The following is a 55,107-nucleotide window of genomic DNA, read 5'->3' as shown; positions in this document are numbered from 1 at the left end:
ACGCGCGTGCGTTCGCGGCGCTCGGCTTCGCCTTTCAGGTTCGCGCGCAGCGCGCCGAGGCCGGCGAGGCCCTGGCCGCGCAACGCGGCCGGATCGGGCGCGGGCGGCGGGGCGGCCGGCGCGGGGTTCGCGGGACGGGCAGCGATCTTCCGCTTCGCGGGATCGCTCGGGTGAGGCTGGTTCTTCGCCATGATTCGGTACGCTGGACAGGCGCGCTCGGGCGCGCGGGCAAAAAAAAGCCGCTGCGCGACGGCAGCGGCTTTCCGGTCAAGCCCGCTTCGCGGCAGCGGACGCCATTGTAGCGTCCGGCGCGGCAGGGCTCGCGGCTTACTTCTTGTCGTGCAGGCTTTCGAGGTAGCGCTGCGCGTCGAGCGCGGCCATGCAGCCCGTGCCCGCGCTCGTGATCGCCTGGCGATACACGTTGTCCTGCACGTCGCCCGCGGCGAACACGCCCGCGACGCTCGTCGAGGTCGCATTGCCGTGCAGGCCGCTCTTCGTCAGGATGTAGCCGTCCTTCATCTCGAGCTGGCCCTGGAACAGGTCGGTGTTCGGCTTGTGGCCGATCGCGACGAACACGCCCTGCACGTCGAGGTCTTCCGTCGCGCCGGTCTTCACGTTCTTGATGCGCAGGCCGGTGACGCCCGAATCCGCGCCCGTCACTTCGTCGAGCACGTGATCCCACTTGATCACGACGGCGCCTTCCTTTTCCTTCTCCAGCAGGCGGTCGATCAGGATCGGCTCCGCGCGGAACTTGTCGCGGCGATGGATCACCGTGACCTTCTTCGCGATGCCCGTCAGGTAGAGCGCTTCCTCGACGGCCGTGTTGCCGCCGCCGATCACCGCGACTTCCTGGCCGCGATAGAAGAAGCCGTCGCAGGTCGCGCAGGCCGACACGCCCTTGCCCATGAACGCTTCCTCGGACGGCAGGCCGAGATACTGCGCGGATGCGCCGGTCGCGATGATCAGCGAGTCGCACGTGTATTCGCCCGAGTCGCCGATCAGGCGGATCGGCTGCTCGTGCAGTTTCGCGGTGTGGATGTGGTCGAAGACGATTTCGGTGTTGAAGCGCTCGGCGTGCTCGAGGAAGCGCGCCATCAGCTCCGGACCCTGCACGCCTTGCGCGTCTGCCGGCCAATTTTCGACGTCGGTCGTGGTCATCAGCTGGCCGCCCTGCGCGATGCCGGTGATCAGCACCGGGGACAGGTTGGCGCGAGCCGCGTAGACGGCGGCCGTGTAGCCGGCGGGGCCGGAACCGAGAATCAGGACTTTGGCGTGTTTGGGCGTGGACATGTGCGAATCCGTAAGAGACGGCCGCGGCGGGCGGGGTAGGGCTCGCCGTACGGCCCGGGTTGACCGGGATGCCGTCATAGATGGGTATCAGACGCGCATTATAAAGGCCCCGTTGCTGCACTGCCGAACGAGAGTTTCAATCGCGGCGATAGCGTTTCGCGGCGAGCCTCCCGCGCCGGCGCGGCGCGAAGGGAGGCCGGTGGCGCCCGGCGGCGCGTTGCCGCACGCCCCCCGCAACGGCACGGCAGGCCGGTTTTCACCGCTCGCGGCGGCCGGTTCGGCCTCCCGGCCCCGTTATGTAACCGTCATTTACACTTGACGGCCCGGTGCAGCGTTTACAATAAGCGGGATCGAACGACAGGCGGGCGCACGGCCCGTCCTCTTTATACGGATTCATGGCAAAAGCTCCTTATTCCGCCCAGGCACAGGCGTTGCCGCACCGGATGTCGAAGCTCCTCACGGAGATCCGCTGGATTCTCCAGGTCGCGCTCTGCGCATTTCTGGTGATGGCCCTGCTGAGCTACAGCCGGCGCGATCCGAGCTGGACGCACGCCGCGCAGGTGGACCACATCTCCAACTGGGCCGGCCGCGTCGGTGCGTGGACGGCCGACATCATCCTGCTGCTGTTCGGCCTGTCGGCCTACTGGCTGATCGTGCCGCTCGGGCGGCGCATCGCGGTCAACTACCGCCGCATCACGCGCCACGAGGCGATTCCCGACGAACCCGAGCGGCCGATCGGCTGGCTCACCGAGATCTTCTCGTTCGTGCTCGTCGTGCTGGCGTGCGACGGCATCGAGGCGCTGCGCATGTGGTCGCTGAAGGTGCAGTTGCCGCGCGCGCCGGGCGGGGTGGTCGGCGAGGCCGTCGCGGGCGCGATGTCGCACGCGTTCGGCTTCACGGGCGGCACGCTGCTGCTGCTGATCGCGCTCGCGATCGGCCTGTCGCTGTATTTCCGCTTCTCGTGGCTGTCGGTTGCCGAGCGCGTCGGCGGCGCGATCCTGTCCGCCGTCAACGTCGCGAAGCTGCGCCGCGAGGCCGAGCGCGACCGCAAGCTCGGCGAGGCCGCGGCCGTGCGCCGCGAAGGCAAGGTTGAAGAGGAGCGCGTGCGCATCGAGGATCACGAGCCCGTGACGATCGTGCCGCCGGTCGTCACGCCGGCGAAGTCCGAGCGCGTCGAGCGCGAGCGCCAGGTGCCGCTCTTCACCGACCTGCCGGGCGATTCGACGCTGCCGCCGGTGTCGCTGCTCGATCCCGCGCCGAAGACGCAGGAGGCGATTTCCGCGGATACGCTCGAATTCACGTCGCGCCTGATCGAGAAGAAGCTGAAGGACTTCGGCGTCGAGGCGAGCGTCGTCGCCGCGTATCCGGGCCCGGTCGTCACGCGCTACGAGATCGAGCCGGCCACCGGCGTGAAGGGCAGCCAGATCGTCAACCTCGCGAAGGATCTCGCACGCTCGCTGTCGCTCGTGTCGATCCGCGTCGTCGAGACGATCCCCGGCAAGAATTACATGGCGCTCGAGTTGCCGAACCAGCGCCGCCAGACGGTGCATCTGTCCGAGATCATCGGTTCCGAGGTGTACGCGGCCGCGTCGTCGGCGCTGACGCTGAGCCTCGGCAAGGACATCGGCGGCAAGCCCGTGTGCGCGGATCTCGCGAAGATGCCGCACCTGCTCGTCGCCGGCACGACCGGCTCGGGCAAGTCGGTCGGGATCAACGCAATGATCCTGTCGCTGCTGTACAAGGCGACCGCCGAACAGGTGCGCCTGATCCTGATCGATCCGAAGATGCTCGAAATGAGCGTCTACGAAGGCATTCCGCACCTGCTGTGCCCGGTCGTCACCGACATGCGCCAGGCCGGCCATGCGCTGAACTGGACGGTCGCGGAGATGGAGCGCCGCTACAAGCTGATGAGCAAGCTCGGCGTGCGCAACCTCGCGGGCTACAACAACAAGATCGACGATGCGGCGAAGCGCGAGGAGAAGATCCCGAATCCGTTCAGCCTGACGCCGGACGATCCGGAACCGCTGGGTCGCCTGCCGAACATCGTCGTCGTGATCGACGAGCTGGCCGACCTGATGATGGTCGTCGGCAAGAAGGTCGAGGAACTGATCGCACGGATCGCGCAGAAGGCGCGCGCGGCCGGCATCCACCTGATTCTCGCGACGCAGCGTCCGTCCGTCGACGTGATCACGGGCCTGATCAAGGCGAACGTGCCGACGCGGATCGCGTTCCAGGTGTCGTCGAAGATCGACTCGCGCACGATTCTCGACCAGATGGGCGCCGAATCGCTGCTCGGGATGGGTGACATGCTGTACCTGCCGCCGGGCTCCGGGCTGCCCGTGCGCGTGCACGGCGCGTTCGTCGGCGACGACGAAGTGCACCGCGTCGTCGACAAGCTCAAGGAGCAGGGCGAGCCGAACTACGTCGAGGGCCTGCTCGAAGGCGGCACCGCCGACGGCGACGAGGGCTCGGCCGGCGCGGGAACCGGCGAAGGCGGCGGCGAGTCTGATCCGCTGTACGACCAGGCGGTCGAGATCGTCATCAAGAACCGCCGCGCGTCGATCTCGCTCGTGCAGCGTCATCTGCGGATCGGCTATAACCGCGCGGCGCGGCTGCTCGAACAGATGGAACAGTCGGGGCTCGTGTCGGCGATGTCGTCGAGCGGCAACCGCGAAATTCTTGTGCCGGCGCGCGACGCGGAATGAGTCCGCGGCGCCCGCAGCGCCGGCCACCCAGGGAGAAAACCGCATCATGCAGCAACTTTCGTTCGTCCCTTCCCTTCGTTCGACGCGGCGCTGGCTCGGCGCGGTGTTCGCCGGCGCATCGCTGATGCTCGCGGCGACGCATGCGTTCGCGGGCGGCACCGAACAGCTGAAGGCCTTCGTGTCGCAGGTGCGTTCGGCGAAGGGCGACTTCACGCAGCAGATCGTCAAGGCGCCGTCCAAGGGCGCGAGCGCCGTGCAGGCCATGCCGAAGCCGACCGACAATTCGAGCGGCACGTTCGTGTTCGCACGGCCGGGCAAGTTCATCTGGACGTACCAGAAGCCGTACCAGCAGGTGCTGCAGGCCGACGGCGACAAGCTCTACGTGTATGACCGCGACCTGAATCAGGTCACCGAACGCAAGCTGAACGGCGCGCTGGGCGCGAGCCCTGCCGCGATCCTGTTCGGCAGCAACGACCTCGACAAGAACTACACGCTGCGCGACGCTGGCGAGAAGGGCGGCATCGAGTGGCTCGAGATGCTGCCGAAGGCGCAGGACACGCAGTTCCAGCGGATCGGCATCGGCTTCAAGAACGGCACGCTCGCCGCGATGGAACTTCACGACGTGTTCGGTAACGTCACGCTGCTGACGTTTACGAACATCCAGACGAATCCGCCGCTGAAGGGCGATACGTTCAAGTTCGTCGTGCCGAAGGGTGCGGACGTGATCACCGGCTGACCGGCGCCGCGCGCCGCGTTTTTCGCAACGGGCCTGCCGGCGACGGCAGGCCCGTGTTGTTTCTGGGCGCCGGGCACCGGGCGCGGCGGCGCCGTCGCGCGGCTGTCATAATGTCGGGTCCGGCGGCCCGTTCGGCCGCGACCGTTTGATGTGGAGCGAGGGTTCATGTCCGATCTGTTTCAAGTCGAGCCGCGCCGGCCGCTCGCCGAGGCGCTGCGGCCGAAGACGCTCGCCGAGGTGATCGGCCAGACGCATTTGCTGGGCGAAGGCAAGCCGCTGCGGCTCGCGTTCGAATCGGGCAAACCGCATTCGATGATCCTGTGGGGGCCGCCCGGCGTCGGCAAGACGACGCTCGCGCGGCTCACCGCGCTCGCGTTCGACTGCGAGTTCATTGCGCTGTCCGCGGTGCTCGGCGGCGTGAAGGACATCCGCGAGTCGATGGAGCAGGCGAAGGACACGCTGAACCGCACCGGCCGCCACACGATCCTGTTCGTCGACGAGATCCACCGCTTCAACAAGGGGCAGCAGGATGCGTTGCTGCCGTTCGTCGAGTCGGGGCTCGTGACCTTCATCGGCGCGACGACCGAGAACCCGAGCTTCGAGGTCAACTCCGCATTGCTGTCGCGTGCGCAGGTCTATGTGCTGAAGTCGCTGAACGACGACGAGATGCGCCAGTTGCTGAAGCGTGCACAGGAAATCGCGCTCGACGGCCTCGCGTTCGACGACAAGGCGATCGATACGCTGGTCGGCTACGCGGACGGCGATGCGCGGCGCTTCCTGAACCTGCTCGAACAGGCGCAAACGGCGGCGGTGTCGGCCGGCGTCGCGACGATCGACGGCGACTTCGTCAGCAGCGCGATGACGCTGAACGCGCGGCGCTTCGACAAGGGCGGCGACAACTTCTACGACCAGATCTCGGCGCTGCACAAGTCGGTGCGCGGTTCGAGTCCGGACGGCGCGCTGTACTGGTTCTGCCGGATGATCGACGGCGGCGCGGATCCGAAGTATCTCGCACGGCGGATCGTGCGGATGGCATGGGAAGACATCGGCCTCGCCGATCCGCGCGCGCTGCAGATGGCGAACGACGCGGCCGAAACCTACGAGCGGCTCGGCTCGCCGGAAGGCGAGCTCGCGCTCGGGCAAGCGGTGATCTATCTCGCGTGCGCGGCGAAGAGCAATGCGGGTTACAACGCGTTCAACCAGGCGATGGCGTTCGTGAAGCAGGACAAGTCGCGCGAGGTGCCCGTGCATCTACGCAACGCGCCGACCAAGCTGATGAAGGAACTCGGCTACGGTCACGCGTACCGTTACGCGCACGACGAGCCGAACGCGTACGCGGCCGGCGAAACCTACCTGCCTGACGGGATGCGCGAGCCGCACTGGTACAAGCCGGTGCCGCGCGGGCTCGAATCGAAGATCGCCGACAAGCTCACATGGCTGCGCGAACTCGATCGCGAGGCTGGCAAGAAGGACTGACAAGCGACACGCGGGCCGGCCGGCGCCGTGCCGGATGCGTCAGCGCTTGCGGGCCGGCTGCTGTTTCTTCCAGTACTCGAACGGCTCCTCGTGGCATTCGATGTCGAGTTCGGCGACCCGCGCATGCAGGCGTTCCTGTGCGTCGGCGATCGCGAGGTTGTAGATCGCGGGCGCGATCTCCTCGACGAAGAAGTGCAGTAGTGCACCGGCCTGGATGTTGCCGATCGGCTCGTCCATGTTTTCCGTGAAATAACGTTGCAGCGACGCGATTGCGCGGTCGCGTACTTCCTTGTCCAGTTCGATGGCCATCTCGTTCCCTGGGTTGCGGTGACGTGGGGCAGGTGCTTCGTTCGAGGCATTGCGGGCGGCCGGCGCAGGCGATGCGTCTTCCGCAGCGGCTCGACGTGACGTGCCTCGCCGGTCGCCGCGGTGCGGACCGGCAATGCGATACTGCCATGGCCGGCCGCTTTCCGGCATCGTCCGTCAGGCTGACGCGTTGGCGGCCGCGCGGTGCGTTAGAATTCCCGTCTTACACAACGATTTTCCAAGTCCTCCCATGCTCGACATCCAGTTGCTGCGCAAAGACCTCGACGGCGTCGCGAAGCGCCTCGCCGATCGCGGCTACACCCTTGACATCGCCGCGTTCTCCGCGCTCGAAGCGGAACGCCGCGCGATCCAGACCCGTACCGAAGAGCTCCAGGCACGCCGCAACAGCCTGTCGAAGCAGATCGGCGCGATGAAGGGGAAGGGCGAGGACACGTCGGCCGTGATGGCCGAGGTCGGCGGGATCGGCGACGAAATGAAGGCCGGGGAAGCCAAGCTCGGCGACATCCAGGCGCGCCTGTCCGACCTGATGCTCGGCATGCCGAACGTCGCGCATGAAAGCGTGCCGGTCGGCAAGGACGAAGCCGACAACGTCGAGGCGCGCCGCTGGGGCACGCCGCGCCAGTTCGATTTCGAGGTGAAGGATCACGTCGACGTCGGCACGCCGCTCGGCCTCGATTTCGAGACGGGCGCGAAGCTTGCCGGCGCGCGCTTCACGATGCTGCGCGGCCCGATCGCGCGCCTGCACCGCGCACTCGCGCAGTTCATGATCGACACGCACACGCTGCAGCACGGCTACACCGAGACGTACACGCCGTACATCGTGAACCCGGACATCCTCTACGGCACGGGCCAGCTGCCGAAATTCGCGGACGACATGTTCCGCGTCGAGAAGGGCGGCGCCGAGAACACGGTCACGCAATACCTGATCTCCACGTCGGAGATCTCGCTGACGAACACCGTGCGCGAGTCGATCGTCGAAGCGTCCGCGCTGCCGATCAAGCTGACCGCGCATTCCCCGTGCTTCCGCTCGGAAGCCGGTTCGTACGGCCGCGATACGCGCGGGATGATCCGCCAGCACCAGTTCGACAAGGTCGAGATGGTGCAGGTCGTCGCACCGGAAACGTCATACGCGGCGCTCGACGAGATGGTTGGCCATGCGGAAGCGATCCTTCAGAAGCTCGGCCTGCCGTACCGCGTGATCACGCTGTGCACGGGCGACATGGGCTTCTCGGCCGCGAAGACGTTCGACCTCGAGGTGTGGCTGCCCGCGCAGAACACCTATCGCGAGATCTCGAGCTGCTCGAACACCGAGGCGTTCCAGGCGCGCCGGATGCAGGCGCGCTTCCGCAATGCGCAGGGCAAGCCCGAGCTCGTGCATACGCTGAACGGTTCGGGTCTCGCGGTCGGCCGCACGCTCGTCGCAGTGCTCGAGAACTACCAGAACGCGGACGGTTCGGTCACGGTGCCGGAGGCGCTGCGTCCGTACATGGGCGGCATCGAGCGGATCGACGCGCCTGCGCAGGCGTCGTGAAATCGGCTGGCGAAGCCCTCGCAAAAAAATTTGCACGAAGGGCTTGTCAGCTCAGAAAAGATCGTTTTATAATCTTTTCTTTCCCGGACATGACCAACCGGGAAATGCAGTAAAACGGAGAGGTGGCAGAGTGGTCGAATGTACCTGACTCGAAATCAGGCGTACGGTTTCCCCGTACCGTGGGTTCGAATCCCACCCTCTCCGCCAGAATACGAAACCCCTTGATTCGGAAGGATCAAGGGGTTTTTCGTTTTGGGTCTGCGGCGCGATGTGTCGATCACCGTCGAAGCGGCAACAGGCCGGCTGTCGAAACCTCGAATCGTGCTGATACGATGGCGACGAACTTGCGCGCACGATCGCGTCGCGCACTTCGGTGCAACCGCGCTGCATCGTGCAAATCCAAAGACCCCATGACGAACCGAGTGTCGAAAGTCCTGACAGGCATTGCGCTGCTGACTGCGGTTATCGCGGCCCTGGGCATAGCCGGCGCGCACGCCGCAGGCATCACACTGGCACTCGGCAATACGGCGTCTCTCGCGGGACTGACAGCCTGCGCTGCCATCGCTGTTGCGGCGGCACTGATCGCGTTGTCGCAAACGCAGCGCTACCGCGAGCGCACACACGCGTGGCGCTTGCGCGAAGCGGCCGTCGCGATGCTGTGCATCGTGGCGATTGCCGCCCTCAGCCAGGCTGTCGTGATACTCGACTACCTGTGCGTGGCGCTCGCGCCGCCGTCGATCGAGACTGATCTCGTCCGGTTCGATGCGTTGCTCGGCTTTCATTGGCTCGACCTGTATCGCTGGGTGAGCACGCATGCCGAACTGCACCGTGTACTCGAGTTCGCGTATCGCAGCAGCATCGTGCAGCTGATCGCCGTTCCGTTCATCCTCGCGACCACGCGGCGACATGACGATCTCGCCGAATTCATCACGCTGTTCGCATTCGCGCTGCTTGTCGCCGTTCTCGTGTCGACACCGTTCCCCGCACAAAGCGCATTCGTCCATTTCGGCATCACCGATCCGCACACCGCATCGACCGTGTCCCACTACGACCTGCTGCGCAGCGGGCAGCTTCGGCAATTCAACCTGTCCGAATCGCAGGGGCTCGTGTCGCTGCCGTCGTTTCACGTGATGCTGGCGCTGCTGCTCGCGTATGCGGTGCGGCATGTCCGTTTTGTGTTTCCCGCCGCGGTCGTGCTGAATGCCGCGATGATCGTGTCGACGCCGACGCAGGGCGGCCACTATCTGGCCGACGTGATCGCGGGAATCGGGTTCGGCGTGCTGTCGATGGTCGTCGTGCGCCGCTGGATGGCGGGCCCGCGCACTGCCGCGACAACCGGGCCGCGCGCGACGCATCCGACCTGATTGGTCTGATCAATCTTTTCGCGCGCGCCGGGTCTACGCCGCTTTCCTCTGCTTTAAGCCCTTGAATCCCGCGCCGTTAACACGGTGCGGCGGCCGGTATCCGTACCGTGCCGCGTCGCTCCCTGTCGATCCAAGGTCCCATGAAGCTGAGCTACAAGATTCCCCTCGCATTCGCCGTCGCACTGCTGCTGATGTTCGGTGGCGCGCTGTACGGTATCCACATCCTCAACCGGTCGATCGATACGTTCGCCGAAGACGTGCAGACGAACGTCGGCGACGAACGGCTCGTGTCGGCCACGCTCGTGCAGTTCAAGCTGCAAGTGCAGGAATGGAAAGACACGCTGCTGCGTGGCAAGCAGCCCGACAAGCTCGACCGGTACTGGCAGGCGTTCCAGACGCGCGAACGAACGGTCGACGCGCTTGCCGCGCAGCTCGTCCACCAGTTGCCGCCCGGCGACAGCCGTTCGCTCGTCGAGCAGTTCATGCGTGCGCACACGGCGATGGGCGACGGCTACCGGCGCGGCTTCGATGCGTTCAAGGCGGCCGGCTTCGAGCCGTCGGCCGGCGACGCGGCCGTGGCGGGTGTCGACCGTGAACCCGCGGCGCTGCTGGAGCGGGCCGCGAAGTCGATCGCCGACGAGAGCGCCGCCGTGTCGGCACAGGCGAGCCGCGACGCGCAGCGCGCGACCACGGCAAGCCTCGTGTTGATGCTGGTCGTGCTCGGCGTCGCGATGGTCGGCGCATTCCTGTTCAGCCGCGCGATCCTGCGCCCGCTCGATCGTGCGGTGGCGTGCGCGCAGGCCGTTGCCGGCGGCGACCTGACGCGCGACGTCGACGCGACCGGCCGCGACGAGATCGCCGATCTGCTGCGCGCGTTGCAGACGATGCAGGCGAGCCTGTCGGGCGTCGTGCTCGAGGTGCGTACGCATGCCGAAGCCGTCGCGACCGCGAGCGCGCAGATCGCGTCGGGCAATCACGATCTGTCGTCGCGCACCGAGGCGCAGGCCGCGTCGCTCGAGGAGACGGCCGCCAGCATGACGGAGCTCACCGGCATCGTGCGGCAGTCGGCCGAGCACGCGCAGCACGCGGCGCAACTCGCGCGTGACGCGTCGAATATTGCGTCCGCGGGCGGCGGCGTGATGACGGACGCCGTCGACACGATGAACGGCATCGCCGACAGCGCGGCGAAGGTCGGCGAGATCATCGCGGTGATCGACGGGATCGCGTTCCAGACCAACATCCTCGCGCTGAACGCGGCCGTCGAGGCGGCCCGCGCGGGTGAACAGGGGCGCGGCTTCGCGGTCGTCGCCGCGGAAGTGCGCACGCTCGCGCAGCGCAGCGCCGCTGCCGCGAAGGAGATCAAGGGGCTGATCGAGCAATCGACGCAGCGGGTCGACGAGGGCGCCGTGCTGATCGGCCGTGCGGGCGAATCGATTCACGAGATCGTGGGCGCGGTGCAGCGGGTCACGACGATCGTCGGCGAGATCTCGTCCGCGGCGCAGGAGCAGAGCGGCGGCATCCAGCAGGTAAACATCGCGGTCACGCAGATGGACGAAGCGACCCAGCGCAACGCGGCGCTCGTCGAGCAGGCGTCGGCCGCGACGCAGGCGCTGGCCGAGCAGGCGAGCGCGCTGCGGCATGCGGTGGCCGTATTCCGGCTGCCGGAAAGGGTGTGACGGATGTCAGCTGTGCGCGCGTGGCGGGCTGGCGCTGCCCGCCACCGGTCAGCCACCCGCGATCACGCCGCGGCCGGATACTGCGCGAGCACCCTGGCACGGATCGACGGCTTGATGTTCGATTGCGCCATGTCGCCGCCGTAGTGCGCGACGACGCGCGGATTCATCACGCGATACCAGAGCGGTGGCACGTACGCGAACAGGATCATCGTCGCGTAACCGGCCGGCAGTTGCGGCGCATCGTCGAAGTGGCGCAGCGCCTGGTACGAGCGCGTCGGGTTCGCGTGATGGTCGGCGTGTCGCTGCAACTGGTACAGGAACAGGTTGGTGACGACGTGATTGCTGTTCCATGAGTGCTGCGGCGTGCAGCGCTCGTAGCGGCCGCTCGGCAGCTTGCGGCGGCCGAGCCCGTAGTGCTCGACGTAGTTCACGACTTCGAGCAGCGACGCGCCGTAGACGGCCTGGATCACGAGGAACGGGATCACGACCTTGCCGGCCATCGCGATCGCGATGCCCCACACGACGACGGTCATCGCCCACGCGTGCAGCACCTCGTTGCGCCAGGTCCACGGCGAATGCCCGAGCCGTTCGAGGCGAGCTTTTTCAAGCCGCCACGCCGAGCGGATGCTGCCGGTCACGGTGCGCGGCAGGAACGCCCAGAACGACTCGCCGTAGCGCGCGCTGGCCGGATCGTCGGGCGTCGCGACGCGCACGTGGTGGCCGCGGTTGTGCTCGACGTAGAAGTGACCGTACGCGACCGGCGCGAGCGTGATCTTCGCGAGCCAGCGTTCGAAGCGGTTGGTCTTGTGCCCGAGCTCGTGCGCGGTATTGATCGAGATGCCCGTCGCGGCGCCGAGCGACAGCGCAAAGCCGACATAGTCGTACCACGCGAGCGCATGGGTGCCGACGATCCACACGCACGCGAAGAACGCGACATATTCGACGAGTGTCGCGAGATAGACGATGTACCGGTAATAACGCTCCCGTTCGAGGTGCGGTACGACGGCCTCGGGCGGATTGTCGCGATCGTCGCCGATCAGCGTGTCGAGGATCGGGATCACGCCGAAGGCGAACAGCGGACCGAACCACCAGAACACGTGTAGGCCCGTCGACAGCGCGAGCTGCGCGGCGAGGATCGGCAGCGTGATCGTCAGCGCGCCGAGCAGCCACAGGTAACGCTTGCCATCCGACCAGCCCGAAGCCGATGCGTCGGTCATTGCCATTGTCTCCCTCCAGTCGGCCGGCCCGAGGGCGGCCGCATCCATGGTTGTTCGAATCCTCGTGGGTCCGCGACGCACGCGCGGTGGCACCGGATCGTGGTCCGGTTCTGCCTGTTATACGACCCGTGCGCACGCTTTCCAAACCCCGGCGCTAGGCGCGAGGCTCCAAACGGAGGGGCGCGTGCGACGCGTGCCGGGAAGGGCCGGTACGCGCCGATTGAAACATGCCGGGCAGGCCGGATCGGCCCAAGCGATCAGCGTGGTGGTCAGATGATTGGCGCGATGTGACGTGCACGGGCATCGGCCCCGCGGGCTCGCAACGAATGTTGCGGCGCAATAACCGGAATGGGGCGGGTAGCGGCGGGGCACCTGTTTCGGCTACATATATTACGGATCATTACGATCTGCGGGGCGAGATGAGAAGCGATCCGAAACGCGCCTGCCGCGCATCGCAAGGCGGGCGGCGCGACGCGTCGAACGAAGCGGCCGCGACCGTCGTCCGGCGGCGTGCATCGACACGGTAATGCTGCACCTGCACACCGACCGGCACACGTCGCCGCCGCCGGTGCCTGCCGCCTTTCGATTCGCGCTGCCATTCGAAAATAACGATTTGACTCATACCCCGCTTTCGGTTGAAGCTAATAGCTTGCTGTCCGAAGGGGGCTGTGCCTGCATGAGTTCGACCTTGACCGTTCGTCGTATCGTTGCCAACCAGGGCAGCGTGTATCGCGAACTCCGCGCCGCATCGCTGCGTGAGCCCTACGCGCCCGGCGAAGCGCCGGAGGCCGAATTGCTGAACGTCGAAACGGACGCAGCGTCGGCGATTGCCGCGCAACGCGCCGTGTCCGACGAGTCGACGACTTTCCTGCTGTACACCGAAGGCCATCCGGCCGGCATGATCGGCGCGTACTTCGACAACACGCCCGATCGGCGCGCGTTCGTCAGCGAGCTATGGGTGGCGCACGCGGTGCGTCATCTACGCGGTGGCGTGCTGTTGCTGGAGACGGCCACCGCATGGCTCGCCGAGCGCGGCGCCAGCGAGGTCTATGCATGGATCGCCGATGCGAACCGCAACGCGATCCGTTTCTACGAGCGTTCGGGGTTCGGCAACACCGGCGAACACGCGCCGATCGGGCGGATGCCCGGCGCGATGAAATCGCTGTTCGTGTCGCAGGTGAAGCACTGACGCCTCGTCAAAACGCGGGCCGCGCGGCGTGATGAACGCCTGCTCGCCCGCTTGCTCCCCCGCCTTCCGGTTGCGCGCCCGCCGGGGCCGCCGCAGCCCTGTGTCCCAAAAATAATGGCCGCGCGCGTGGACGCCTGTAAAATACGCAAAAAATTTTTGCAGAGTGTCCATGTCGCTTAAAAAATCGCCATTCTTCGAGCTGCGCAGCGGATCGGTCGATACGTTGTTGTTCACCGTGAAGACGACCGATCTCGATGCGTTGCGTACCGAACTGGTCAAGCGCTTCGAAGCGACTCCCGAGTTTTTCGCCGACGATGTCGTCGCGATCGACGTCCGCCGCCTCGCTGACGGCGAACGCGTCGCGCTCGCCGACATCCGCCAGATGCTGAACGACGTGCGGATGCGCCCGGTGGGCGTGGTCGCATTGGCAACGCAGGGCTGGGCGGGGGAAGCCGGCCTGCCGTTGCTGGAAGCGCGCGATCGCCGCACGCCGGCCGTGAAGCCGGCCGACGGCGCGGAACCGTCGCCGATCGCCGAGGCCGTCGTCGCTGCAGCCGCCGCGGTGGCGCCCGAGCAGGCGCCCGGGGCGGCGCCGGCGTCGAATCCGGCGGGCGGGCAAACGCTCGTGATCGACCGGCCGTTGCGTTCGGGGCAGCAGATTTACGCGAAAGGAGACCTCGTGGTGCTCGCGCCGGTCAGTCACGGCGCGGAGATCATCGCGGAAGGCAATATCCACATCTACGCGCCGTTGCGCGGCCGCGCACTCGCGGGCGTGCACGGCAATCACGACGCGCGCATCTTCTGCACGTGTCTCGAACCGGAACTGATTTCGATCGCGGGTATCTATCGAACAACCGAGAACCCGTTGCCCCCCGAAGTTCTGGGCAAATCGGTGCAGATCCGGCTCGAAGAGGAAAAACTGATGATCGAACCGCTGCGCCTGACGTAATTCACGCGGCGCTCCGGGTCGATCGGCTCTCATTGACGAACACAGGGTATTGGGTAAATGGCAAAAATCATCGTGGTGACCTCGGGCAAGGGCGGCGTGGGCAAGACGACGACGAGCGCGAGCTTTGCGTCCGGTATCGCGCTGCGCGGCCACAAGACGGCTGTGATCGACTTCGACGTCGGCCTGCGCAACCTCGATCTCATCATGGGCTGCGAGCGTCGCGTCGTGTACGACCTCGTGAACGTGATCCAGGGCGAAGCGAACCTGAACCAGGCGCTGATCAAGGACAAGAAGTGCGAGAACCTGTTCATCCTGCCGGCGTCGCAGACGCGCGACAAGGATGCGCTGACGCGCGACGGCGTCGAGAAGGTGCTGAACGACCTGGTCGCGATGGACTTCGAATACATCGTCTGCGATTCGCCGGCCGGTATCGAAGCCGGTGCGCTGCACGCGATGTACTTCGCCGACGAAGCGCTGATCGTCACGAACCCTGAAGTGTCGTCGGTGCGCGACTCGGACCGCATTCTCGGCATCCTGTCGTCGAAGACGAAGCGCGGGACCGAAGGCAAGGAGCCGATCAAGGAACACCTGCTGATCACGCGCTACAGCCCGAAGCGCGTGAGCGAAGGCGAGATGCTGTCGCTCGAGGACATCAGCGAGATTCTGCGCATCAAGCTGATCGGCGTGGTGCCCGAGTCCGAAGCCGTGCTGCACGCGTCGAACCAGGGCCTGCCGGCCGTGCACATCGACGGTACCGATGTCGCCGAAGCGTACAAGGACGTCGTTGCGCGCTTCCTCGGCGAAGACAAGCCGCTGCGCTTCACCGATTACCAGAAGCCGGGCCTGCTGCAGCGCCTCTTCGGCAGCAAGTAACGGAGGCCGCCCATGTCCATCCTTTCGTTTCTCCTCGGCGAGAAGAAGAAGTCCGCATCGGTCGCGAAGGAGCGCCTGCAGCTCATCATCGCGCACGAGCGGGTCGGCGGCCGGCCGCCGGCCGATTACCTGCCGGCGCTGCAGAAGGAGCTGGTCGCGGTCATCTCGAAGTACGTCCATATTTCGAACGATGACATCCGCGTGAGCCTCGAGCGCCAGGACGATCTCGAAGTCCTCGAAGTGAAGATCGAGATCCCGCAAGCCTGACCTTTGCCGGTATCCCTCCGCACGGCGGCCTCGGCCGCCGTGCGCGTCTTACGCCCTGTTGCACTTTCGGGCACGCCGTAACACGGCGTCTGTCGGCCGTTTTCGGTCCTCCCGCATTGAACGAATACGCTCGCGTAACTTGTTCAACCAGGAGGTTGTGATGGCTGTCTCTACTGTTCAACGTCGTATCGTTTCGCTCGCACTGTTTGCCGCGGGCCTGTCAGCCGTCGTCGCGCCGTTTGCCGCGCATGCGGACGAAATCCTCGTCGGCGCACCCGTGATCGCGCCGCAGGGCCGCGTGGTCATCGCCGAGCCGGTCGCCGTGCGTACCGAGGAAGTCGTCATCGTCGCGCCGAACGCGCCGCCGCCCGTGCGCTACGAGGTCGTGCCGACCGCGCGGGTCGGTTATGTGTGGGATCGCGGGCACTGGCACTGGGATCATGGCCGCTACGTGTGGATCGGCGGTCACTGGGAAGCCGAACGCGTCGGCATGCAATGGGTGCCGGGCCACTGGGACCAGCGCGGTCCGAACTGGTTCTGGACCCGCGGCCACTGGGCGTGATGGAGGCGCGTGATGAAAAGAACCGCCATCGCCATCGTGCTCGTCGCCGTCACGCTGGCCGGGTGCATCGTCGTGCCGGCGCGGCCCGTCTACTACCGGCCGGCGCCCGTCGTGATCTACTGAGCGTCACGCGGGCCAGGCTGCGCCGGGCCGTTCGCGCCGGATGCAGCCGCCGGCGCGTCGTCGTGCAGCGCCGGCGCGGATGCCGCGCCTTCGGCCGGCTCGCCGCTGCTGCCTTCGTCGCGCAGCGTGTCGAGCGGATCGGCGGGCGCGGCGGTCGCATCCTGCGGCTCGGTGACACCGGTCGTCGTCGCCGCACTCGTCGCGGTTGCCGCAGCGTGCTCCGGAGCCGCGACGGGCGGCGCGAGATAGCGGAGGGCGAGCGTCTCGTAGAGCGGCGGCGCGAAAAAGCGCGACACGCGGCTCGATACCAACGCGGTGGCCATCAGCGAAATCACGAGCGCGTGCCCGTTGATCATCTCCATCACGATCACGAACGACGTGATCGGCGACTGCGTGACGGCCGCAAGATAGCCGACCATCGCAAGCGCGATCAGCACGGGCAGGCTCATGTTGCTGAACACGACGTGCAGCAGGTTGCCGAACCCGGCGCCGATCGACAGCGACGGTGCGAAGATCCCGCCCGGGATGCCCGGCAGGTACGACGCGACCATCGACACCATCTTCAGGAACGGATAGAACACCGACAGTGTCTGGCTGCCATCGAGCAGGCCGCGCGCCTCGGCATAACCGCTGCCGAATGTCGTGCCGCCGGATACGATGCCGACGACGGCGATCGCGAAGCCGCACAGCGCGGCGAACGCGATCGGCCGCTCGCGATACAGGCCCAGCAGTTGCGCGGGCAGCCAGCGCCCCGTGTTGAGCAGCAGCCAGCAGAACAGGCCGCCCGCGATGCCCGTCACGATCGCGGTGACCAGCACGGCGAGCGCCAGCAGCTTCGGGAAGTGGGGGCCGGCGTCGATCGTGCCGAAATACGTATAGTTGCCGTTCAGGCCGAGCGCGACGACGCCGGCGAGAATGATCGCGGTGATCAGCACGCCGCTTGCGCGCGCGGAGAAGCTGCGGGTCAGCTCCTCGATCGCGAACACGATCCCGGCGAGCGGCGTATTGAACGCGGCCGACAGCCCGGCCGCCGCGCCGGCCAGGACGAGCTGGCGTTCGATCTGCGCGTTCGAGCGCGGGTAGAAGCGCCGCAGGTTGAACATCAGCGCCGCGCCGACCTGCACGGTCGGCCCCTCGCGACCGATCGTGAAGCCGCCCAGGATGCCCAGGAACGAAATCAGCACCTTGCCAAACAGGATGCGCAGCGTCAGCAACCGAGCGCCGAACGCGCTCGGGCGCGCATGCAGTGTCGCGATCACCTGCGGGATGCCGCTGCCCTCGGCGCCGCGGAAGAACCGGCGCGTGAGCCATGCCGACAAGGCCGCGATCGCCGGCGTCAGCAGCAGCGGCAGCCACGCGGCGTGATCGCGCATCGTGCGGAAGCTCTCGTAGCCCCAGTCGATCAGCCGCGCGTAGAGCACGGCCGCGAGCCCGACGACGATCGCGCCGAGCCAGAAAATGCCGTATTGGCGCCAGATTCTCACCGAGCGGCGGGTGAGGGCGGGAAACAGGGCGGGAAGGGCGGGGCGTGGCATCGGCGCGGGCCATCAGGCAAAGAATCGATTATAAAAAGAACCGGGATCGCGCTACGGGCGTCAATGCTTTGAAAGCTTGTAGCATTTTGTTACAAATGTAATTTACGGATAATGTGCGCGGCGGTCATCCGTCGTTAGCATCCTCAAATGGCAGGCTCTTCCCCGCAAACGTGAAACGTATCCTCATCGTGAAAGTGACGTCGCTCGGCGACGTCGTCCAGACGCTGCCAGTCGTCGCGGACCTGCATCGCGCCTTTCCCGGCGTATCGGTCGACTGGGCCGTGGACGAGTCGTGCGCCGAGGTCGTGCGCTGGCATCCGGGCGTAAGCGCCGTCCTTTGCGCACCGCTGCGCCGGTTTAAAAAACTCCGAAATACCGGCGACCTGAAGGCGATCTCGGCGTCGATCGGCGCGTTGCGTGCGCACCGCTACGACGCGGTCATCGACCTGCACGGCGTTTACAAGAGTGCAATCATTTCCGCGCTGGCGCGCGCCGCGCGTCGCGTCGGCTACCAGACGCAGGATCTTGGCGAAGCGGGCGCGCGCTTCGCGTATTCGCATCGCTTCGGCCCGCGGCCGGACTGCGACGCGTGGCACGGGATGCGCGTGAGTGCCGGCGAGGCGCTCGGCTACGTGCCCGAAGGCATCGCCACATACGGCGTCGTCCCGCCGCAGGTCGAGAGTCTCCCGGCTGCCGTGACCGACGGCACGCTGTTCATGCTGCTGTTCCACGCAACCTCCAATCCCGACAAGAAATGGCCGGCCGATCACTGGGCCGCGCTTGCCAAGCAGATGATGGCGCGCGGCGTGCGTGTGCTGTTGCCGTGGGGATCGGCCGCCGAGCATGACGACGCGAAGGATATCGCCGCGCGCGCGCCGGGGGCGGTCGTGCTGCCTGCGATGACGGTACGTGAACTCGGCGCGGCGCTCGGCCGGGCCGCGCTCGTGGTGGGGGTCGATACGGGGTTCGTGCACATGGCGCACGCGCTGCAGCGGCCGACGGTGATGATTTTCGTCGCGACGTCGCGTCACCATTGCGGCATCGGCGGTGCACCGAATGCACTGTCGATCGGCGAGCCGGGCGCGATGCCGTCCGTCGAGCAGACGCTGGATGCGATCGCCGCGGTCAGCCCCGTCTACGGCGCGCCGCGCGCGCGGCTGTCCGCCTGACGAGCGGAGCGCGGCGGTTCAGGCGAGCAGCGCCTCGATCGTGATGACGGCGGCGATGGCCGCCAGATTCGCCAGCAGCGCCTCGAACACGAGGCCGCGCCACGTCTTGGGCCGGAAGCGCAGCGCGAGCAGCAGCGCGCCACCCAGCGCGAGCGCGAGGGTCAGGACGAGGTCGGCATTGCTGAGGTGGATATTCATGGCGACGGCTCCTGCGGGGAGGGATCCTGGGCGCGCGCAACGGCGCGCCCAGGATCGAGTATAGGCAGCGCCGTCCGCCGCACAACCCGGGTCGCCCCGGAGTCTCAGACGAGCGTCGTGTCGCGCGTTTCGCGCATCAGCAGCACGCCGACCAGGCTGATCGCCGCCGCGACGGATACATAGCCGCCAACCCATGACAGCCCGCCGCGCGCCGCCAGCAGTTGCGCGATGTACGGCGCGATCGACGCGCCGAGGATCCCGCCGAGGTTGTACGCGACGCCGGCGCCCGTGTAGCGGACGTTGGTCGGGAACAGCTCCGGCAGCAGCGCGCCCATCGGCGCGAACGTCACACCCATCAGGAACAGCTCGATCGTCAGGAACAGCGCGACGAGCGGCATCGAGCCGCTGCCGAGCAGCGGCTCCATCGCGAAACCCGACAGCAGTGCGGCGATCGCGCCAACGACGAGCACCGGCTTGCGGCCGAAGCGGTCCGACGCCCATGCGGAAAGCGGCGTCGCGAGCCCCATGAACACGACCGCGAAACACAGCAGGCCGAGGAAGCTCTGGCGCGGAATATGCAGCGCCGACACGCCGTACGACAGCGAGAACACCGTCGAGATGTAGAACAGCGTGTAGCAGACGACCATCGCGAGCGCGCCGAGCAGCGTCGGCTGCCAGTGTTGCGTGACGAGCGTCGCGACCGGCACGCGCACGCGTTCGTTGCGATCGAGTGCGGCCTGGAACGCGGGCGTTTCGGTGATCTTGAGCCGCACGTACAGGCCGAGCGCGACGAGCACCGCGCTGACCAGGAACGGGATGCGCCAGCCCCAGCTGCGGAACTGCTCGTCGGACAGCGACAGCGCGAGCGCGAAGAACAGGCCGTTCGACATCAGGAAGCCGACCGAGGGCCCCAACTGCGGGAACATCCCGAACCAGCCGCGCTTGCCCTGCGGCGCATGCTCGGTCGCGAGCAGCGCCGCGCCGCCCCATTCGCCGCCGAGGCCGATGCCCTGGCCGAAGCGCAGCACGCACAGCAGCACCGGCGCGAGCGCGCCGATCGCGTCGTAGCCGGGCACGAAGCCGATCGCGGTGGTGGACACGCCCATCACGAGCAGCGACGCGACGAGCGTCGATTTGCGGCCGATGCGGTCGCCGAAGTGCCCGAACAGGAACGAGCCGATCGGGCGTGCGATGAACGCGATGCCGAACGTGACGAACGCGGACAACGCCTGCGCGGTCGCGGAGCCATGCGGGAAGAAGACGGGGCCGATGACGAGCGCGGCGGCCGTTGCGTACACGTAGAAATCGTAGAACTCGATCGCGGTGCCGATGAAGCTTGCGAACACGATGCGCCGGTGGCTGACGGCGCCGGCCGAACCGGTTGCGTGTGCAACGGTCGGGGGGGATGCGGACATGGATGTCTCCGTTTTGTCGTTGGGGCGGTCGGCTGAGCGTGCGGTCGGGCAGGCGGATGCCTGCCGAGGGCAGCCGAGCGGATGATGCGGTGGCGGCGTGGACGCGCGCCGTGGCACGAACGTCACCCGCCGGTCGACGATGGAGACGGGTATGTCGCCGCCGCCCGGTGCCGGCGTGGTCGGCTCGCATGCCGGGTGGGGCGCGCGAACGCACGCGCGGCGTGATGGCCGCGCGATTGCGGAAAATTATAGCCAGCGCCGCCACCCACCGGCAATCGCGGGGCGGCGGCAGGTCAGTCGAGCGATTGCGCCTGCGCGGATGCGGTACTTTGCAACTGGAAGTGGCCGTCGTCGTTGAAGAGCCAGCCTTCCATCATTTCGATCTGGCCGTTGCCGTCGAGCAGTCGCGACGGCGGAGGCGGCAGCGGCGCCGAGCGACGCAGCGACGCGAGCGCGAGCGCTTCCGCCTCGCTGTCGCCGTTGCTGCGATAGACGGACGCGTGGACGAGGCGGCCGTTGCGATCGACGGTGAACGCGACGACGACGAGCGAACGGAGCATTGCCTGCGGCGTGCCACGCAGCAGGCCGGACGGATTGCGTTCGGCAACGCATTTCGCGACCTCGACACGGTACTGGTCGAGGCTCGCACTGCGCGTGATCGACGGAATCGTCACGATCGAGTGCAGCGACGGCGGTGGCGTGATCGTGCAAGCGGCAAGCATGGCGACGACGGCCAGTGCGGCAACACGCAACTGGTCGACGCGCGGACGGAGAACGAGGCGCATGGGAGATAGCCAGAAGTGACTATAAAAAAATGATAGGCGCACGGACGCGACGCGATATCGGGAGAAACGCATAACGCGCGATGTCGGGCGTTGCGATCGCAAATGATGATGGCTGGGCGCCGCCCAGCGCGATGTGACGTGACATGTGACAGCGTGCTCGACGCCGAGCATGTTGCAAAGTTGAAAGGCGCGGCGCGTGCGTCACGTGCAGGTGCGTGACGATCGTTCGGCCGAGCGTGGCGGTCGCCGCATGCCGCACGGCGACCGACGCCCGCGCCATCACCTGCGATGGCGCTTGCCCGGTTCAGAAGCCGTGCGTGACGAGCGACAGCACCGACAGGTCGGGGTGCGTGCCGTCGATGATGCTCTTGCCGATGTGCACGGCTTCGTGCACCGCTTCGTCGACGCTCGCGAAGCTTTCTTCGCCGTCCGCGTGGAACGGCACCGCGTGGCCCGGCAGCGCGGGATTCGCGCCCGGATGGCACACGTAGCCGGTGTAGGTGTAGCGCGTGTCGCTGCCGGGCGCGGCGGCCGGTACGACATGGATCTCGAAGCCTTCGTAATCGACGTGGTCCGTCGGTGTCGACAGTTCGGTCATGGCGATCTCCGTGGGCCGCGCGCAGGGGTGGCGCGTGCGGCGTCGAGTGCGCGGCGGCGGTCGTGTCGCCGTGTTGAACGAATTCTAGGTGATGGCGGGGCGGGCCGGGAGGCTTCCGCTGCAGTGCGAACGCACGTGTCGTCCCGACGGACGGGGGCACGTGCGCGGCTGCGTCATTGGATTACTTGCAGCGCGCGTCCTTGCGCTGCACGACGATGATCACCGGGTACTTCTGGCCATGGTCGAGCTCCACGCGCGCCACGACGGTCAGCGTTGCCGGATCGGAGTCGTCGTACACGCTGACCTGTTCGTTGCGCAGGTAGGTCACGCCGGTGCAGTTCGACGTGCGTCCGTCGTCCGACACCTTGCACTGGAGGTCGTTGTCCTTCAGGTAGTTGTAGGGCGACGGGCTCGCGAGGTATTCGCTCAGGCCGCGCGGCGAGCCACCGACGCCGGTGACGTTCGCGATCGCGCACGACGCCGGCGCGTCGCTGCCGGAGGCGGTGTCGGCCGCGGCATGCGTGCTGACGGCGGCCAGCATGGCGACGAGCGACGAGACGATGAAGGGCTTCATGACGTGGATTTCCCGTTTCGCGATTCGGAGCGCGGGATTGTAACGGCATCCGGCGTGACGCGTCGGAACGTGGGGGAGGGGCGTGTGGACAAACAAAAACCCCGTCATTCGGCGAATGGACGGGGTTGGGCGAATTTCCTGGCGGAAGCGGTGAGATTCGAACTCACGGACAGTTTCCCGTCGCTGGTTTTCAAGACCAGTGCCTTAAACCGCTCGGCCACGCTTCCACGCGAGGCGGCATTGTAACCGAAATGCCGCAGCTGTCGACCGGAGTTGGCACTTCAGTGCTTACTCCGGTCCCATGCATCGCATTCGTTTCTTCAATCGTCGCGCAGGAACAATTCCTGCAGGTCGTTGAGGAAACGCTGGCCGAGCGGTGTCGGCGCGATCTGCGCGAAATCGCGCGAGATCAGCCCGCGCCGTTCCGCTTCCTTCAGCGCCGGCTCGATCGTGCTCATCGGCAGCCCCGTGCGTTCGACGAAGCTGTGCACGGGGAAACCCTCGGCGAGCCGCAGCGTGTTCAGCATGAACTCGAACGGCAGGTCGCGCGCGCCGACTTCACGCTCTTCCTGCACGGCCGTGCCGGCCATCGCCTGCTCGATGAAGGTCGCCGGATGCTTGTAGCGCGCCTGCCGCAGGATCCGGTTCGGGAACGACAGCTTCGTGTGGGCGCCCGCACCGATCCCGAGATAGTCGCCGAAGCGCCAGTAGTTCAGGTTGTGCTTGCACTGATGATTCGGCTTCGCATAAGCGGACACTTCGTAGCGCCCGTAGCCGGCCTCGGACGTGCGTGCGTGGATCCATTCCTGCATGTCGGCCGACGCGTCGTCGTCGGGGACGACGGGCGGGAACTTCGCGAACAGCGTGTTCGGCTCGAGCGTCAGGTGATACAGCGACAGATGCGGCGGCGCGAACGACAGCGCGGTCTCGATGTCGGTGCGGCATTCGTCGAGCGTCTGGTTCGGCAGCGCGAACATCAGGTCGAGGTTGAAGTTGTCGAACGTCGTCGCGGCGATCTCGACGGCCGCACGCGCCTGCGCGGTGTCGTGGATGCGGCCGAGCGCCTTCAGGTGCGCTTCGTTGAAGCTCTGGATGCCGACCGACAGGCGATTCACGCCGCTCGCGCGGAACTGCGCGAACTTCGCGGCCTCGAACGTGCCCGGATTCGCCTCGAGCGTGATCTCGGCATCGGCGTCGAGCGGCAGCAGCGCACGCACGTCGGACAGCATCCGGTCGAGGCCGGCCGCCGACAGCAGGCTCGGCGTGCCGCCGCCGATGAACACGGTGTGCACCTGCCGTCCCCACACGAGCGGCAGCGCCTGCTCGAGGTCGGCGCGCAGCGCGTCGAGATACTCGGTTTCCGGAAACCGTTCGCCTTTCCACTCGTGCGAGTTGAAATCGCAGTACGGGCACTTGCGCACGCACCACGGAAAATGCACGTACAGCGCGAGCGGCGGCAGCGACGTGAGCCGTACCTGTCCGGGCGACGTGAAGGTCGCGACGACGCGCGCGCCGGTTTCCGCAGCCTGGCTCATGCAACCTCCTGCAGCGAATGGATATCGGGCGCGATCATGTTTCCTCCGCGAGCCGCGCAAGCAGCGCCTTCAGCGCGAGCGCGCGATGGCTGTGCGTGTTCTTCACGGCCGGCTCGAGTTCGGCTGCCGTCGCGCCGAGCGACGGCAGGTAGAAATACGGGTCGTAGCCGAATCCGTGCTCGCCGCGCGGCGCGTCGACGATCTCGCCGGCCCAGCGCCCTTCGGCGAACAGCGGCTCGGGATCGTCCGCATGGCGCACGAGCGCGAGCACGCAGCAATAGTATGCGCGCCGGTCGTCGACGCCGCGCAGCTGCTCGACGAGATACGCGTTGTTCGCCGCGTCGCCCTTGTCGCGGCCCGCGCGCTGCGCGTAGCGCGCCGAGTAGACGCCCGGCGCGCCGCGCAGCACGCGCACGCACAGGCCCGAATCGTCGGCGATCGCCGGCAGCCCGGTGAGCCGCGACGCGTGCCGCGCTTTGGTCAGCGCGTTCTCGATGAACGTGCCGAACGGCTCTTCCGCCTCGGGCACCGCCAGGTCGCCCTGCGGGACGATCTCGATGCCGACCGTCGAGAACAGCGCGGTGAATTCGCGCAGCTTGCCCGGGTTGTTCGACGCGAGAACGATGCGCGACAGCGGCGCGAGGGTGAGGTCGTCAGGCATGACCGGCGCCCAGGACGTCCTTCTGCAGCTGCACGAGCTCGCCGATCCCGCCCTGCGCGAGGTCGAGCAGCGCGTTCATCTCGGCGCGCGAGAACGGCACGCCTTCGGCCGTGCCCTGAACTTCGACGAAACCGCCGGCGCCCGTCATCACGACGTTCATGTCGGTGTCGCAGCGCGAGTCTTCCGCGTAGTCGAGATCGAGCACCGGCGCGCCTTCGTACACGCCGACCGAGATCGCGGCAACGTGGTCGGTGATCGGCGAGCGGGTGAGCTTGCCGGCCGCGATCAGCGTCGACACGGCGTCGTGCGCGGCGACGAAGGCGCCGGTGATGCTGGCCGTGCGCGTGCCGCCGTCGGCCTGGATCACGTCGCAGTCGATATGGATCGTGCGCGGGCCGAGCGCTTCGAGATCGAACACCGCGCGCAGCGCGCGGCCGATCAGGCGCTGAATTTCCTGCGTGCGGCCCGTCTGCTTGCCGCGTGCGGCTTCACGGTCGCTGCGCGTGTGCGTCGCGCGCGGCAGCATCCCGTACTCGGCGGTCAGCCAGCCTTGCCCGCGGTCGCGCAGGAAGTCGGGCACGCGTTCGGCGACGCTCGCGGTGCACAGCACCTTGGTATCGCCGAATTCGACCAGCACCGAGCCTTCGGCGTGTTTCGTGTAGTGGCGCGTCAGGGCGACCTTGCGCAGTTCGTCGGCGCGGCGGCCGCTGGGGCGGGAAAGGGAAGACGTCATGTGGGGATCGCGGAAGGAGGGGAAACCGCGATTTTAGCGCCGAACGGCGGCCTTGCCCGGCGGAGAGGTCCGCAAAAATGGGATAATGCGCGCTTCCCGCCCCGCGCTTTCCGATGCGCCGGGCGCCTCGACATATCCCCGCCCGCGAGGGCACCCAGACGGCGAGACGAACCATGATCTACAGCATGACGGGCTACGCGAGCGCGACGCGCGAACTCGCGACGGCCACCGGCAATGGCGGCACCAGCGTGTCGGTCGAACTGCGCACCGTGAACTCGCGCTTCCTCGACCTGAATTTCCGGATGCCGGACGACGTGCGCGCGTGCGAACCCGCGCTGCGCGAAATGCTGATGAACAAGCTGTCGCGCGGCAAGGTCGACGTGCGCATCAACCTGCAGCGCGGCGAACAGAGCATCGGCGCGGGCGCGCTGAACCAGTCGGCGCTCGGTCAGCTCGCCGATCTCGAGCGCGCGGTGCTCGACTCGTTCCCGGGCGTCGGCCGCCTGCGCGCGGGCGAGATCCTGCGCTGGCCCGGCGTGCTGGCCGAGAGCGGCGTGTCGGCTGACGCGATCCGCGACGCGGTGCTCGCATGCGGCAAGGAAGCGATCGGCGAGCTCGTCGTCGTGCGTTCGCGCGAAGGCGCGCAACTGGCGACGATGCTGCTGACGAACGTCGCCGAGATGGAAGCGATCGTCGCGCGCATCACGCCGCTCGTGCCGGAGCTGATCGCGAAGCATCAGCAGAAGATCGTCGAGCGGCTGCAGGAAGCGCTCGGCATCGCGGCACCCGAAGGCAGCGCGTCGATCGTGACGCGCGAGGAAGCCGCGGAGCGCATTCGTCAGGAAGTGACGATGTACGGGATCCGGATCGACATCGCGGAAGAGCTGTCGCGCCTCACCGCGCACCTGAACGAAACGCGCCATGTGATCGAGAAGGGCGGCCGCGTCGGCAAGCGTCTCGACTTCATGATGCAGGAATTGAATCGCGAAGCGAACACGCTCGGCTCGAAGGCGGCGGCGAAGGAACTGGCCGACGCATCGATGGCGCTCAAGCTGTTGATCGAGCAGATGCGAGAGCAAGTGCAAAACCTGGAGTAAAGCAACATGACCGAATCCAACCGCGACGGCCACGCGTCGCATTCGCTGCACAGCGGCGTCTATCCCGGCAACCTGTTCATGGTCGTCGCGCCGTCGGGCGCGGGCAAGTCGACGCTCGTGAATGCGCTGCTGTCGAAGGACAGCGACATCTGCCTGTCGATCTCGTACACGACGCGCAAGCCGCGCCCGGGCGAACAGGACGGCCAGCACTATCACTTCACGACCGTCGACGATTTCCGCACGCGTCACGCGGCGCACGAATTCCTCGAGAGCGCGGAAGTGCACGGCAACTACTACGGCACGTCGCGCGTCTGGATCGAAGAGCAGATGAAGAACGGCCACGACGTGCTGCTCGAAATCGACTGGCAGGGTGCATTGCAGGTGAAGAAGCAGTTCCGCAACGCGGTCGGCATCTTCATCCTGCCGCCGTCGCTCGACGCGCTCGAAGAGCGCCTGAAGAAGCGCGGCCAGGACGAGCCGAACGTGATCACGCGCCGTCTGCTGGCCGCCGGCAGCGAGATCGCGCACGCGTCGGAAGCGGAATACGTGGTGATCAACGAGAATTTCGAGCGTGCGCTCGCGGAGCTCGAATGCATCGTCGCGGCAACGCGCCTGCGCTTTGCTTCGCAGTACGCGCGACACACGGAGCTGTTCATCGAGCTCGGCATCCATCTGCCCCACGCGGATTGACGCGGGGGCAGAGGGACATAAGGTAGAATAAGGACTATATTCAGAAGGAATTACCACCATGGCTCGCATTACCGTCGAAGACTGCCTGAAGCAAATCCCGAACCGCTTCGAACTGGCGCTCGCTGCCACCTATCGCGCGCGGCAGCTCGCGCAAGGCCATACGCCGAAGATCGAAAGCCGCGACAAGCCGACGGTCGTCGCGCTGCGCGAAATCGCCGCCGGCCAGGTCGGCGTCGAGATGCTGAAGAAGGTGCCGGTGTAACGCGCATCCGGCCCGTTCCAGCCATGTAATCCACGCGCGCAACGACTCGACCTGGAGGCGAATATGAGCACCACCCCATCGTCCGCCTCCGCGGATTCGACCACCGAAGCCACGGCCCAGTCGCCTGCGCGCCAGTACATCGACGCGGTCCTCGAACAGTCCTTCCGGCATCTGTTCGGGCCGACCGCCACGCCGGAGCAGCCGCGCAAGCACGGCGTCGTTTCGATTGCGAAACTGACGGCCGCGCTTGCCGAGTATCTCGCTCCGGACGAAATCAAAGAGGTCAAGGCGGCGTTCCACTTCAGCGACGAAGCCCACCTCGGTCAATATCGCCAGAGCGGCGAACCCTATATCACCCATCCCGTCGCCGTCGCGGAAATCTGCGCCGGCTGGAAGCTCGACGCGCAGGCCGTGATGGCCGCGCTGCTGCACGACGTGATGGAAGACCAGGGCGTGACCAAGAGCGAGCTGGCCGAGCGGTTCGGCCCGAAGGTCGCCGAACTGGTCGACGGCCTGTCGAAGCTCGACAAGATGGAATTCCGCAGTCGCGAGGAAGCGCAGGCGGAAAACTTCCGCAAGATGCTGCTCGCGATGGCGCGCGACGTGCGCGTGATTCTCGTCAAGCTCGCCGACCGCCTGCACAACATGCGCACGCTCGGCGCGGTGCCGATGGAAAAGCGTCGCCGCGTCGCGCGGGAAACGCTCGACATCTACGCGCCGATCGCGCACCGGCTCGGGTTGAACAACACGTATCGCGAGCTGCAGGACATGAGCTTCGCGAACTTCAACCCGCATCGCTACGCGACGCTCGAGAAGGCCGTGAAGGCGGCGCGCGGCAACCGCCGCGAAGTGATCAGCAAGATCCTCGAGGCCGCGCAGCGCGCGATGGCCGATGCGAAGATCGATGCCGAAATCACCGGCCGCGAAAAGACCATCTACAGCGTTTACCGGAAGATGCGCGACAAGCAGCTGTCGTTCTCGCAGGTGCTCGACGTGTATGGCTTTCGCGTCGTCGTCGACAGCGCGCTCGACTGCTACACGTGCATCGGCGCGCTGCACGCGCTGTACAAGCCCGTGCCGGGCAAGTTCAAGGACTACATCGCGATCCCGAAGATCAACGGCTATCAGTCGCTGCACACGACGCTCGTCGGCCCGTTCGGCGCGCCGATCGAGTTTCAGGTGCGCACGCGCAAGATGCACGAGATCGCCGAGGCGGGGGTCGCCGCGCACTGGCTGTACAAGAACGGCAGTGCGGATCTCAGCGACGTGCAGAAGCGCGCGCACCAGTGGCTGAAGTCGTTGCTCGACATCCAGAGCGAAGCCGGCGATTCGAGCGAATTCCTCGAGCACGTGAAGATCGACCTCTTCCCCGACGCGGTCTACGTGTTCACGCCGAAGTCGAAGATCATGGCGCTGCCGCGCGGCGCGACGGCGCTCGATTTCGCGTATTCGATCCACAGCGATCTCGGCAACCAGTGCGTGGCCGTGAAGATCAACAACGAGCTGCTGCCGCTGCGCACCGAGCTGAAGAGCGGCGACATCGTCGAGGTGATCACCGCGCCGTATTCGAAGCCGAACCCTGCATGGCTCGGCTTCGTGCGGACCGGCAAGGCACGCTCGGCGATTCGTCACTACCTGAAGACGATGCGGTTGAACGAGTCCGTGCAGCTTGGCGAGCGGCTCGTCGACCAGAGCCTGAAGGGCTACGGCCTCGCGCTGGCTGACGTCGAGCCGGAAGTGTGGGAGAAGCTCGTGCAGTGGACGGGCAACAAGAGCCGTCAGGAAATTTTCGCGGACATCGGCCTTGGCCGCCGCGTTGCCGCGGTGATGGCCAAGCGCATCGAGGTGCTGATGAGCGGCCGCGACGCGGACGACGATCTGCCGAAGTCCGAGCGGCATCCCGCGCATCATGCGCCGCCGGTCGTGATTACCGGCACCGAAGGGATGTCGGTGCAGTTGTCGGCATGCTGCCGGCCGATTCCGGGTGACGCCATCATGGGTTACATCGGCATTGGTCTGGGGATGGCGATTCATACGACCGATTGCCGTGTCGCGCAGCGTATTCATCGGCGCGATCCGGGCCGCTGGATCGACGTCGAATGGGCGCCGCAGCCGGGCCGCCTGTTCGATGTCACGGTGAAGGCGCTCGTGAAGAACACGAAGGGCATCTTTGCGCGCGTGGCGGCGGACATCACGTCGGCCGACGCGAACATCGTTCACATCGCAATGGACGAGGACCTGACGCACGAATCGACGGTGCTGCGCTTCGTGATCCAGGTCAGCGACCGCGTGCATCTCGCGAATGTGATGCGGCGCGTGCGAACCAACCCGGACGTGATGCGGATCATGCGCGAGCGGTCCACCGACGATGGTGCGCATGCGCGCCACGACGGCGGCATGCGCATCGAGCGCGAGCGGCAGGATTATTGACGCGTGCCCGTTGCGGGCGATCGATCAGCGGCGGCCAATGGCCGCCGTTTTCATTGGTGCTGCTGAGCGAAACTGTGGCGTAGCCGGGGCCTTCCGAGGTCGGTCGGGCGAACGATGCCATGACGCGAGCAAGGGGTGAGGGGGAGGCAGAAAAGAAAAAGGGCTTTCCCGGAGGAAAGCCCTTTTAAGATGGCGCGGCTGGCAGGATTCGAACCCACGACCCCTTGGTTCGTAGCCAAGTACTCTATCCAACTGAGCTACAGCCGCACGCAAAGCGGTACTGCTTAACTGTCGGAACCTTCTGCGATGGGAAGGTCCCCAAAAAGGTGGCGCGGCTGGCAGGATTCGAACCCACGACCCCTTGGTTCGTAGCCAAGTACTCTATCCAACTGAGCTACAGCCGCACGCAAAAACAAAAAGCTACTACTTCGAACTGAAAGGGCCTTCGGTTGGGAAGGCCCTCGAAAAAAGTGGCGCGGCTGGCAGGATTCGAACCCACGACCCCTTGGTTCGTAGCCAAGTACTCTATCCAACTGAGCTACAGCCGCACGCAGAAGCGAAATTATAGCAGGGTTGTATAAAAAGGGAAGCCTTATTCGCGAATTACGCTGCTTGGCCTTGCCGGGGCGCCCATCGTGTACCCTTGGAGCATCAATCATCCCGGTTTTGAATCTGCATCATGAACAAGGCGTTTGTCAAAGAGTCGGACGGTGACGACGACGATCTCGACCAGGCTCAACCCGCGATTCCGGTGGGCGCGAAGAACTACATCACGCCGGCCGGCCACAAGCGGCTGCGGGACGAGTTGCTGAGCCTGATCGACGTCGAGCGCCCCGAGGTCGTGCGGCTCGTGTCGTGGGCCGCGTCGAACGGCGATCGGTCGGAGAACGGCGACTACATCTACGGCAAGCGGCGGCTGCGCGAGATCGATCGCCGCATCCGCTTCCTGACGAAGCGGCTCGATCTCGCTGAAGTCGTCGACGCGAGCCGGCAGGAGAATGTCGACCAGGTGTTCTTCGGCGCCACGGTCGATTACGAGACCCCGGACGGCGAGGATCACACGATCACGATCGTCGGGATCGACGAGGTCGATCTCGACCACGGCTGCGTCAGCTGGATTTCGCCGGTCGCGCGTGCGCTGATCAAGGCGAAGATCGGCGATACCGTGACGCTGATGACGCCGGCCGGCCCGCAGCCGATCGACGTGCTCGACGTCCGTTACCCGGCATCGGGCAAGGCCTGAGCGGCGGCCGGGTTAGTCCGGCAAAGAAAAAGCGCCCCATCGGGGCGCTTTCTTGTTCGGCGTGCAGCGAATGTGCCGGTCGCTCAGAAGCGATGACGCATGCCGGCCGTGACCGCGATCTGCTTGTTGGTCGATGACGCGGCGCCCAGCCCGTTGATGTTGGCGCCGAGGTCGAGGCCGTCGTTGTTGACCTTCTGGAATTCGCCCTGCAGGTAGACGTCGGTGCGCTTCGACAGCGCGTAGTCGGCTTGCAGGTTGAACTGGTGCCAGGTCGGCTTGTCGCCGGCCAGACGGCCTTGCGTGTACGTGTAGGAGCCGGCGAGCGACAGCGCCGGCGTCAGCGCATAGCGGCCGTTCAGTTCATAGTTGCTGAAGCGCGCGGTTCCGCCGAGGCCCGTGATGCCGCCAGACACGCCGGACTGTCCCGCGCTGATCGCGCGGATGCTGGTGAGGCGCGTCTGCGTGAACACGAAGCCGACCGTGGCGGGGCCGAACCCGTAATTCAGGCCGGCGCCCCAGGTGCGCTGCACGCGCGACGCGAAGGTCCAGTCGCCGGTCACCGCGCCCGGATCGGTCGCGGCCTGCGCGAGTGCGTTCACGTTGCTGTTCAGCTGCAAATAGGCCGCGGCGAAGTTGAAGCCCAGGTAGCTGTACGACACGCCGCCGCTATACGCGCGGTTGTTCGCGAAAGACGTCGAGTTGGAGAACCCGTACAACGCGCCGAACTTGAGGCCGCCGTAGTTCGCGCTCTGGTACTTGACCGCGTTGTTGATCCGGAACGAGTTGTTCAGGTTGTCGTTGTCGAACGGGTGGGCGAACTGGGTGCCGCCGTACTGCGTCCCGGTCAGCGACAGCGGCCCGAGATAATCGACGACGCTGTCGTACTGACGGCCCAAGGTCAGCGAACCGTAGCTGTTGTGCGATAGGCCGACAAACGCCTGCCTGCCGAATTCGCGGCCGTTTTGCTTCAGCGCGCCGTTATTGATGCCGAAACCATTTTCCAGCGTGAAGATCGCTTTCAGGCCGCCGCCGAGATCTTCGGTGCCGCGCAAGCCCCAACGGCTGCCGTTGACCGAACCGCTCGTTTCCTGCCAGTTGCTGTGGCCGCCCTGATTGTTCGTGTAGGTGATGCCTGCATCGATCAGGCCGTATAGCGTAACGCTGCTTTGTGCATGTGCTGCAGTAACGAATACACCCGACAACGCGGTGACGATCAGGGTTTTTTTCATGGATCTGTCTCCAAACAGGATGATGTCGATCGAACCTGCTGCGGACTGGCATGTTTTGCTTGACGCTTTTGCCGGCCCGGCAGAGCGGCGGTGCGCTTATCAGAAAGCCATCTTCAGTGTACGGAGTGCGCGGAGCGGGGGAGGATCACGCTTTAAGCAATAATGTATTTTGGAATCCGCAAAGATCGGCTGGCTGGCGCAAACGATTGCCCATCAAGGGTTTGCGGCGGTGCAGCGAAAAAAATGGCGATCAGGACTACGTAACGGGCGTTGCGTGATCGCGACAACGATCAGCGGCGGGCGGTGGGGGCCGTAGCGCGATTATTGACACATCGGCAATAGAGGTTTGTGTGGAGCATGAATAATGAAAGGTTGTTATCTCGTTATACTGCGATCTCTGCTTTCCGAAGCAGACTTTTTCGTTGACGGAAAAGATCTCCAAACCTTTGTCGGCGCGACTTCCCAGTCGCGCTTTTTTTTTGCCCCGCTTCCGGTGCGCTATTGCGCGTACGAGCGCCGCTTGCGCTTGGCCGCAGGCGCGGCTTCCTCGGTTTCGGTCATCGGGGGCGTGTAGGTCCAGTCTTCCATCACGTAGTGACGGGCATCCAGTGGCGATGCGAGCAGGTTCTGCCAGTGATCGCCGTGCCAGGTCGTATCGAACTCGGTGTCGCACGGCGCTTCACGAGCGGACTCGGCCAGGGCGCGGGACTTGCGGCGTACGCGTCCGAGCCGGCTCGCGAAGCGCTTGATTCCGTCCAGCCACATGACCCTCTCCTTCCTTTCGGCGTTGAGGCAGCATGTCAATGTCCCCGGGTTTGCGCAACCCGAAAAAACCCCGAGGATTTTACCGAGTCGATTTGTCCCCGGTAGGAATTTCATGGGAAAGATTATATGTGAACCGATCCCGGTAATGTTGACAGGTTTTTGGTGCGAATCAATTAATTAAAGGCGACGGTGTACCGATTCCAATGACATTAGCTCTTTTTTGATAAAACGGTCGCTAAAAATTTCCTTGACGCACCCGGATTGTCCAATTTATAAAGTCAGCACTCCGTCCTCGGGCGGCGTGCTGGTGCAGGTGCTGGCGCAATGTTTCGGGATTTCGGGAAACGGCTATAAAAATAGCTTTTTTGATCTAATCGAGTGGGGAACGAAGACATGGATACCGGTATCGTGAAATGGTTTAACGATGCTAAAGGTTTCGGCTTTATTACGTCGGACAATGGCGGTGAAGATTTGTTTGCGCACTTTTCCGAAATCAAGATGGACGGCTTCAAGACGCTGAAGGAAAACCAGCGTGTTTCGTTCGACGTCAAAGTCGGGCCGAAAGGCAAGCAGGCAGCGAATATCCAGGCGGTCTGACGCGCCGCGCATTGCCGATCACGTCCGGCCCCCGCTTCGCGGGGGCTTTTTGCTTTGTGGGGACGGAACATTCCGGTCCGGGCTGGCCGGGAGCACGCATGCCGGTGCATACTCACGGAAGCACCGTTTTCCTGTCTCTTCATGTCCGATTCCCGTCCGTCCGATCCCGCCAGCGAGCAGCCGCTCGTCTTCGTCGACCTTGAAACCACCGGCGGATCGCCTGCCGAGCACCGCATCACCGAAATCGGCGTGGTCGAAATCGGCCCGCTCGGCGTGTCGACGTGGACGACGCTCGTCAATCCGGACCAGTCGATTCCGCCGTTCATCCAGCAACTGACGGGCATTTCGGACGCGATGGTGCGCGACGCACCGTCGTTTGCGTCGCTTGCGCCAGCGCTGTTCGAGCGGCTCGACGGCAAACTGTTCGTCGCGCACAACGCGAGTTTCGACCGCGGTTTCCTGCGCGCCGAATTCGAGCGTGCCGGCCTCGCGTTCAATCCCGATGTGCTGTGTACGGTGCGGCTGTCGCGCGCGCTGTTTCCGCGCGAGTCACGCCATGGGCTCGACGCGTTGATCGAACGGCATGGCCTCGTTCCGGCTGCGCGCCACCGGGCGCTGGCGGATGCCGACCTGATCTGGCAGTTCTGGCGCCAGTTGCACGACATCGTGCCGCTCGAGCGGCTGCGCGACCAGATCGCGCGCACGACGCGCCACTTCCGTCTGGGCGGCGACTTGACCGAGGCCTGGCTCGATACCGCGCCCGCCGGGTGCGGCGCGTATGCGCTGTTCGGGGAGGGTGACGCGGCGCTCTACGTCGGCCGTAGCGTGCGCGTGCGGCAGCGGCTGCGCGCGTTGCTGACCGGCGAGCGCCGATCGTCGAAGGAAATGCGGCTCGCGCAGCAGGTGCGGCGCGTCGAATGGCGCGAGACCGGCAATGAACTGGGTGCGATGCTCGCCGAAGCGCAATGGATCGCGCGGCTGCGCCCGTCGTACAACCGGCGTCCCGCGGCGGACACCGCCCGTGCCGGCGGTGCGCCCTGGCCGTTCGAGGGCGCCGTCGCGTTCGAGGCGCACGGCGAGCGCCGTCTGTTTCACGTGATCGACGGCTGGCGCTATCTCGGCTCGGCGGAGTCGCTCGACGCGGCTGCGCGGCTCGTGGCCGACGCGGAAGACGGCGCGTTCGAACCCTTCACCCACCGCCTGCTGCAGACGCATCTCACGCGCGGCCTGCAATTGATTCCGCTCGCTGCGCTCACGCCCGCGGGTTGAGCGCAGCGGCGCGATACGCGCCTCGCCGTGTCAGCCGATCGCGCTTGCGCCGCCGGCCGAGCAGACGTGCGACAGCGCGGTGTCGAGTGCTTGGGTCTGCGTGGAGTCGTAGCGCGTGAGCGTCTTCCAGTTCGCGATGCTGCGCGCGAGCCGCGCCTGGCAATCGGGCGCATTGCGCAGTGGCGCGACCTGGGCGAGGCCGGCGAGCATTTTCTGCGTCAACCGGTCGAGCGCCGGGCGCGTGCTGGTCGCGAGATCGGGCGGCGTGCCTTCGGGTGGCCGCGTCGCGCGCCAGGTCGCGAACAGGGCGTTCTGCACGTCCTTGCTCGCGGCGATCTGATCCTCGAAGAACTGTCGTGCGAACGCAGGATCGACGCCTGCCTGTGCCGCGAGCTTTTCGACCGATGCGAGCAGGGCCGCTTCGCGCGGCTGGTCCTCGATCGCCTTGTGATTCGCCCATTTCCAGCGCGCGACCGGTTCGGCGAGCGCGAGGCGCTGCGACGCGAGCGCGACCACGTTGGTGAGGGCGGTGTCGTCGCCGTCCGCGCTGGCGATGCGCGGCGACGACAAGAGGGCGACGCCGAGCGCGGCGACAGCAACGCTGGCACGAATGGCTTGCTTCATCGGAATGATCGGGAGAGCCGGGCGGGCCGGAGGTGGAAAACCAGAAGAATAGACGAAGACAGTCGCGCGGCGTAGCGACGCGACAGGAGAATCAGCAGGCGAGCTGATCCGGCACCGTCAGGCTGTTGCGGCCCGGGTGCGAGGCGAATTGCGCGCGATGCGCAGAGATGAACCGCACGATAGCGATGATCGACACGTGGCGGTTACAGAACCGAACAGGCGTTCACTTCGGCGAGTACAGCTTGTGCTGCTCGTCGAAGAATGCCCGAACGTGCTCGGGCAATTCGGCGAGGAATTCCACGCCGACGGGTTCCGGATCCGGGCTCATCACTTGCTCGGGCGGTGGCATGCGAGTTGGTCTTTCGTCCATGGTCGTTTCTCCAGCAGGTTGGATAATTATCAACCTCGTGCTTGGATTTATGCCAGAGGCGAATCGTTAGATTTTGTCTCTGTTGTATTAACGGCACATGCGCTGTGATGCGAAGTGCGATGCCGACTATTGCATCGTGCGCAATCGGCAACAATCGGGCCGCTTGTTATACTTGCGCGCACTTTTTCCTGGGCCGCGATGAAACGAACGACGCGATGGATCAGCCTCGTCTGGCTGGCGCTGGTACTGAACGTACTGTCGCCCGTCATCGGCTACGCGCGTCTTGCGTCGAGCGGTTCCGGCGAGCTCACGCTCGAGTTGTGCAGTGCAGCGGGCGCTCGCCAGATCGTGCTCGCGCAGGCGGGCGACGACCGCGACACGTCGTCGTTCGACCATGCCGGCGTACCGCACTGCGTGTACTGCCCGGGCTTCGCGGCGAACGTCGCGCTCGGCACGAGCCTGCCCGCGATGCCGGGCTTCGTGCGGACCTTCGCCTACCGCGCGGCCGCCCCGGCCGTTCCCGATTTTCCCCGCAAGGGCATCCGTCTCGCGCAGCCGCGCGCCCCGCCTGAAAACGCCTCGATCTGATTGATGTCGTTCGCGCGCCCCGGTGGCGCGCGTGCCGCCCGCGGCCGGGTCCGCGTGCCGCGCCGTCCGTGCGCGGCGCGCGCTCGCGTCCGGCGGCGTCCGATCACGTTTTCAGGAAATCATTCATGTTGTCTACCTTCGCCGCGCGGCCGTCGCGCGGACGGCTCGCGCTCGCGTGCGCGGCCGCTTTTGCGTGGCCTGCCGCCCATGCGGCCTCGACGGACGACGCACGCGTCGATCCCGCTCGCAGTGGTGCTGATCGTCCCGCCGGTGCCGCGGCGCCGGCTTCCGCTGGTGCCGCCGTGCCGGCCGCGCCGGCCGGCGATACGCTGACCGCCGTCAGCGTCACCGCGCAGCGGCAACCCGTCGATCCGGATACGCCGGCCGTCGTCCAGTCGATCACGCGCGAACAGATCGATGCGCACACCAACGTCACCACCGAGGACGCGCTGAAGTACGCGCCGAACCTGATGGTCCGCAAACGCTATATCGGCGACCGCAACAGCGTGTTTGCGGGCCGCGACTTCAACGAACTGCAGAGCGCGCGCGGGCTCGTCTACGCCGACGGCGTGCTGCTGTCGAACCTGCTCGGCTCGAGTTATGCATACCCGCCGCGCTGGTCGCTGATCCCGCCTGACGACATCGCGCGCGTCGACGTGCTTTATGGCCCCTTTTCCGCGCTGTATCCCGGCAACTCGATCGGCTCGACCGTGCTGCTCACGACGCGCCAACCGGAAAAGCTCGAGGCGTCGCTGTCGACGCAATTCTTCACGCAGCGCTACCACGACGGCTACGGATTCGCGGACAGCTTCGGCGGCAACCACCAGACCGCGCGGATCGCGAACCGCGTCGGCCGGTTCTGGTTCGCGTTGTCGCTCGACCGGCTGGAGAACAACGGCCAGCCGATGCAGTATGCGAGCCCCAATTCGGCCTACAACCCGAAGCTGGGCGCCGCCGTGCCCGTGACGGGCGCCGCGACCGACATCGGGCCCAACGGCAAGCCGCGGACGATCGTCGGCGCGCAGACGATCGAGCGGACCGAACAGATCAACGAGACGGTCCGGATGGGCTACGCGTTCACCGACCACGTCGATGCGACGCTCACGCTCGGGCACTGGGAGAACCATTACCGGCAGCACGGCGAAACCTTCCTGCGCGATGCGGCCGGCAACCCGGTCTACGGCGGCAACGTGTCGATCGGCGGCCGGAACATGACCGTCGCGCCGAATGCATTCGCGCCGCAGCGCGGCGACCAGGAGAACTGGCTGTACGCGCTCGGCCTGAACGGCCGGCTCGATTCCGGCTGGCGACTGTCGGGCGTTGTGTCCGCGTACGACGTGTCGCGCGACGTGCTGCGCGCGGCGTCGACCGTGCAAGGCGGCGCGGGTACGCTGTTCCAGGGCGACGGCACGGGCTGGCGCACGCTTGACCTGAAGGCCGAGGCGCCGGAAGTGAAAGGCCACACGTTCACGTTCGGCTATCACTACGACAACTACTTCCTGCGCAACGTCACGTACAACACGGCCGACTGGCTGGCCGGGCCGACCACGTCGCTGTCGAGCGTCTATCGCGGCGACACGCGCACGCAGGCGCTGTTCGGGCAGGACGCGTGGCGCTTTGCGCCGGGCTGGCTCGCGACGCTCGGGCTGCGCTACGAGCGCTGGGATGCGTACGGCGGCGCGCTCGGCAACGCGGCGGGCACGCTCGGTTATGCGGACCGCGGCGCGAACGCGCTGTCGCCGAAAGTCGCGCTGCAATGGGACGCGACGGACGTCTGGCGCTTCCGGCTGTCGTTCGCGACCGGCACGCGTTTCCCGACGGTCGGCGAACTGTTCCAGGGCACGATCTCGAACAACGCGATCGTCAACAACAACCCGAACCTGCGGCCTGAAAAGGCGATCGACTGGGACTTCACGGCCGAACACGACGTGGGCGTCGGTGTCGTGCGCGCCAGCGTGTTCCAGAGCGACCTGCGCGACTCGATCTACAGCCAGACAACCGTGTCGGGCGCGTCGACCGTCACCAACATCTCTAACGTCGACCGCGTACGCGTGCGTGGCGTCGAACTTGCGTTCAGCGGCGAAAACGTCGGGCTGCGCGGGCTCAATCTCGATGCCAACGTGTCGGCAAGCAATGCGCAGATCCTCGCCGATGCCGCGAACCCCGCGTATGTCGGCTCGCGCTTTCCGCGTATTCCACGCATGCGCGCGAACCTGCTCGCGTCGTATCGCTTCGACGAGCATTGGCTCGCGAGTGTCGGCGTGCGTTATTCGGGCCGCCAGTTCAACACGCTCGACAACAGCGACGTGAATCCGGATGTCTACGGCGGCACGAGCGGGTTCACGGTCGTCGACCTGAAGGCGCGCTACCGCTTCGATCGTCACTGGACCGCGTCGGTCGGCATCGACAACCTGACGGACCGACGTTACTACGTGTTCCACCCGTATCCGGGCCGCACTTTCTATGGAGAACTGAAATGGTCGCTGTGAAGTCGTTCGCGGCAGGCTGCGCGCTGTGGCTCGCGGCGCTGTCGTCTGCCGGCGCGCACGACGTGCCGAAGGCCGTCGATCCGCATGCCGCGCACATGAGCATGCAGGCCGCGCCTGCGCAGCAGAAGCAGCCGCTCGCGACGGGCGCGACGTTCGACGCGCGTCACCGGTTGTGGGTCGCGTGGGTCGAAGGCGCGCACGTCGTCGTCGCGCATTCCGACGATGCGGGCCGCACATTATCAGCGTCCGTCACCGTCAACGTGATGCCGGAGCCGATCTACACGAGTGCGGAGAATCGCCCGAAGATCGCGACGAGTCCGGATGGGCGCGCGGTGTACGTGTCGTGGTCGATGCCGCTCGATGCGCCGTACACGGGCATGGTGCGCTTCTCGCGATCGCTCGACGGCGGCGCGACCTGGAGCGTGCCCGTTACCGTGCACCGCGACCGGCAGGCGATCACGCACCGCTTCGACATGATGGCCGTCGATCCGGCCGGCAACATCGCGATCGCCTGGATCGACAAGCGCGATCTCGTTGCGGCGAAGGCGGCGGGGCAGGCGTACGAAGGCGCGGCCGTCTACTACGCGGTGTCGCGCGACGGCGGCGCATCGTTCGAACCCGAGCGCAAGGTGACCGACCACACGTGCGAATGCTGCCGGATCGCGATGGCGATCGATCCGACCGGACGCATCGAGGCCGTGTGGCGCAACGTGTTCCCGGGGCAGATCCGTGATCACGCGCTTGCGGTGCTGCCCGTATCGGCGTCGGAGCCGGTCGTGCCGGTGCGCGCGACGTTCTCGAACTGGCACGTCGAGGCGTGCCCCGAGCATGGGCCGGCGCTGGCGATCACGCCGGACGGCACGCGCCATCTTGCCTGGTTCGGTGTCGTCGACGGTCGTGCCGACGTGTTCTATTCGCGTATCGGCGCCGATGGCCGGCCGCGCGGCACGCCGTGGGCATTCGGCGCGAATCCTGCGGTGCCCGGCGAGCAGGCGTCGCATGCGGCGCTCGTCGCGCGCGGCGACGTCGTGTGGCTCGCATGGAAGGCGTTCGACGGCGACACGATGCAGATCAAGCTGCGCCGGTCGGACGATCGCGGCGAGCACTGGTCGGCGCCGCGCGTGATCGCGTCGACGTCGGGCGCGAGCGACAACCCGCAACTGCTCGACGACGCGGGCCGCATCTACCTGTCATGGCGCACGCGCAACGATGGCTATCGGCTGATCGCCGTGGAGGGCGCGCAATGAAACGGCTGATTGCGTTGATCGGCATCGTGCTCGCGAGCGTGCCGGCGTGGGCCGGCGGCGAACTGCAACCGCTGCGCGCGCCCGACGTCGCGCAGTTGTATGCGACGGCGCACGAGCGGCCGCTGGCGGTCGAGATCTGGTCGCTCGATTGCGGATACTGTCGCGAGAACGCCGCGCATCTGGTCGCGTGGCAGCGCCGTCATCCGGAGGTGCAACTCGCGATGGTCGTGATGGATGCGTACGACGACAATGGCGGGGCGATCTCGCAGGCGCTCGCGCAGATGAACCTGCCGCCGCGGGTCGCGCAGTATGCGAACGCGGAGCCGATGCCCGAGCGTCTGCGGGCGGCGCTCGATGCGGGATGGCGAGGGGAAATGCCGCGTACCGTGTGGATCGGACGCGATGGCGCACGCGAAGCGCGCAGCGGATTGCTGACGGCCGACGTGCTCGACGGCTGGTTGCAGCGCGCGAAGCGCTGAAACAGCTGGTGGCGCGCGGCGAACGGGCCGCGCGCCGGCCTGATGCGAAAACGCGCCCGAAGGCGCGTGGAGAGAATCGTCAGGCCGCTCGCTTGAATAGCCGGATCACGAACAGCAGGATCACTGCGCCGACGACCGCGACGATCACCGAGCCGATGAAGCCGCTGCCGATGCTGATGCCGAGCAAGCCGGCGAGCCAGCCGCCGATCACCGCGCCGACGATCCCGACGATGATGTCGACGATCAGCCCGAAGCCGCCGCCCTTGACGAGCAAGCCGGCAAGCCAGCCGGCGATCGCGCCGATGATGAGCCACATAATCAAACCATGAGTCATGGTGATGTCCTCTCCTTGGGTTGAGTCGAAATGACCGGACGCCGGCTGTCGCGCCGCAAGCTGGGTAAGGGCGGCATTGCGACCCGCCGCGCCGCCCACGCAATGTAACGCGATAGACGGGTCAGAATCGTTAAGTAATGTTATGCACCCTTATCCGGATTTTCCAGGAAATTTGTCTGCCCAAGGCGCGGCGCGTGCGCGGACGATGCGCGGCGAAATGAATCTGTAAGAAATGGTCGGCGGTGACGTCCATGGTTCGGCCGCTTCACCGTTCGTGCGTCGATGCCGGCATACCCGCCTCGGGCAGTCCGTCGCTTGCGTCGGCGATCAGCCGTGCGACGGTCGCGGTATCGCCGATCGCCTCGATCGACAGCAGTGCGAAACGGGCAAGAAAGAGCGACGCATCGGCTTCGCCGATACGGGTCATCGTGCGGCACAGGTCGGTGTAGAGCGTGTCGCGTTCGGCGTCGGTCATCATGCGGTCTCCTGAAGATCGGTTGGCGCGTTCGGATGCAGTGCGCGCTCGAGCGCGGCGGCCACGTCGTCGGCGCGAGCGTCGTGCCAGCGGCCGAGGACGTGCCCGTCCGGACGCACGAGATAGACGGTGCCGTCGCGTGCGCCGTACAGGTCGAACAGCCGGCCGTCGTCGTCATGGCCGCCGCAGGCCGGTTGCTGCGGCGCCGCGTGCCGTGCGAGCGTGACGAGCGCGAACGGGATCCGCGCATTCTGCAGACGTCGTTCGAGATCGGCCAGCGATGGATCGGGGGCGCCGTCGGCCGTAAAGCAGAGCGCGGTGAAGCGCGCGGCGACGAGATCGGTCAGGTGGCTGCGGCGCGTGTCGCGGCCATGCGTCGCGTACAGCGTCAGCGGGCACTCCGCGAGCACCGTGCCGGGCGCCGGGCCGGCCGAGAACGTATCGCGTTCGGCCGCGTTGAGCGGCGACGTCGAATACGCGATTGCCGACGTCTGGCGCGGGTTGATCAGCGAACGCAGTGCCGGATGCCGGACCGCGAGCGTCAGCACCGCCTTGCGCATCAGCTCGAATGCAAACGACGGCGGCGCCATGAACTCGGTGCTCTTCGTGCCGTAGCGCAGGTTCTCGTGCGTCGCGAACACGCGCTCGTCCGAGTAGCTGTCGAGCAGCGCCTCCGATGCGATACCGTGGAGCACGTACGCGAGTTTCCACGCAACGTTGTCCGCATCGTCGATGCCCGAATTCGCGCCGCGCACGCCGAAGATCGGCACGAGATGCGCGGCGTCGCCGCAGAACAGCACGCGGCCGTGCCGGTAGCGCTCGAGCGTCAGCGCGTTCGCCTTGTAGATCGTGATCCAGATCGGCGACCAGTCGCCGCGCTCGTCCATCATGTCGAGCAGGTTCTGCACGCGCGGGATCACGTTCTCCGGCTTCACGGCTGCTTCGGCATCCTCGTCATCGCGCAGCTGGTAGTCGATCCGCCACACGTTGTCGGGTTGCTTGTGGACGAGCACGGTCGAACCCGGGTTCGACGACGGATCGAAGTACGCGAGCCGTTCGGTCGGCCGGTCGCTGTCGAGCGCGATGTCGACGATCACATAACGACCCTCGTAGCTCGTGCCCTGGAGCGACAGGCCGAGCGCGTCGCGCATCGTGCTGCGTCCGCCGTCGCACGCGACGACCCAGTCGGCGTCGAGCGCGTAGCCGCCGTGCGGCGTGTCGACGTCCAGACGCACGCCGTTCGGCTGCCGGGTCACGCCGGTGACCTTCGTCTGCCAGCGGATCTCGATGAGCTCGGGGCGGCGCAGCGCGGCGTCGAGCAGGAACTGCTCGATGTGATACTGCGCGAGATTGACCATCGGCGGCAGCTTCTGGTTTTCGTCCTGCGGCATCGTGAAATGCAGAACTTCGTCGCGACGATAGAAGCTGCGTCCGCCGGTCCATGGCAGCCCCACGCGCAGGAAGTCGTCGAGCGCGCCGAGCCGCTCGATGATCTCGAGGCTGCGCCGCGAGATGCAGATTGCGCGGCTGCCGTGGCAGACCGCATCGTCAGCCTCGATCAGCACGCTGCGGATGCCGTGGTTCGCGAGACCGAGCGCGACGGCGAGGCCCACAGGGCCGCCGCCGACGATCGCGATGCGATGCCGGTGCGTATCGATGCCGGCGTCGCGGGCCGGCAGGTGCGCGGGATAGCGCTTGGCGACGAACGGATAGGGCTTGAATTCGATGGCCATCGTTGGCTTCCAGGGTAGTCCGGTTCGACATGCGCGCATCGGTGGTGCGATGCGTGCAACAGGTCGCTGCAGTATGGAAGCCGGCCGGACCGCCGCTGTCCCCATTCCGGGTACAGCGTCGCGCTGGAATCATCCCGCTGCGCTTGCGGCGGGCAGATCGGGCAGGGGCGGGCTCAGGGCTGCATGCACAGCGCGAACAGCTCGCGCTGGCTCGAGATGCCGAGGCGCCGGTATGCGCGCTTCTGGTAGGTGACGACGCTCGATGCCTTCACGCCGATCGTCTCGCCGATCTCGTGCGCGGTCTGGCCTTCGAGTACGCCGCGCAGCACGTCGAGTTCTCGCTTGGACAATGCGGGGCATGCGTTGCGCAGTCGCGCGAGCATCCGTTGCGGGATGCCGATCTGCGCCGCGCCGGCAAGCGCGTAGTGATGCTTCGCGGCCTGCGCGATCAGCGGCGCGAGCGCTTCGATCGATGCGATCTCGCGCGGCTGGAACGCACCGCTGCGATGCGCACGGTACAGGTTGAGTGACAGCCAGACCGCATCGCCGGGCTGCATCAGCAGCGCCAGCCGGTCGGACACATCGGGGCCGCGATAGCAGGCGGCGCGATACGCTTCGTGACCGATTTCGTCGCCGGTCTGCTGATGCAGCAGAAGGTCATGACGACGTGCGCCGCGATGCGCGCTCGACACGATCTGCTGGTTGCCGTCGAGCGCGTAGAAATGTCGCGCGTAGGTGTCGGCGATGTCGCGCAGGTAGCGGCCGCCGCGATGATCGGCGACCGACATCGTGCGCGGGCGGTTGCCGAATTCGTACGCGAAGATCGTGCACTGCGTGATCGACAGCGCATCGTCGAACAGTTTCAGGACCTCGGCCGCGAACGCGTTCGGATCGTTGCCGCCGATCGCGGCGACGAGGCCCGTCGCGCGGGATACGTCCAGTTGCCCGGTGAGATTCGGTCGCTCGAGACGCCAGGTGCGCATGATGCGAAGGAGAGGGCGGAGTGGTCCGGCGATTGTAATCGGCGGCGCGCGGCACGTGAGTCGGGAGATGCCCGCAAGCGGAGATGGCGGGGAGAGGACGGGCGCACGATTTCGGCGCCGGAAAAGAGAAAAGGTCTGACAAGCGATGCTTGTCAGACCTTTATGTCTTGGTGCCGGAGATAGGAGTCGAACCTACGACCTTCGCATTACGAATGCGCTGCTCTACCAACTGAGCTACACCGGCAGCAGAGAAATGAAATTATATGGTCAAATCCGAGATCTTGGCAATAGGTTTTGCGAACTTTTTTTCAGCTTGCTGCTGCTGCTTCGCGAAACCATCGATCCGGCGGACTTCCCGCTTTCACTTCACTTCACCGCGATGCGACCGGTCAGGGCCACATCGCGAGGCGCGATTCTACTTGTGTCTCGCACCTCCGTCCAGTGCTGCAGTGCAAATTATTTCGCGTCGTCGTGATAACCGGTCACACGCTCGACTTCGTTCTTCGAACCGAGGAACACGGGCACGCGCTGGTGCAGGCCCGTCGGCTGCACGTCCATGATGCGCTGCGTGCCGGTCGTCGCGGCGCCGCCCGCCTGTTCGACGATGAACGACATCGGATTCGCTTCGTACATCAGGCGCAGCTTGCCCGGGCGATCCGGCGTGCGCTTGTCGGCCGGGTACATGAAGATGCCGCCGCGGTTCAGGATACGGTGCACGTCGGCGACCATCGACGCGATCCAGCGCATGTTGAAGTTGTCGCCGCGCGGGCCGTCCTTGCCGGCGTTCAGTTCGTCGACGTAGCGCTTGACCGGGTCGTACCAGTGGCGCGCGTTCGATGCGTTGATCGCGTATTCGCGCGTGTCGGCCGGGATCTGCATGTTGCTCTGCGTGAGCACCCACGAGCCGACTTCGCGGTCGAGCGTGAAGCAGTTCACGCCGTTGCCGGTCGTCAGCACGAATACCGTCTGCGGGCCGTAGACGGCGTAGCCGGCCGCGACCTGCTGCGTGCCGGGTTGCAGGAACGATTCCTCGGTGGCCTGCTTGCCGTCCGGGCAGCGCAGCACCGAGAAGATCGTGCCGATCGACACGTTCACGTCGATGTTCGACGAGCCATCGAGCGGGTCGAACACGAGCAGGTATTCGCCGCGCGGGTAGTTCGCGGGGATCGGGAAGAACGTTTCCATTTCTTCCGACGCCATCGCGGCGAGGTTGCCGCCCCATTCGTTCGCGTCGAGCAGGATTTCGTTCGACAGGATGTCGAGCTTCTTCTGCACTTCGCCCTGGACGTTCTCGGTGCCGGCAGTGCCGAGCGCTTCGCCGAGCGCGCCCTTCGACACGTTGTAGCTGATCGCCTTGCACGCGCGTGCGACGACTTCGATCAGCAGGCGCAGGTCGGCGGGGAGGTTGTTGGTCTCACGTTGCTGTTCGATCAGGAATTTCGACAGCGTGGTGCGGCGGGCAATGGACATGACAGACTCCGAAAGGCCAAAAGAATCCTTGAATGGCCGTAATTTTACCCGCCGCGCTTTCCGTGCCGCCGGCTTTTTTCGTCCGGTTACATGGCCGGGCGGCCGAGTCGGCCCGGTTTCAGGCGTCGGCGCCAGGCGGAATGCGCATGGTCGCGGCGGCCAACCGCGCGGTCAGACCCCGCGATTGGCCCCGGTGTTGGTTGCATTCGTGCAATAAAAAAGCCGGCGCCGCGACAGGCGGCGCCGGCTGTATCGCGCGTACGCGGCGCGGTCGGTTGCGTTATGCGAGCGCCTTCTCGACGATCTCGCGCACGTCGCGCGATTTCGCACCGGCGGCGACCTGCTCGAGCGCTTCGCGCATCCGGTCGCGCAGGGCGGGCGTGTAGCGGCGCCACAGTTCGAGCGAGCGGGCGAGGCGCGCCGCGACCTGCGGGTTGATCGCGTCGAGCGCGAGCACCTGTTCGGCCCAGAACGCGTAACCCGAGCCGTCCGCCGCGTGGAATTGAGCGGGGTTGGCCGCGCAGAAGCTGAAGATCAGCGAGCGCGCGCGGTTCGGGTTCTTCAGGTTGAACGCGGGGTGCGCGAGCAGCTTGCGGACCTTCGCGAGCGTCGGCTGCGCGGGCGTGCCGCGTTGCGCAGCCTGCATCGCGAACCACTTGTCGATCACGAGCGCTTCCTTCTCGAAGCGACGGTAGAAGTCGTCGAGCGCGTGCTCGGCCGACCCGTTGCCGCCCGCGGCCGCCGCGGACAGCAGCGCGCCGAGCGCCGCCGCGCGATCGGTCATGTTGTTCGCCGCGTCGTACTGCGCGGTCGCGAGGCGCACGGCATCGGCCGGGTCGTCGAGTTCGGCGAGATACGCGAGCGCGAGGTTCTTCAGCGCGCGGCGGCCGGAGGCCTCCGGCGTCGGCTCGTATGCACCGGGCGTCTGGTGCTGTTCGTAGGCGGCGAGCCAGTCGGCGCGCAGCGCGGTCGCGAGTTGGCGGCGCACGAACAGGCGTGCGCGATGCACGGCGGCCGGGTCGGCCTCGGCCATCTGGTCGGCGAGATAGGTTTCCGACGGCAGCGTCAGCGCGAGTTCGCGGAACGCCGGCGACAGCGTCGCGTCGGTCAGTACGCGGCGGAACGCGGCGACGAAGTTCGCGCCGAGCGTGAGCGGTTCGTTCGTGGCGGCCCGTGCGGCGAGCGTCAGCAGCGCGCGCGTCGCGAGGCGCTGGCCGGCCTCCCAGCGGTTGAACGGATCGCTGTCGTGCGCGAGCAGGAACGCGAGATCGTCGTCGCTGTAGTCGTACTCGACGATCACCGGCGACGAGAAGTTGCGCAGCAGCGACGGCAGCGGTTGTTCCGGCACGTCGACGAACGTGAAGGTCTGCTCGGTATCGGTGAAGTCGAGCACGCGCGTCGTGCCCGCTGCGGCGGCTTCGCCGTCGAGACGCAGCGGCAGGTCGCGGCCGTCGCGGCCGATCAGGCCGATCGCGAACGGAATCAGCAGCGGTCCCTGCTGCGTTTCGCGCGCGGCCGGCGATGCGTCGCCGTAGCCCTGCGCGAGCGTGACCGTATAGCGGCGCGCGGCCGCGTCGTACGCGGTCTTCACCGTCACGCGCGGCGTGCCGGCCTGGCTGTACCAGCGCTCGAACTGCGCGAGGTCGCGGCCGTTCGCGTCGGCCATCGCGTGACGGAAGTCGTCGCAGGTCACCGCATGGCCGTCGTGGCGCTTGAAGTACAGGTCCATCCCCTTGCGGAAACCGTCGCGGCCGAACAGCGTCTGGTACATCCGCACGACTTCCGAGCCTTTCTCATAGACGGTCATCGTGTAGAAGTTGTTGATCTCGACGTAGCTTTCCGGGCGCACCGGGTGTGCCATCGGGCCCGCGTCCTCGGCGAACTGCAGCTGGCGCAGCACGCGCACGTCCTCGATGCGCTTGACCGCACGGGCGGCAGATTCGACCTCGTCGCCCGCGGCCATGTCGGCCGAGAATTCCTGGTCGCGGAACACCGTCAGGCCTTCCTTCAGGCTCAGCTGGAACCAGTCGCGGCAGGTCACGCGGTTGCCCGTCCAGTTGTGGAAGTACTCGTGGCCGACCACCGATTCGATGTTCGCGAAGTCGGTGTCGGTCGCGGTCTCGGGGTTCGCCAGCACGTACTTCGTGTTGAAGATGTTGAGCCCCTTGTTCTCCATCGCGCCCATGTTGAAGTCGCCGACCGCGACGATCATGAAGCGGTCGAGATCGAGCTCGAGGCCGAAACGCTTCTCGTCCCAGCGGATCGAGTGGATCAGCGAATCCATCGCGTGACGCGTCTTGTCGAGGTCGGCCGGCTCGACCCACACCTGCAGCAGCTTTTCCTTGCCCGAGCCGGTCGTGATCTTCTCCTCGATCGCGACGAGCTTGCCCGCGACGAGCGCGAACAGGTAGCTCGGCTTGCGGAACGGGTCTTCCCATTTCGCGAAGTGGCGGCCGTCGGGCAGGTCGCCCGAATCGACGAGGTTGCCGTTCGACAGCAGTACCGGGTACGCGGCCTTGTCGGCGCGCAGCGTCACCGTGTACGACGCCATCACGTCCGGGCGGTCGAGGAAGTAGGTGATGCGGCGGAAGCCTTCGGCTTCGCACTGCGTGAAAAAGTTGCCGCTCGACACGTAGAGGCCCGACAGCGTCGTATTCTGGTCGGGCGCGCAGGCGCTTTCGAGCGTCAGTTCGAACGCTTCGGGGACGTTCTCGACGGTCAGCCCGTGCTCGTGCGCGCGCACGGCGCCATGCGGCGTGCCATCCAGCCATGCGCCGACGAATTCGAGCGCTTCGCCCAACAGCTCCAGGTGCGGCGCGGGCGCGGCGTCCGGGTTGCGGCGCACGCGCATCGTATTCCTGACGATCGTGCGGGCCGGCGCGAGATCGAATTCGAGCGCGACGGAGTCGATGAGGAAGGCCGGCGGCGTGTAGTCGGCGCGGCGGATCACGGTGGAGGAAGCGTTGTCGGACATGGTCGTCGAGATCGGTGGAGTGGGGGACGGGCCCGCGGCACGGGCCGGGCGAACCGGGCCATTGTACAAAGGCTTGCGGCTGCGTGCCGGGCGAACTTTTTACCGGTTCCGGGAGTCCGCGTATTATCGGCATCCCGTCCGGTTCGCGCGGTGCGACCAACGGGTGACGGATCGACGAGGATCAACATGAAACGCGAATGGATTTTTCGCGGTGCGGGCTGGGCGGCGGCGCTGTGCGTGGCGCTGCTGACGGGCTGCACCAGCTACGTGACGACCCAGGTCACGGCCTTCTCCGACTGGAGCGGCAGCGACGCGACACGCACCTATGCGTTCACGCGTACCGATGCGCAGAAGAACAGCATCGAGCAGTCGACCTACGAGCCGATCGTCGGGAACGAGCTGTCCGCGTATGCGTTCCGGCAGGTGCCGCAGGCGCAGGCACGGTATCTGGTCGGGCTGACCTATGCGGTCGGCAGCGATCTCGTGACGGTGCCGCAGCCGGTCTATTACGACCCGTGGTTCGCGCCCGGGCCGTACTGGGGGCGCGGGCCGTGGGGCCCGTGGGGGCCCTGGGGGCCGATGCCGGCCGGCTATGTCGCGCAGACGTACCAGGTGTTCGATTACACGCTCGGCATCCGCATCACCGAGCGCGCGACGGGCAAGGAGGTCTACAACGTGACCGCGCGCACGACCGGCGACAACGGCACGCTGCTGTACGCGATGCCGTTCCTCGCGCGCAGCGCGCTCGCCGATTTCCCGCTGTCGAACGGCGCGGTCCGCTCGGTCCGGCTGCCGGTCGACAAGCGCGGCGGGCCGGCGGCGCCGGCCGCCAACGAGCGCGCGGTGCCGGCTGCGCCGGCTTCGGGCGCGGCCGTCGCGAAGTAACGCGGCGCCAGCGTCAGCCTCGGCGCGGCCGTCCGGCCGCGCCGGCCATCTCCGTTCGTCAGACCCCGATGCCCAGCAGCGCCAGTGCGCCGAGCACGACGAACAGCACGGCCGCGATCCCGTGCACGAGCTTCGTCGGCAGACGGTGCGCGAAGCGGTCGCCGAGCAGGATCGCGGGCACGTTCGCGAGCATCATCCCGAACGTCGTACCGGCCACGACCCCGATGTAGTCCTGGAAGCGCGCGGCAAGCGCGACGGTCGCGATCTGCGTCTTGTCGCCCATTTCCGCGAGGAAGAACGCCACGAGGGTCGCGCCGAACACGCCGAGCCGCGAACGGTTGGCATTCGCTTCGTCGGCATCGAGCTTGTCCGGCACGAGGATCCACAACCCCATCGCGATGAACGAGAACGCGAGCGCCCAGCGCATGATCGACGGCGTGACGAGCACGCCGAGCCATTCGCCGAGCGCGCCGGCGAAACCGTGGTTGACGAGCGTCGCGACGAGCACGCCGAGAATGATCGGCACCGGCTTGCGATAGCGCGCGGCCAGTACGAGGGAAAGCAGTTGGGTCTTGTCGCCGATTTCAGCGAGGGCGACGGCGCCGGTGGAGATCAGGAAGGCTTGGGACACGTATGGGGTTCCGCGGGCCGATGTTGTGCGTGCGAGCGACGATCCACGGCGCGCCGGGCCCTGATGCGGCGCGCTATGAACCATCGGTCTCGCCAGGCCTCGGTGGCTGCGCCCGCCATGGCCAAATGGCCAAGTCTGTTGACGGACGCCTCCGTCACGATGCGCGCCGGGGGCGCGGGACATCGAGCGGAGCGGCTACTCCCCAATGAGGGGCGAATTCTAGCACGGCGCGCGATGCGCGCGAAAGCGTGCCGGGTAGCGCCGTGCCAAGCGTCGGGGCGCGATCGGCGCGTGGCTGGCTGCGCGCATGCCCGGCATGCGCGGTGACGGATATGCCGCCGCGCCTGCCGGGACGAGCGCCCCGGCGCGCAGTGACGTGTTACGCGGCGGCGCGGCGTGCGGCGCCGCGCTCGTGGACGAGCTCGCCGGCCGCGTAGGTGCGGTACACCGCGCGGTCGTCGCCGAGCAGCGCGAACGCGAACAGCAGTTCCTCGAGCGAATCCGCGCGCTTGGTACGGCGCGCGAGCAGCGGCGTGGCCTGCGGATCGAGCACGACGAAGTCGGCCTCGGTGCGCGGCGCGAGCGTGCCGACCGTGTCGGCGAGGTCGAGCGCCTGCGCGGCGCCGGCCGTCGCGAGCCAGAACATCCGCGTGGCAGTCAGGTGATGGCCCGACAGCCGCGCGACCTTGTGCGCTTCGTTCATCGTCTGCAGCATCGAGAACGACGTGCCGCCGCCGACGTCGGTGGCGAGCGTGACGGGCACGTCGTATTCGCCGGCCTTGTCGAAATCGAACAGCCCGCTGCCGAGGAAGAAGTTCGACGTCGGGCAGTGCGCGACGACGGTGCGCGTCTCGGCCATCCGGCGGCGGTCTTCATTGTCGAGGTGGATGCAGTGGCCGTACACCGCGCGCGGACGCAGCAGCCCGTAGCGGTCGTAGATATCGAGATAGCTGCGATGGCCGGGGAACAGCTCGGCAACCCATTTCACCTCGTCGACGTTTTCCGCGACGTGGCTCTGCACGAACACGTCCGGATGGCGGCGCGCGAGTTCGCCGCACGCCTCGAGCTGCGCCTCGGTCGACGTCGGCGCGAAGCGCGGCGTCAACGCGTACATCTGGCGGCCCTTGCCGTGCCAGCGGTCGATCAGCTCGGCGCTGTCGTCATAACCCGATTGCGCGGTGTCGCGCAGGAATTCGGGGCAGTTGCGGTCCATCAGCACCTTGCCGGCGATCATCCGCAGGTCGCGCGCGTCGCTCGCCGCGAACAGCGCGTCGGCCGACTGCTTGTGCACCGTGCAGTAGACGAGCGCGCTGGTCGTGCCGCAGGCGAGCAGTTCATCGACGAAGAAGTCGGCGACTTCGCGTGCATGCTCGGGATCGCCGAACTGGCGCTCGGTCGGGAACGTGTACTTGTCCAGCCAGGGCAGCAAGCCCGGCGCCGGCGACGCGATCATGTCCGTCTGCGGATAGTGGATGTGCGTGTCGATGAAGCCGGGCACGATCAGCTTGTCGCGCAGGTCATGGACGATCGCGTCGCGCGCGAGCGTCGCGGCGAGCTGCGCATACGGGCCGGCCGCGACAACCTTGCCGTCGTCGACGATCAGGAGGCCGTCGGTCTCGTAGTTCGCGGCCTGGCTTGATTGTGCCGGGTCGCCGTTGAAGGTCAGCAGTTGGGATCGAAAAGCGGTTTGCGTCATGACGAATGGTCCTGCATCAAGGTAAGGCGAACAGAAGAAAGCGATCGACGCCGCGCGGGCGACGGCATGGATGACGCCGTCCGCGCGGGGGCGGGACGGCGCTTCGCGAGCGGCCGCGACGCACGGTGTGCGGTACGGCCGGATGCGATTGCACGGGCGTTCGTGGCGGCCGAAGCCGCCATCGCATGGTTGCCGGCGAACCTCGCGGCCATCGCGAGCGCGACCGGTGCGGCGGCGCACGGAACGGCAAGCCGCGACGGCACGCGCGGGCAGGCAACGATCGCGCAACACGCGTTCGCGCCGGGCGCACGTAGGCGACCGGCCTGGCGCATGGCCGAACCGGTGGTCGCGAAGCGGATGCCGTTGCCGTGATTCATCTGTCTAGCGTTCCTCGATGCGGGCCGTCACGCGGCCTGCCAGTACGCGTCGAGGCGCGCGAACAGTGCGTCGCGCTGCGCCGGGTCGATGAACGACGCCTCGAAGCCGTTGCGGATCACCGCATGGACTTCGGCATCCGTGAGGCGCAGCCCTTCGGCCGTCGCGAAGTAGTTTTCATTGACGTAGCCGCCGAAATACGCCGGATCGTCGGAGTTGATCGTCACCGCGACGCCGCGCTCGAGCAGCGCCTTCAGCGTGTGCTTCGCCATGTCGTCGAACACGCACAGCTTCAGGTTCGACAGCGGGCAGACGGTGAGCGCCGTGCGCGTCCTGGCGAGGCGTTCGACGAGCGCCGCGTCCTCGATGCTGCGCACGCCGTGGTCGATCCGGTCGACCTTCAGCACGTCGAGCGCTTCGTAGATGTAGGCGGGCGGGCCTTCCTCGCCCGCATGCGCGACGAGCTTCAGCCCGAGCGCGCGCGCCTTCTCGAACACGCGTGCGAACTTCGTCGGCGGATGGCCGAGCTCGGACGAATCGAGGCCCACGCCGATCAGCCGGTGGCGATAGCGCTCGAACAGCGGCAGCGCGGATTCGAACGTCGCGAGCGCGTCCTCTTCGGACAGGTGGCGCAGGAAGCACAGAATCAGTTTGCTCGACAGCCCGCGCTGTTCGGCATCGGCGAGTGCGCGCTCGATGCCCGCGACGACCGTCTCGATCGGCACGCCGCGCTCGGTGTGCGTCTGCGGGTCGAAGAACAGTTCGGTGTGGACGACGTGGTCGGCGAGCGCGCGTTCGCAGTACGCGGCCGTCATGTCGTAGAAATCCTGCTCGGTCAGCAACACGCTCGCGCCTGCGTAATAGATGTCGAGGAACGACTGCAGGTCGGTGAACGCGTAGGCGGCGCGCAGCGCGTCGATCGAGTCGTACGCGAGCTTCACGCCGTTGCGCTGCGCGAGCGCGAAAATCAGTTCGGGCTCGAGCGAGCCTTCGATATGGATATGCAGCTCCGCTTTCGGCGCGCGGGCAATCTTGTCCTTGAATGTCGGGGTCATGGCGTCGTTCTTGGTCGGTCAGTGGGTAGGGGAAGCCTGCACGGGCGCGTTCGCCTCGACGGCCTGCAGCAATTGTGCAGCCACCGAGATCGCGATCACTTCGGGCGCCTTGTCGATGATGCCTTCGACACCGATCGGGCAGCGCATCCGCGCGACCTGGGCCGGGTCGATGCCGATGGCCGCGAGGCGATGATCGAACTGCGCGCGTTTCGCGTGCGAGCCGGTCATCCCGAAGTACGCATAGTCGCCGCGCCGCAGGATGCGCTCGGCCAGCACGAAATCGAGTGCGTGGTCGTGCGTCATCACGACGTAGTAGGACTGCGGCGGCGCCGCGTCGACGGCGTCGGCCGGGGCAGCGGCCGCGTCGATCGCGAGGTTGCCGATGCCGGCGAGCGCTTCCGCGGGCGGGAACACCGCATCGGCGCCGTCGATCCAGCGCACGTGGCACGGCAGCGTCGCCAGCACCTTCACGAGCGCGGTGCCGATGTGCCCGGCGCCGAACAGCATGACGGGGAACGCATACGGCGCGATCGTTTCGGTCATCAGCGACACGCCGCCGGTTTCCCACAGCAGGCAGTCGGCGCGCGCGGCCGGTGATTCGGGCTCGCTCAGCAGCGGCGCGCCCGGCGAGGGGCCGAATGATACGCTACGCACGGTCGCGGCGCCGGCCGCGACGCGTTTCGCCAGCGACATGATCCAGCCGAGATCGCCGACGTCGAGCCGCTCGAACGCGAGCACGACTGCGCCGCCGCAGCACTGGCCGAGGCTCGGGCCGAGCGCGAGCCGCTCGAGCCTGCGCGCGTGGGGTACGTGCGCGCCATCCTTCAGCAGATGCCGCGCGATCTCGATCGCTTTCCATTCCAGATGACCGCCGCCGATCGTATGGCGCGCCGTGTCGCGCGTGACCAGCATCTTGGTGCCGGCTTCGCGCGGCGCGGAGCCGTCGGTATGCGCGACCGTCACGAGCACGGCCGCTTCGCCGTGCGCGAGCAGTTGCTGCAGATCGCCGAGCCAGGCTTCCATCAGCACGCTCCGTTCGGCAAAACGCGGCACGACACGCGGCGCGGGCTGGCGAGCGCGGCGGCAACGAGGACGGACGGGAGCGGGGCAGGCCGGCCGCACGGCTGATGCGGTGCGGCGGCGGCGCACTGACGGCGCGCGCGAACGGCGCCGCCGGTCGCGCGGACGCCATGAGGGTGACGGATGCGGATGGTTTGCGTTGTCATGATGAATTCACTCGACATTGCGGATCGGGCGCGCGTTACGCAGGGGTGGTGAGACCGCCTGGCCTCGCGCACGTAGATCGCCATCCAGTCGCGAAGATAGCACCGCAATACGGCGGGAACATTGCCGGGCGGTGATCCGGGCTATCAGGAGGCGATCATGTCGATCATAGGCCCGTCGCGCGGTATCGGGGCGCCGATGCGTGCGCATCGGGCCGAAACGCAGGCGTGACGGGGCGTGGGCGCGAAAGTCGCGCGACGCGCGTTCGCCCGGAAATCCGGGCGGCGGCGGAGTAGGTGTTTACACGCGGCCGGCCAGTTGCGGACGGCTATGCGTGACCGGCAGAAGCGTCGGTCAGAGCCGAATGATGGCAAACCGGCGTGCGCGGCCCGGTCGATCGGGCCG

General features: G+C 66.7%; 52 protein-coding genes, 6 tRNA genes and 1 riboswitch (1 of these 59 only partly in view). Of the genes, 26 read left to right on the top strand and 32 right to left on the bottom strand.

The genetic code is table 11. The features are described from left to right. Together ACTRWB_RS13265 and trxB are read right to left on the bottom strand one after the other, a co-directional pair. On the bottom strand, nt 1–191 hold the start of the coding sequence (locus ACTRWB_RS13265) for a Smr/MutS family protein (RefSeq protein ID WP_129513946.1). 589 nt of this gene lie to the left of the window's left edge; 191 of the gene's 780 nt are visible here — the first part of the coding sequence; the start codon lies at nt 189–191; its stop codon lies off the left edge, out of view. Nucleotides 192–327: 136 nt separating this feature from the next. Further along, nucleotides 328–1,290, bottom strand: coding sequence for a thioredoxin-disulfide reductase (gene trxB, locus ACTRWB_RS13260; RefSeq protein ID WP_129513947.1), 963 nt, complete (start codon nt 1,288–1,290; stop codon nt 328–330). A 395-nt stretch (nt 1,291–1,685) separates the two neighbouring features. Here trxB and ACTRWB_RS13255 point away from each other — a divergent pair, with 395 nt between their 5' ends. The 3 genes from ACTRWB_RS13255 to ACTRWB_RS13245 all read left to right on the top strand — a co-directional run bounded on the left by ACTRWB_RS13255 (nt 1,686) and on the right by ACTRWB_RS13245 (nt 6,207). Then, nucleotides 1,686–3,995 (top strand): DNA translocase FtsK, encoded by a 2,310-nt coding sequence (locus tag ACTRWB_RS13255; protein ID WP_193097830.1) that lies wholly within the window; start codon nt 1,686–1,688, stop codon nt 3,993–3,995. 46 nt (nt 3,996–4,041) lie between these two features. Next, the gene (lolA, locus tag ACTRWB_RS13250; RefSeq protein ID WP_446902158.1) at nt 4,042–4,731 is read left to right on the top strand and encodes an outer membrane lipoprotein chaperone LolA; all 690 of its coding nucleotides are present in this window, start codon (nt 4,042–4,044) and stop codon (nt 4,729–4,731) included. A 165-nt stretch (nt 4,732–4,896) separates the two neighbouring features. Then, complete coding sequence (locus ACTRWB_RS13245; protein ID WP_446902157.1) at nt 4,897–6,207, top strand: replication-associated recombination protein A; 1,311 nt, start codon at nt 4,897–4,899, stop codon at nt 6,205–6,207. 39 nt (nt 6,208–6,246) lie between these two features. Here the strand turns inward: ACTRWB_RS13245 and ACTRWB_RS13240 are convergent, their stop codons facing one another. After that, nucleotides 6,247–6,516, bottom strand: a complete 270-nt coding sequence (locus ACTRWB_RS13240) for a DUF2164 domain-containing protein (RefSeq protein ID WP_446902156.1) — start codon at nt 6,514–6,516, stop codon at nt 6,247–6,249. A gap of 247 nt (nt 6,517–6,763) precedes the next feature. On the opposite strand from ACTRWB_RS13240, the gene serS reads away from it, so the two are divergent. From serS to ACTRWB_RS13220, 4 genes are all read left to right on the top strand, one after another. After that, nucleotides 6,764–8,065 carry a serine--tRNA ligase gene (gene serS / locus ACTRWB_RS13235; protein ID WP_419686547.1) on the top strand — a complete coding sequence of 434 codons (1,302 nt, stop codon included), beginning with the start codon at nt 6,764–6,766 and terminating at the stop codon, nt 8,063–8,065. Between the two features lie 116 nt (nt 8,066–8,181). Continuing rightward, a tRNA-Ser gene (locus tag ACTRWB_RS13230) sits at nt 8,182–8,272 on the top strand. A 380-nt stretch (nt 8,273–8,652) separates the two neighbouring features. After that, nucleotides 8,653–9,429: a phosphatase PAP2 family protein gene (locus ACTRWB_RS13225; RefSeq protein ID WP_446902155.1), complete on the top strand. Its 777-nt coding sequence runs from the start codon at nt 8,653–8,655 to the stop codon at nt 9,427–9,429. Nucleotides 9,430–9,569: 140 nt separating this feature from the next. Continuing rightward, nucleotides 9,570–11,105 (top strand): methyl-accepting chemotaxis protein, encoded by a 1,536-nt coding sequence (locus ACTRWB_RS13220; protein ID WP_446902154.1) that lies wholly within the window; start codon nt 9,570–9,572, stop codon nt 11,103–11,105. Between the two features lie 62 nt (nt 11,106–11,167). Here the strand turns inward: ACTRWB_RS13220 and ACTRWB_RS13215 are convergent, their stop codons facing one another. Then, nucleotides 11,168–12,328, bottom strand: coding sequence for an alkane 1-monooxygenase (locus ACTRWB_RS13215; protein WP_446902153.1), 1,161 nt, complete (start codon nt 12,326–12,328; stop codon nt 11,168–11,170). Nucleotides 12,329–12,848: 520 nt separating this feature from the next. Here ACTRWB_RS13215 and ACTRWB_RS13210 point away from each other — a divergent pair. From ACTRWB_RS13210 to ACTRWB_RS13190, 5 genes are all read left to right on the top strand, one after another. Next, nucleotides 12,849–13,511: a GNAT family N-acetyltransferase gene (locus ACTRWB_RS13210; RefSeq protein ID WP_446902152.1), complete on the top strand. Its 663-nt coding sequence runs from the start codon at nt 12,849–12,851 to the stop codon at nt 13,509–13,511. A 169-nt stretch (nt 13,512–13,680) separates the two neighbouring features. Beyond that, nucleotides 13,681–14,460, top strand: a complete 780-nt coding sequence (gene minC / locus ACTRWB_RS13205) for a septum site-determining protein MinC (RefSeq protein ID WP_129513957.1) — start codon at nt 13,681–13,683, stop codon at nt 14,458–14,460. A gap of 57 nt (nt 14,461–14,517) precedes the next feature. Then, nucleotides 14,518–15,333, top strand: coding sequence for a septum site-determining protein MinD (gene minD / locus ACTRWB_RS13200; protein ID WP_048243115.1), 816 nt, complete (start codon nt 14,518–14,520; stop codon nt 15,331–15,333). A 12-nt stretch (nt 15,334–15,345) separates the two neighbouring features. Next, on the top strand, nt 15,346–15,600 hold the full coding sequence (minE, locus tag ACTRWB_RS13195) for a cell division topological specificity factor MinE (protein ID WP_006486661.1): 255 nt from the start codon (nt 15,346–15,348) through the stop codon (nt 15,598–15,600). A gap of 160 nt (nt 15,601–15,760) precedes the next feature. Further along, complete coding sequence (locus ACTRWB_RS13190) at nt 15,761–16,162, top strand: YXWGXW repeat-containing protein (protein ID WP_129513958.1); 402 nt, start codon at nt 15,761–15,763, stop codon at nt 16,160–16,162. Between the two features lie 116 nt (nt 16,163–16,278). Here ACTRWB_RS13190 and ACTRWB_RS13185 read toward each other — a convergent pair whose 3' ends face one another. Continuing rightward, complete coding sequence (locus tag ACTRWB_RS13185) at nt 16,279–17,820, bottom strand: chloride channel protein (RefSeq protein WP_419686557.1); 1,542 nt, start codon at nt 17,818–17,820, stop codon at nt 16,279–16,281. Between the two features lie 170 nt (nt 17,821–17,990). Here ACTRWB_RS13185 and waaC point away from each other — a divergent pair, with 170 nt between their 5' ends. Then, complete coding sequence (waaC, locus tag ACTRWB_RS13180; RefSeq protein WP_446902151.1) at nt 17,991–18,989, top strand: lipopolysaccharide heptosyltransferase I; 999 nt, start codon at nt 17,991–17,993, stop codon at nt 18,987–18,989. An 18-nt stretch (nt 18,990–19,007) separates the two neighbouring features. On the opposite strand, the gene ACTRWB_RS13175 is transcribed toward waaC, so the two are convergent. From ACTRWB_RS13175 to rph, 9 genes are all read right to left on the bottom strand, one after another. Further along, nucleotides 19,008–19,187: a hypothetical protein gene (locus tag ACTRWB_RS13175; RefSeq protein ID WP_446902150.1), complete on the bottom strand. Its 180-nt coding sequence runs from the start codon at nt 19,185–19,187 to the stop codon at nt 19,008–19,010. 104 nt (nt 19,188–19,291) lie between these two features. After that, nucleotides 19,292–20,602: an MFS transporter gene (locus tag ACTRWB_RS13170; RefSeq protein ID WP_343495168.1), complete on the bottom strand. Its 1,311-nt coding sequence runs from the start codon at nt 20,600–20,602 to the stop codon at nt 19,292–19,294. Between the two features lie 293 nt (nt 20,603–20,895). Next, entirely contained in the window at nt 20,896–21,387 is a 492-nt protein-coding gene (locus ACTRWB_RS13165; RefSeq protein ID WP_446902149.1) for a TonB family protein, read from the bottom strand. Nucleotides 21,388–21,691: 304 nt separating this feature from the next. Further along, the gene (locus ACTRWB_RS13160) at nt 21,692–21,985 is read right to left on the bottom strand and encodes a hypothetical protein (RefSeq protein ID WP_072436100.1); all 294 of its coding nucleotides are present in this window, start codon (nt 21,983–21,985) and stop codon (nt 21,692–21,694) included. A 181-nt stretch (nt 21,986–22,166) separates the two neighbouring features. After that, nucleotides 22,167–22,559: a hypothetical protein gene (locus ACTRWB_RS13155; RefSeq protein WP_129513964.1), complete on the bottom strand. Its 393-nt coding sequence runs from the start codon at nt 22,557–22,559 to the stop codon at nt 22,167–22,169. Nucleotides 22,560–22,698: 139 nt separating this feature from the next. Continuing rightward, nucleotides 22,699–22,786, bottom strand: a tRNA-Ser gene (locus ACTRWB_RS13150). A 93-nt stretch (nt 22,787–22,879) separates the two neighbouring features. After that, nucleotides 22,880–24,094, bottom strand: a complete 1,215-nt coding sequence (hemW, locus tag ACTRWB_RS13145; RefSeq protein WP_446902148.1) for a radical SAM family heme chaperone HemW — start codon at nt 24,092–24,094, stop codon at nt 22,880–22,882. A 34-nt stretch (nt 24,095–24,128) separates the two neighbouring features. Further along, nucleotides 24,129–24,755: an RdgB/HAM1 family non-canonical purine NTP pyrophosphatase gene (gene rdgB / locus ACTRWB_RS13140; protein ID WP_419686563.1), complete on the bottom strand. Its 627-nt coding sequence runs from the start codon at nt 24,753–24,755 to the stop codon at nt 24,129–24,131. Then, on the bottom strand, nt 24,748–25,488 hold the full coding sequence (gene rph / locus ACTRWB_RS13135) for a ribonuclease PH (RefSeq protein WP_419686564.1): 741 nt from the start codon (nt 25,486–25,488) through the stop codon (nt 24,748–24,750). Before rph ends, rdgB begins: the two co-directional genes overlap by 8 nt. Before the next feature lie 173 nt (nt 25,489–25,661). Here rph and ACTRWB_RS13130 point away from each other — a divergent pair, with 173 nt between their 5' ends. The 4 genes from ACTRWB_RS13130 to ACTRWB_RS13115 all read left to right on the top strand — a co-directional run bounded on the left by ACTRWB_RS13130 (nt 25,662) and on the right by ACTRWB_RS13115 (nt 29,967). Beyond that, nucleotides 25,662–26,585 carry a YicC/YloC family endoribonuclease gene (locus ACTRWB_RS13130; RefSeq protein ID WP_446902147.1) on the top strand — a complete coding sequence of 308 codons (924 nt, stop codon included), beginning with the start codon at nt 25,662–25,664 and terminating at the stop codon, nt 26,583–26,585. Nucleotides 26,586–26,591: 6 nt separating this feature from the next. After that, nucleotides 26,592–27,275: a guanylate kinase gene (gene gmk / locus ACTRWB_RS13125; RefSeq protein ID WP_446902146.1), complete on the top strand. Its 684-nt coding sequence runs from the start codon at nt 26,592–26,594 to the stop codon at nt 27,273–27,275. Between the two features lie 58 nt (nt 27,276–27,333). Continuing rightward, nucleotides 27,334–27,537 carry a DNA-directed RNA polymerase subunit omega gene (gene rpoZ / locus ACTRWB_RS13120; protein WP_006025620.1) on the top strand — a complete coding sequence of 68 codons (204 nt, stop codon included), beginning with the start codon at nt 27,334–27,336 and terminating at the stop codon, nt 27,535–27,537. A 63-nt stretch (nt 27,538–27,600) separates the two neighbouring features. Continuing rightward, a complete protein-coding gene (locus ACTRWB_RS13115; protein WP_048249688.1) occupies nt 27,601–29,967 on the top strand; it encodes a RelA/SpoT family protein in 2,367 nt (788 codons plus the stop codon). Between the two features lie 190 nt (nt 29,968–30,157). Here the strand turns inward: ACTRWB_RS13115 and ACTRWB_RS13110 are convergent. From ACTRWB_RS13110 to ACTRWB_RS13100, 3 genes are all read right to left on the bottom strand, one after another. After that, nucleotides 30,158–30,234, bottom strand: a tRNA-Arg gene (locus tag ACTRWB_RS13110). Nucleotides 30,235–30,294: 60 nt separating this feature from the next. Further along, nucleotides 30,295–30,371 (bottom strand) — tRNA-Arg (locus ACTRWB_RS13105). Between the two features lie 67 nt (nt 30,372–30,438). Next, nucleotides 30,439–30,515, bottom strand: a tRNA-Arg gene (locus ACTRWB_RS13100). Nucleotides 30,516–30,646: 131 nt separating this feature from the next. Between ACTRWB_RS13100 and greB the strand changes: the two genes are divergently transcribed. Continuing rightward, a complete protein-coding gene (greB, locus tag ACTRWB_RS13095; RefSeq protein ID WP_446902145.1) occupies nt 30,647–31,210 on the top strand; it encodes a transcription elongation factor GreB in 564 nt (187 codons plus the stop codon). A gap of 83 nt (nt 31,211–31,293) precedes the next feature. Here the strand turns inward: greB and ACTRWB_RS13090 are convergent, their stop codons facing one another. Together ACTRWB_RS13090 and ACTRWB_RS13085 are read right to left on the bottom strand one after the other, a co-directional pair. Beyond that, nucleotides 31,294–32,439, bottom strand: a complete 1,146-nt coding sequence (locus ACTRWB_RS13090) for a porin (RefSeq protein ID WP_446902144.1) — start codon at nt 32,437–32,439, stop codon at nt 31,294–31,296. 498 nt (nt 32,440–32,937) lie between these two features. After that, a complete protein-coding gene (locus ACTRWB_RS13085; protein WP_446902143.1) occupies nt 32,938–33,204 on the bottom strand; it encodes a hypothetical protein in 267 nt (88 codons plus the stop codon). Nucleotides 33,205–33,597: 393 nt separating this feature from the next. Between ACTRWB_RS13085 and ACTRWB_RS13080 the strand changes: the two genes are divergently transcribed. Continuing rightward, a complete protein-coding gene (locus ACTRWB_RS13080; RefSeq protein ID WP_011351289.1) occupies nt 33,598–33,801 on the top strand; it encodes a cold-shock protein in 204 nt (67 codons plus the stop codon). Between the two features lie 141 nt (nt 33,802–33,942). Further along, nucleotides 33,943–35,070 carry an exonuclease domain-containing protein gene (locus ACTRWB_RS13075; RefSeq protein ID WP_446902142.1) on the top strand — a complete coding sequence of 376 codons (1,128 nt, stop codon included), beginning with the start codon at nt 33,943–33,945 and terminating at the stop codon, nt 35,068–35,070. Nucleotides 35,071–35,100: 30 nt separating this feature from the next. Here the strand turns inward: ACTRWB_RS13075 and ACTRWB_RS13070 are convergent, their stop codons facing one another. Then, nucleotides 35,101–35,694 carry a chorismate mutase gene (locus tag ACTRWB_RS13070; RefSeq protein ID WP_446902141.1) on the bottom strand — a complete coding sequence of 198 codons (594 nt, stop codon included), beginning with the start codon at nt 35,692–35,694 and terminating at the stop codon, nt 35,101–35,103. Between the two features lie 223 nt (nt 35,695–35,917). Next, nucleotides 35,918–36,064, bottom strand: coding sequence for a hypothetical protein (locus ACTRWB_RS13065; protein ID WP_009690993.1), 147 nt, complete (start codon nt 36,062–36,064; stop codon nt 35,918–35,920). A gap of 198 nt (nt 36,065–36,262) precedes the next feature. Between ACTRWB_RS13065 and ACTRWB_RS13060 the strand changes: the two genes are divergently transcribed. From ACTRWB_RS13060 to ACTRWB_RS13045, 4 genes are all read left to right on the top strand, one after another. After that, nucleotides 36,263–36,652, top strand: a complete 390-nt coding sequence (locus ACTRWB_RS13060) for a DUF2946 domain-containing protein (RefSeq protein WP_419686572.1) — start codon at nt 36,263–36,265, stop codon at nt 36,650–36,652. Between the two features lie 125 nt (nt 36,653–36,777). After that, nucleotides 36,778–39,141: a TonB-dependent receptor gene (locus ACTRWB_RS13055; protein WP_446902140.1), complete on the top strand. Its 2,364-nt coding sequence runs from the start codon at nt 36,778–36,780 to the stop codon at nt 39,139–39,141. Then, the gene (locus ACTRWB_RS13050; RefSeq protein ID WP_446902139.1) at nt 39,129–40,388 is read left to right on the top strand and encodes a sialidase family protein; all 1,260 of its coding nucleotides are present in this window, start codon (nt 39,129–39,131) and stop codon (nt 40,386–40,388) included. Before ACTRWB_RS13055 ends, ACTRWB_RS13050 begins: the two co-directional genes overlap by 13 nt. Further along, nucleotides 40,385–40,867, top strand: a complete 483-nt coding sequence (locus ACTRWB_RS13045) for a TlpA family protein disulfide reductase (RefSeq protein ID WP_446902138.1) — start codon at nt 40,385–40,387, stop codon at nt 40,865–40,867. The genes ACTRWB_RS13050 and ACTRWB_RS13045 overlap by 4 nt, the downstream gene beginning before the upstream one ends. A gap of 79 nt (nt 40,868–40,946) precedes the next feature. Here the strand turns inward: ACTRWB_RS13045 and ACTRWB_RS13040 are convergent, their stop codons facing one another. From ACTRWB_RS13040 to pepN, 7 genes are all read right to left on the bottom strand, one after another. Next, nucleotides 40,947–41,201 carry a GlsB/YeaQ/YmgE family stress response membrane protein gene (locus tag ACTRWB_RS13040; RefSeq protein WP_027788093.1) on the bottom strand — a complete coding sequence of 85 codons (255 nt, stop codon included), beginning with the start codon at nt 41,199–41,201 and terminating at the stop codon, nt 40,947–40,949. Between the two features lie 265 nt (nt 41,202–41,466). Beyond that, the gene (locus ACTRWB_RS13035) at nt 41,467–41,679 is read right to left on the bottom strand and encodes a hypothetical protein (RefSeq protein WP_446902137.1); all 213 of its coding nucleotides are present in this window, start codon (nt 41,677–41,679) and stop codon (nt 41,467–41,469) included. Continuing rightward, nucleotides 41,676–43,409, bottom strand: coding sequence for an FAD-dependent oxidoreductase (locus ACTRWB_RS13030; protein WP_446902136.1), 1,734 nt, complete (start codon nt 43,407–43,409; stop codon nt 41,676–41,678). The genes ACTRWB_RS13035 and ACTRWB_RS13030 overlap by 4 nt, the downstream gene beginning before the upstream one ends. 173 nt (nt 43,410–43,582) lie before the next feature. After that, a complete protein-coding gene (locus ACTRWB_RS13025; protein ID WP_129513982.1) occupies nt 43,583–44,392 on the bottom strand; it encodes a helix-turn-helix transcriptional regulator in 810 nt (269 codons plus the stop codon). Between the two features lie 168 nt (nt 44,393–44,560). Beyond that, nucleotides 44,561–44,636, bottom strand: a tRNA-Thr gene (locus tag ACTRWB_RS13020). 212 nt (nt 44,637–44,848) lie between these two features. Continuing rightward, nucleotides 44,849–45,862 (bottom strand): class 1 fructose-bisphosphatase, encoded by a 1,014-nt coding sequence (locus ACTRWB_RS13015; protein ID WP_129513983.1) that lies wholly within the window; start codon nt 45,860–45,862, stop codon nt 44,849–44,851. 280 nt (nt 45,863–46,142) lie between these two features. Continuing rightward, the gene (gene pepN / locus ACTRWB_RS13010) at nt 46,143–48,836 is read right to left on the bottom strand and encodes an aminopeptidase N (RefSeq protein ID WP_446902135.1); all 2,694 of its coding nucleotides are present in this window, start codon (nt 48,834–48,836) and stop codon (nt 46,143–46,145) included. A 186-nt stretch (nt 48,837–49,022) separates the two neighbouring features. On the opposite strand from pepN, the gene ACTRWB_RS13005 reads away from it, so the two are divergent. Continuing rightward, complete coding sequence (locus tag ACTRWB_RS13005) at nt 49,023–49,721, top strand: DUF4136 domain-containing protein (RefSeq protein ID WP_129513986.1); 699 nt, start codon at nt 49,023–49,025, stop codon at nt 49,719–49,721. 58 nt (nt 49,722–49,779) lie between these two features. Here ACTRWB_RS13005 and ACTRWB_RS13000 read toward each other — a convergent pair whose 3' ends face one another. After that, entirely contained in the window at nt 49,780–50,352 is a 573-nt protein-coding gene (locus tag ACTRWB_RS13000; protein WP_174944609.1) for a TMEM165/GDT1 family protein, read from the bottom strand. 78 nt (nt 50,353–50,430) lie between these two features. Next, nucleotides 50,431–50,568: riboswitch (yybP-ykoY riboswitch) on the bottom strand. A 163-nt stretch (nt 50,569–50,731) separates the two neighbouring features. After that, entirely contained in the window at nt 50,732–52,048 is a 1,317-nt protein-coding gene (gene guaD / locus ACTRWB_RS12995; RefSeq protein ID WP_412022271.1) for a guanine deaminase, read from the bottom strand. A 66-nt stretch (nt 52,049–52,114) separates the two neighbouring features. Between guaD and ACTRWB_RS12990 the strand changes: the two genes are divergently transcribed. Further along, nucleotides 52,115–52,420 (top strand): hypothetical protein, encoded by a 306-nt coding sequence (locus ACTRWB_RS12990; RefSeq protein ID WP_193097860.1) that lies wholly within the window; start codon nt 52,115–52,117, stop codon nt 52,418–52,420. A 32-nt stretch (nt 52,421–52,452) separates the two neighbouring features. On the opposite strand, the gene ACTRWB_RS12985 is transcribed toward ACTRWB_RS12990, so the two are convergent. Both ACTRWB_RS12985 and xdhC read right to left on the bottom strand, forming a co-directional pair. Beyond that, complete coding sequence (locus ACTRWB_RS12985) at nt 52,453–53,478, bottom strand: adenosine deaminase (protein ID WP_343494962.1); 1,026 nt, start codon at nt 53,476–53,478, stop codon at nt 52,453–52,455. A gap of 18 nt (nt 53,479–53,496) precedes the next feature. After that, nucleotides 53,497–54,501, bottom strand: a complete 1,005-nt coding sequence (xdhC, locus tag ACTRWB_RS12980; protein WP_446902134.1) for a xanthine dehydrogenase accessory protein XdhC — start codon at nt 54,499–54,501, stop codon at nt 53,497–53,499. Nucleotides 54,502–55,107 lie beyond the last annotated feature (606 nt).

Source organism: Burkholderia sp. YIM B11467, from assembly GCF_052952715.1.
This window is presented reverse-complemented; position numbering and strand designations above follow the sequence as displayed.

Bases quoted from the DNA above. Each gene is read 5' to 3' on its own strand.
- ACTRWB_RS13160 (WP_072436100.1), bottom strand. From the start codon at position 21,985: ATGACCGAACTGTCGACACCGACGGACCACGTCGATTACGAAGGCTTC.
- ACTRWB_RS13245 (WP_446902157.1), top strand. From the start codon at position 4,897: ATGTCCGATCTGTTTCAAGTCGAGCCGCGCCGGCCGCTCGCCGAGGCG.
- ACTRWB_RS13050 (WP_446902139.1), top strand. From the start codon at position 39,129: ATGGTCGCTGTGAAGTCGTTCGCGGCAGGCTGCGCGCTGTGGCTCGCG.
- rpoZ (WP_006025620.1), top strand. From the start codon at position 27,334: ATGGCTCGCATTACCGTCGAAGACTGCCTGAAGCAAATCCCGAACCGC.
- pepN (WP_446902135.1), bottom strand. From the start codon at position 48,836: ATGTCCGACAACGCTTCCTCCACCGTGATCCGCCGCGCCGACTACACG.
- serS (WP_419686547.1), top strand. From the start codon at position 6,764: ATGCTCGACATCCAGTTGCTGCGCAAAGACCTCGACGGCGTCGCGAAG.
- ACTRWB_RS13065 (WP_009690993.1), bottom strand. From the start codon at position 36,064: ATGGACGAAAGACCAACTCGCATGCCACCGCCCGAGCAAGTGATGAGC.
- ACTRWB_RS13210 (WP_446902152.1), top strand. From the start codon at position 12,849: ATGCTGCACCTGCACACCGACCGGCACACGTCGCCGCCGCCGGTGCCT.
- guaD (WP_412022271.1), bottom strand. From the start codon at position 52,048: ATGACGCAAACCGCTTTTCGATCCCAACTGCTGACCTTCAACGGCGAC.
- ACTRWB_RS13015 (WP_129513983.1), bottom strand. From the start codon at position 45,862: ATGTCCATTGCCCGCCGCACCACGCTGTCGAAATTCCTGATCGAACAG.
- ACTRWB_RS13115 (WP_048249688.1), top strand. From the start codon at position 27,601: ATGAGCACCACCCCATCGTCCGCCTCCGCGGATTCGACCACCGAAGCC.
- gmk (WP_446902146.1), top strand. From the start codon at position 26,592: ATGACCGAATCCAACCGCGACGGCCACGCGTCGCATTCGCTGCACAGC.
- ACTRWB_RS13165 (WP_446902149.1), bottom strand. From the start codon at position 21,387: ATGCGCCTCGTTCTCCGTCCGCGCGTCGACCAGTTGCGTGTTGCCGCA.
- ACTRWB_RS13255 (WP_193097830.1), top strand. From the start codon at position 1,686: ATGGCAAAAGCTCCTTATTCCGCCCAGGCACAGGCGTTGCCGCACCGG.
- ACTRWB_RS13085 (WP_446902143.1), bottom strand. From the start codon at position 33,204: ATGTGGCTGGACGGAATCAAGCGCTTCGCGAGCCGGCTCGGACGCGTA.
- rdgB (WP_419686563.1), bottom strand. From the start codon at position 24,755: ATGCCTGACGACCTCACCCTCGCGCCGCTGTCGCGCATCGTTCTCGCG.
- trxB (WP_129513947.1), bottom strand. From the start codon at position 1,290: ATGTCCACGCCCAAACACGCCAAAGTCCTGATTCTCGGTTCCGGCCCC.
- ACTRWB_RS13055 (WP_446902140.1), top strand. From the start codon at position 36,778: ATGTTGTCTACCTTCGCCGCGCGGCCGTCGCGCGGACGGCTCGCGCTC.
- minD (WP_048243115.1), top strand. From the start codon at position 14,518: ATGGCAAAAATCATCGTGGTGACCTCGGGCAAGGGCGGCGTGGGCAAG.
- hemW (WP_446902148.1), bottom strand. From the start codon at position 24,094: ATGAGCCAGGCTGCGGAAACCGGCGCGCGCGTCGTCGCGACCTTCACG.
- ACTRWB_RS13060 (WP_419686572.1), top strand. From the start codon at position 36,263: ATGAAACGAACGACGCGATGGATCAGCCTCGTCTGGCTGGCGCTGGTA.
- ACTRWB_RS13155 (WP_129513964.1), bottom strand. From the start codon at position 22,559: ATGAAGCCCTTCATCGTCTCGTCGCTCGTCGCCATGCTGGCCGCCGTC.
- ACTRWB_RS13130 (WP_446902147.1), top strand. From the start codon at position 25,662: ATGATCTACAGCATGACGGGCTACGCGAGCGCGACGCGCGAACTCGCG.
- ACTRWB_RS13025 (WP_129513982.1), bottom strand. From the start codon at position 44,392: ATGCGCACCTGGCGTCTCGAGCGACCGAATCTCACCGGGCAACTGGAC.
- ACTRWB_RS13240 (WP_446902156.1), bottom strand. From the start codon at position 6,516: ATGGCCATCGAACTGGACAAGGAAGTACGCGACCGCGCAATCGCGTCG.
- ACTRWB_RS13190 (WP_129513958.1), top strand. From the start codon at position 15,761: ATGGCTGTCTCTACTGTTCAACGTCGTATCGTTTCGCTCGCACTGTTT.
- ACTRWB_RS13070 (WP_446902141.1), bottom strand. From the start codon at position 35,694: ATGAAGCAAGCCATTCGTGCCAGCGTTGCTGTCGCCGCGCTCGGCGTC.
- minE (WP_006486661.1), top strand. From the start codon at position 15,346: ATGTCCATCCTTTCGTTTCTCCTCGGCGAGAAGAAGAAGTCCGCATCG.
- ACTRWB_RS13080 (WP_011351289.1), top strand. From the start codon at position 33,598: ATGGATACCGGTATCGTGAAATGGTTTAACGATGCTAAAGGTTTCGGC.
- xdhC (WP_446902134.1), bottom strand. From the start codon at position 54,501: ATGGAAGCCTGGCTCGGCGATCTGCAGCAACTGCTCGCGCACGGCGAA.
- minC (WP_129513957.1), top strand. From the start codon at position 13,681: ATGTCGCTTAAAAAATCGCCATTCTTCGAGCTGCGCAGCGGATCGGTC.
- ACTRWB_RS13030 (WP_446902136.1), bottom strand. From the start codon at position 43,409: ATGGCCATCGAATTCAAGCCCTATCCGTTCGTCGCCAAGCGCTATCCC.
- ACTRWB_RS13045 (WP_446902138.1), top strand. From the start codon at position 40,385: ATGAAACGGCTGATTGCGTTGATCGGCATCGTGCTCGCGAGCGTGCCG.
- ACTRWB_RS13090 (WP_446902144.1), bottom strand. From the start codon at position 32,439: ATGAAAAAAACCCTGATCGTCACCGCGTTGTCGGGTGTATTCGTTACT.
- lolA (WP_446902158.1), top strand. From the start codon at position 4,042: ATGCAGCAACTTTCGTTCGTCCCTTCCCTTCGTTCGACGCGGCGCTGG.
- ACTRWB_RS12990 (WP_193097860.1), top strand. From the start codon at position 52,115: ATGGATGACGCCGTCCGCGCGGGGGCGGGACGGCGCTTCGCGAGCGGC.
- ACTRWB_RS13075 (WP_446902142.1), top strand. From the start codon at position 33,943: ATGTCCGATTCCCGTCCGTCCGATCCCGCCAGCGAGCAGCCGCTCGTC.
- ACTRWB_RS13185 (WP_419686557.1), bottom strand. From the start codon at position 17,820: ATGCCACGCCCCGCCCTTCCCGCCCTGTTTCCCGCCCTCACCCGCCGC.
- ACTRWB_RS13170 (WP_343495168.1), bottom strand. From the start codon at position 20,602: ATGTCCGCATCCCCCCCGACCGTTGCACACGCAACCGGTTCGGCCGGC.
- ACTRWB_RS13215 (WP_446902153.1), bottom strand. From the start codon at position 12,328: ATGGCAATGACCGACGCATCGGCTTCGGGCTGGTCGGATGGCAAGCGT.
- rph (WP_419686564.1), bottom strand. From the start codon at position 25,488: ATGACGTCTTCCCTTTCCCGCCCCAGCGGCCGCCGCGCCGACGAACTG.
- ACTRWB_RS13035 (WP_446902137.1), bottom strand. From the start codon at position 41,679: ATGATGACCGACGCCGAACGCGACACGCTCTACACCGACCTGTGCCGC.
- greB (WP_446902145.1), top strand. From the start codon at position 30,647: ATGAACAAGGCGTTTGTCAAAGAGTCGGACGGTGACGACGACGATCTC.
- ACTRWB_RS12985 (WP_343494962.1), bottom strand. From the start codon at position 53,478: ATGACCCCGACATTCAAGGACAAGATTGCCCGCGCGCCGAAAGCGGAG.
- ACTRWB_RS13175 (WP_446902150.1), bottom strand. From the start codon at position 19,187: ATGAATATCCACCTCAGCAATGCCGACCTCGTCCTGACCCTCGCGCTC.
- ACTRWB_RS13005 (WP_129513986.1), top strand. From the start codon at position 49,023: ATGAAACGCGAATGGATTTTTCGCGGTGCGGGCTGGGCGGCGGCGCTG.
- ACTRWB_RS13040 (WP_027788093.1), bottom strand. From the start codon at position 41,201: ATGACTCATGGTTTGATTATGTGGCTCATCATCGGCGCGATCGCCGGC.
- ACTRWB_RS13220 (WP_446902154.1), top strand. From the start codon at position 9,570: ATGAAGCTGAGCTACAAGATTCCCCTCGCATTCGCCGTCGCACTGCTG.